Annotated in this window: 54 protein-coding genes (1 of these 54 cut by a window edge); 31 read left to right on the forward strand and 23 right to left on the reverse strand. The window is 72.8% G+C overall.

Annotation, left to right across the window (positions count from 1 at the left end):
- The coding region (locus DQ384_RS27220) for an S-adenosylmethionine synthetase N-terminal domain-containing protein (RefSeq protein WP_245966831.1) at positions 1-139 on the reverse strand (139 nt) is incomplete at its 3' end.
- 1102 nt (positions 140-1241) lie between these two features.
- Between DQ384_RS27220 and DQ384_RS27225 the strand changes: the two genes are divergently transcribed.
- The 5 genes from DQ384_RS27225 (at position 1242) to DQ384_RS27245 (ending at position 8671) form a co-directional block, all read left to right on the forward strand.
- Positions 1242-4301: an AfsR/SARP family transcriptional regulator gene (locus DQ384_RS27225; RefSeq protein ID WP_114031748.1), complete on the forward strand. Its 3060-nt coding sequence runs from the start codon at positions 1242-1244 to the stop codon at positions 4299-4301.
- Positions 4302-5017: 716 nt separating this feature from the next.
- Positions 5018-5761: a 4'-phosphopantetheinyl transferase family protein gene (locus DQ384_RS27230; RefSeq protein WP_114031749.1), complete on the forward strand. Its 744-nt coding sequence runs from the start codon at positions 5018-5020 to the stop codon at positions 5759-5761.
- Positions 5762-5852: 91 nt separating this feature from the next.
- Positions 5853-6482 carry an alpha-ketoglutarate-dependent dioxygenase AlkB gene (locus DQ384_RS27235; RefSeq protein WP_114031750.1) on the forward strand — a complete coding sequence of 210 codons (630 nt, stop codon included), beginning with the start codon at positions 5853-5855 and terminating at the stop codon, positions 6480-6482.
- Between the two features lie 178 nt (positions 6483-6660).
- Positions 6661-7794 (forward strand): glycerophosphodiester phosphodiesterase family protein, encoded by a 1134-nt coding sequence (locus DQ384_RS27240; protein ID WP_114031751.1) that lies wholly within the window; start codon positions 6661-6663, stop codon positions 7792-7794.
- A gap of 97 nt (positions 7795-7891) precedes the next feature.
- Positions 7892-8671 carry a maleylpyruvate isomerase family mycothiol-dependent enzyme gene (locus DQ384_RS27245; protein ID WP_114031752.1) on the forward strand — a complete coding sequence of 260 codons (780 nt, stop codon included), beginning with the start codon at positions 7892-7894 and terminating at the stop codon, positions 8669-8671.
- On the opposite strand, the gene DQ384_RS27250 is transcribed toward DQ384_RS27245, so the two are convergent.
- Positions 8571-9272: a hypothetical protein gene (locus DQ384_RS27250; RefSeq protein ID WP_114031753.1), complete on the reverse strand. Its 702-nt coding sequence runs from the start codon at positions 9270-9272 to the stop codon at positions 8571-8573. The genes DQ384_RS27245 and DQ384_RS27250 overlap by 101 nt on opposite strands.
- A 228-nt stretch (positions 9273-9500) precedes the next feature.
- Between DQ384_RS27250 and DQ384_RS27255 the strand changes: the two genes are divergently transcribed.
- Positions 9501-10487, forward strand: a complete 987-nt coding sequence (locus tag DQ384_RS27255; protein WP_114031863.1) for a PfkB family carbohydrate kinase — start codon at positions 9501-9503, stop codon at positions 10485-10487.
- Positions 10488-10587: 100 nt separating this feature from the next.
- On the opposite strand, the gene DQ384_RS27260 is transcribed toward DQ384_RS27255, so the two are convergent.
- Positions 10588-11115, reverse strand: coding sequence for a winged helix-turn-helix transcriptional regulator (locus DQ384_RS27260; protein ID WP_114031754.1), 528 nt, complete (start codon positions 11113-11115; stop codon positions 10588-10590).
- A 118-nt stretch (positions 11116-11233) separates the two neighbouring features.
- Between DQ384_RS27260 and DQ384_RS27265 the strand changes: the two genes are divergently transcribed.
- The gene (locus DQ384_RS27265) at positions 11234-12091 is read left to right on the forward strand and encodes an NmrA family NAD(P)-binding protein (RefSeq protein WP_114031755.1); all 858 of its coding nucleotides are present in this window, start codon (positions 11234-11236) and stop codon (positions 12089-12091) included.
- 75 nt (positions 12092-12166) lie between these two features.
- On the opposite strand, the gene DQ384_RS27270 is transcribed toward DQ384_RS27265, so the two are convergent.
- Genes DQ384_RS27270 through DQ384_RS27280 form a run of 3 tightly spaced genes read right to left on the reverse strand, consistent with a single transcriptional unit; the run spans position 12167 to position 15245 of the window.
- The gene (locus tag DQ384_RS27270) at positions 12167-12991 is read right to left on the reverse strand and encodes a carbohydrate ABC transporter permease (protein ID WP_114031756.1); all 825 of its coding nucleotides are present in this window, start codon (positions 12989-12991) and stop codon (positions 12167-12169) included.
- A complete protein-coding gene (locus DQ384_RS27275; protein ID WP_114031757.1) occupies positions 12981-13946 on the reverse strand; it encodes a carbohydrate ABC transporter permease in 966 nt (321 codons plus the stop codon). Before DQ384_RS27275 ends, DQ384_RS27270 begins: the two co-directional genes overlap by 11 nt.
- 3 nt (positions 13947-13949) lie before the next feature.
- A complete protein-coding gene (locus DQ384_RS27280; protein WP_114031758.1) occupies positions 13950-15245 on the reverse strand; it encodes an ABC transporter substrate-binding protein in 1296 nt (431 codons plus the stop codon).
- A gap of 192 nt (positions 15246-15437) precedes the next feature.
- Between DQ384_RS27280 and DQ384_RS27285 the strand changes: the two genes are divergently transcribed.
- Positions 15438-16376, forward strand: a complete 939-nt coding sequence (locus tag DQ384_RS27285) for a DUF72 domain-containing protein (protein ID WP_114031759.1) — start codon at positions 15438-15440, stop codon at positions 16374-16376.
- Here DQ384_RS27285 and DQ384_RS27290 read toward each other — a convergent pair.
- On the reverse strand, positions 16343-16861 hold the full coding sequence (locus DQ384_RS27290; protein WP_114031760.1) for a DUF2087 domain-containing protein: 519 nt from the start codon (positions 16859-16861) through the stop codon (positions 16343-16345). The two genes, DQ384_RS27285 and DQ384_RS27290, sit on opposite strands and share 34 nt — an antisense overlap.
- Positions 16862-17099: 238 nt before the next feature.
- Here DQ384_RS27290 and DQ384_RS27295 point away from each other — a divergent pair, with 238 nt between their 5' ends.
- From DQ384_RS27295 to DQ384_RS27310, 4 genes are all read left to right on the forward strand, one after another.
- A complete protein-coding gene (locus DQ384_RS27295; RefSeq protein ID WP_220183156.1) occupies positions 17100-17852 on the forward strand; it encodes a sugar isomerase domain-containing protein in 753 nt (250 codons plus the stop codon).
- Positions 17853-17977: 125 nt separating this feature from the next.
- Entirely contained in the window at positions 17978-19399 is a 1422-nt protein-coding gene (gene ngcE, locus DQ384_RS27300) for an N-acetylglucosamine/diacetylchitobiose ABC transporter substrate-binding protein (RefSeq protein WP_114031761.1), read from the forward strand.
- A gap of 104 nt (positions 19400-19503) precedes the next feature.
- Entirely contained in the window at positions 19504-20415 is a 912-nt protein-coding gene (locus tag DQ384_RS27305; RefSeq protein ID WP_114031762.1) for a carbohydrate ABC transporter permease, read from the forward strand.
- A gap of 11 nt (positions 20416-20426) precedes the next feature.
- Positions 20427-21359: a carbohydrate ABC transporter permease gene (locus DQ384_RS27310; RefSeq protein ID WP_114031763.1), complete on the forward strand. Its 933-nt coding sequence runs from the start codon at positions 20427-20429 to the stop codon at positions 21357-21359.
- 25 nt (positions 21360-21384) lie between these two features.
- On the opposite strand, the gene DQ384_RS27315 is transcribed toward DQ384_RS27310, so the two are convergent.
- From DQ384_RS27315 to DQ384_RS27330, 5 genes are all read right to left on the reverse strand, one after another.
- A complete protein-coding gene (locus tag DQ384_RS27315) occupies positions 21385-21786 on the reverse strand; it encodes a hypothetical protein (RefSeq protein ID WP_114031764.1) in 402 nt (133 codons plus the stop codon).
- 9 nt (positions 21787-21795) lie between these two features.
- Entirely contained in the window at positions 21796-22077 is a 282-nt protein-coding gene (locus DQ384_RS27320; protein ID WP_114031765.1) for a WhiB family transcriptional regulator, read from the reverse strand.
- Positions 22078-22305: 228 nt separating this feature from the next.
- Positions 22306-25176 (reverse strand): type 2 lanthipeptide synthetase LanM family protein, encoded by a 2871-nt coding sequence (locus tag DQ384_RS27325; protein WP_220183157.1) that lies wholly within the window; start codon positions 25174-25176, stop codon positions 22306-22308.
- A 19-nt stretch (positions 25177-25195) separates the two neighbouring features.
- Complete coding sequence (locus tag DQ384_RS40545; RefSeq protein WP_147268914.1) at positions 25196-25387, reverse strand: DUF6229 family protein; 192 nt, start codon at positions 25385-25387, stop codon at positions 25196-25198.
- A gap of 179 nt (positions 25388-25566) precedes the next feature.
- Positions 25567-26475 carry a hypothetical protein gene (locus tag DQ384_RS27330; RefSeq protein ID WP_114031766.1) on the reverse strand — a complete coding sequence of 303 codons (909 nt, stop codon included), beginning with the start codon at positions 26473-26475 and terminating at the stop codon, positions 25567-25569.
- 350 nt (positions 26476-26825) lie between these two features.
- On the opposite strand from DQ384_RS27330, the gene DQ384_RS27335 reads away from it, so the two are divergent.
- From DQ384_RS27335 to DQ384_RS27360, 6 genes are all read left to right on the forward strand, one after another.
- A complete protein-coding gene (locus tag DQ384_RS27335) occupies positions 26826-27398 on the forward strand; it encodes a sigma-70 family RNA polymerase sigma factor (protein WP_114031767.1) in 573 nt (190 codons plus the stop codon).
- A 468-nt stretch (positions 27399-27866) separates the two neighbouring features.
- Positions 27867-29009: a serine hydrolase domain-containing protein gene (locus DQ384_RS27340; RefSeq protein ID WP_114031768.1), complete on the forward strand. Its 1143-nt coding sequence runs from the start codon at positions 27867-27869 to the stop codon at positions 29007-29009.
- 196 nt (positions 29010-29205) lie between these two features.
- Positions 29206-29553, forward strand: a complete 348-nt coding sequence (locus DQ384_RS27345) for an SPW repeat protein (protein WP_114031769.1) — start codon at positions 29206-29208, stop codon at positions 29551-29553.
- Positions 29550-30155: a TetR/AcrR family transcriptional regulator gene (locus tag DQ384_RS27350; RefSeq protein WP_245966819.1), complete on the forward strand. Its 606-nt coding sequence runs from the start codon at positions 29550-29552 to the stop codon at positions 30153-30155. The genes DQ384_RS27345 and DQ384_RS27350 overlap by 4 nt, the downstream gene beginning before the upstream one ends.
- 239 nt (positions 30156-30394) lie before the next feature.
- A complete protein-coding gene (locus tag DQ384_RS27355) occupies positions 30395-30904 on the forward strand; it encodes a lytic polysaccharide monooxygenase auxiliary activity family 9 protein (protein WP_114031770.1) in 510 nt (169 codons plus the stop codon).
- A 160-nt stretch (positions 30905-31064) separates the two neighbouring features.
- Positions 31065-32186 carry a WD40/YVTN/BNR-like repeat-containing protein gene (locus tag DQ384_RS27360; RefSeq protein ID WP_114031771.1) on the forward strand — a complete coding sequence of 374 codons (1122 nt, stop codon included), beginning with the start codon at positions 31065-31067 and terminating at the stop codon, positions 32184-32186.
- 20 nt (positions 32187-32206) lie between these two features.
- Here the strand turns inward: DQ384_RS27360 and DQ384_RS27365 are convergent, their stop codons facing one another.
- A complete protein-coding gene (locus DQ384_RS27365; RefSeq protein ID WP_114031772.1) occupies positions 32207-33013 on the reverse strand; it encodes an SAM-dependent methyltransferase in 807 nt (268 codons plus the stop codon).
- A gap of 102 nt (positions 33014-33115) precedes the next feature.
- Between DQ384_RS27365 and DQ384_RS27370 the strand changes: the two genes are divergently transcribed.
- Positions 33116-34456: an MFS transporter gene (locus DQ384_RS27370; protein ID WP_114031773.1), complete on the forward strand. Its 1341-nt coding sequence runs from the start codon at positions 33116-33118 to the stop codon at positions 34454-34456.
- A gap of 241 nt (positions 34457-34697) precedes the next feature.
- Here the strand turns inward: DQ384_RS27370 and DQ384_RS27375 are convergent, their stop codons facing one another.
- The 3 genes from DQ384_RS27375 to DQ384_RS41565 are packed head-to-tail and all read right to left on the reverse strand — an operon-like array spanning position 34698 to position 35537.
- On the reverse strand, positions 34698-34958 hold the full coding sequence (locus DQ384_RS27375) for a hypothetical protein (protein ID WP_147268915.1): 261 nt from the start codon (positions 34956-34958) through the stop codon (positions 34698-34700).
- Positions 34948-35364: a hypothetical protein gene (locus DQ384_RS27380; protein WP_147268916.1), complete on the reverse strand. Its 417-nt coding sequence runs from the start codon at positions 35362-35364 to the stop codon at positions 34948-34950. Before DQ384_RS27380 ends, DQ384_RS27375 begins: the two co-directional genes overlap by 11 nt.
- Positions 35365-35369: 5 nt before the next feature.
- Positions 35370-35537, reverse strand: coding sequence for a hypothetical protein (locus DQ384_RS41565; protein WP_181871449.1), 168 nt, complete (start codon positions 35535-35537; stop codon positions 35370-35372).
- 555 nt (positions 35538-36092) lie between these two features.
- On the opposite strand from DQ384_RS41565, the gene DQ384_RS27385 reads away from it, so the two are divergent.
- The 4 genes from DQ384_RS27385 (at position 36093) to DQ384_RS27400 (ending at position 38882) form a co-directional block, all read left to right on the forward strand.
- Complete coding sequence (locus DQ384_RS27385; protein ID WP_220183158.1) at positions 36093-36554, forward strand: nucleoside deaminase; 462 nt, start codon at positions 36093-36095, stop codon at positions 36552-36554.
- A 103-nt stretch (positions 36555-36657) separates the two neighbouring features.
- Entirely contained in the window at positions 36658-37776 is a 1119-nt protein-coding gene (locus tag DQ384_RS27390; protein ID WP_114031868.1) for an LLM class flavin-dependent oxidoreductase, read from the forward strand.
- Between the two features lie 67 nt (positions 37777-37843).
- Positions 37844-38467: an FMN reductase gene (locus DQ384_RS27395; RefSeq protein WP_114031776.1), complete on the forward strand. Its 624-nt coding sequence runs from the start codon at positions 37844-37846 to the stop codon at positions 38465-38467.
- Between the two features lie 220 nt (positions 38468-38687).
- Positions 38688-38882 (forward strand): hypothetical protein, encoded by a 195-nt coding sequence (locus tag DQ384_RS27400; protein ID WP_114031777.1) that lies wholly within the window; start codon positions 38688-38690, stop codon positions 38880-38882.
- A 219-nt stretch (positions 38883-39101) separates the two neighbouring features.
- Here DQ384_RS27400 and DQ384_RS27405 read toward each other — a convergent pair whose 3' ends face one another.
- The 3 genes from DQ384_RS27405 to DQ384_RS27415 all read right to left on the reverse strand — a co-directional run bounded on the left by DQ384_RS27405 (position 39102) and on the right by DQ384_RS27415 (position 41438).
- Positions 39102-39917, reverse strand: coding sequence for an SAM-dependent methyltransferase (locus tag DQ384_RS27405; RefSeq protein ID WP_245966820.1), 816 nt, complete (start codon positions 39915-39917; stop codon positions 39102-39104).
- A 93-nt stretch (positions 39918-40010) separates the two neighbouring features.
- Entirely contained in the window at positions 40011-40805 is a 795-nt protein-coding gene (locus DQ384_RS27410; RefSeq protein WP_114031869.1) for an SAM-dependent methyltransferase, read from the reverse strand.
- Positions 40806-40952: 147 nt separating this feature from the next.
- Complete coding sequence (locus DQ384_RS27415; RefSeq protein ID WP_114031779.1) at positions 40953-41438, reverse strand: GNAT family N-acetyltransferase; 486 nt, start codon at positions 41436-41438, stop codon at positions 40953-40955.
- 523 nt (positions 41439-41961) lie between these two features.
- On the opposite strand from DQ384_RS27415, the gene DQ384_RS27420 reads away from it, so the two are divergent.
- The 3 genes from DQ384_RS27420 to DQ384_RS27430 all read left to right on the forward strand — a co-directional run bounded on the left by DQ384_RS27420 (position 41962) and on the right by DQ384_RS27430 (position 45495).
- On the forward strand, positions 41962-42852 hold the full coding sequence (locus DQ384_RS27420) for an SCO3242 family prenyltransferase (RefSeq protein ID WP_245966821.1): 891 nt from the start codon (positions 41962-41964) through the stop codon (positions 42850-42852).
- A 94-nt stretch (positions 42853-42946) separates the two neighbouring features.
- Positions 42947-44116: a metabolite traffic protein EboE gene (eboE, locus tag DQ384_RS27425; RefSeq protein ID WP_114031780.1), complete on the forward strand. Its 1170-nt coding sequence runs from the start codon at positions 42947-42949 to the stop codon at positions 44114-44116.
- The gene (locus DQ384_RS27430) at positions 44113-45495 is read left to right on the forward strand and encodes an alkaline phosphatase family protein (RefSeq protein WP_114031781.1); all 1383 of its coding nucleotides are present in this window, start codon (positions 44113-44115) and stop codon (positions 45493-45495) included. Before eboE ends, DQ384_RS27430 begins: the two co-directional genes overlap by 4 nt.
- A 190-nt stretch (positions 45496-45685) precedes the next feature.
- On the opposite strand, the gene DQ384_RS27435 is transcribed toward DQ384_RS27430, so the two are convergent.
- Complete coding sequence (locus DQ384_RS27435) at positions 45686-46852, reverse strand: Gfo/Idh/MocA family protein (protein ID WP_245966822.1); 1167 nt, start codon at positions 46850-46852, stop codon at positions 45686-45688.
- 166 nt (positions 46853-47018) lie between these two features.
- On the opposite strand from DQ384_RS27435, the gene DQ384_RS27440 reads away from it, so the two are divergent.
- Complete coding sequence (locus DQ384_RS27440) at positions 47019-48200, forward strand: ROK family protein (protein ID WP_114031872.1); 1182 nt, start codon at positions 47019-47021, stop codon at positions 48198-48200.
- Positions 48201-48227: 27 nt separating this feature from the next.
- On the opposite strand, the gene DQ384_RS27445 is transcribed toward DQ384_RS27440, so the two are convergent.
- Positions 48228-48410: a hypothetical protein gene (locus tag DQ384_RS27445; protein ID WP_114031782.1), complete on the reverse strand. Its 183-nt coding sequence runs from the start codon at positions 48408-48410 to the stop codon at positions 48228-48230.
- Positions 48411-48615: 205 nt separating this feature from the next.
- Here DQ384_RS27445 and DQ384_RS27450 point away from each other — a divergent pair, with 205 nt between their 5' ends.
- The 3 genes from DQ384_RS27450 to DQ384_RS27460 all read left to right on the forward strand — a co-directional run bounded on the left by DQ384_RS27450 (position 48616) and on the right by DQ384_RS27460 (position 53680).
- Positions 48616-50343 (forward strand): ABC transporter ATP-binding protein, encoded by a 1728-nt coding sequence (locus DQ384_RS27450; protein ID WP_425451521.1) that lies wholly within the window; start codon positions 48616-48618, stop codon positions 50341-50343.
- Positions 50340-52532, forward strand: coding sequence for an ABC transporter ATP-binding protein (locus DQ384_RS27455; protein WP_425451519.1), 2193 nt, complete (start codon positions 50340-50342; stop codon positions 52530-52532). The genes DQ384_RS27450 and DQ384_RS27455 overlap by 4 nt, the downstream gene beginning before the upstream one ends.
- Positions 52533-52765: 233 nt before the next feature.
- Positions 52766-53680, forward strand: coding sequence for an iron-siderophore ABC transporter substrate-binding protein (locus DQ384_RS27460; protein WP_245966823.1), 915 nt, complete (start codon positions 52766-52768; stop codon positions 53678-53680).
- A gap of 203 nt (positions 53681-53883) precedes the next feature.
- Here the strand turns inward: DQ384_RS27460 and DQ384_RS27465 are convergent, their stop codons facing one another.
- Entirely contained in the window at positions 53884-54093 is a 210-nt protein-coding gene (locus tag DQ384_RS27465) for an MbtH family protein (RefSeq protein ID WP_114031785.1), read from the reverse strand.
- Between DQ384_RS27465 and DQ384_RS27470 the strand changes: the two genes are divergently transcribed.
- On the forward strand, positions 54086-54343 hold the full coding sequence (locus tag DQ384_RS27470) for a hypothetical protein (RefSeq protein WP_114031786.1): 258 nt from the start codon (positions 54086-54088) through the stop codon (positions 54341-54343). The genes DQ384_RS27465 and DQ384_RS27470 overlap by 8 nt on opposite strands.
- Positions 54344-54435: 92 nt before the next feature.
- Here the strand turns inward: DQ384_RS27470 and DQ384_RS27475 are convergent, their stop codons facing one another.
- Positions 54436-55345: the 3' portion of an amino acid adenylation domain-containing protein gene (locus DQ384_RS27475; protein WP_425451520.1), read on the reverse strand. Its footprint extends 7244 nt past the window's final position; only the last 910 of its 8154 coding nucleotides appear in the window; its start codon lies off the right edge, out of view; the stop codon is at positions 54436-54438.

Below are 55345 nucleotides of genomic sequence, written 5' to 3' on the forward strand. Positions count from 1 at the left end.
TGATCAGGGTCTCGACCGCGACGCGGCTCTTCGGGTCGCCCTTGAGCATGGCGTCGAGAACGGCGTCGCTGATCTGGTCGGCGATCTTGTCCGGGTGGCCTTCCGTGACCGACTCGGAGGTGAACAGACGGCGGGGCATCTTCACTCCTCGGGTTTGACGGGTGCGAGCTGTGGTCCTCGCACCGGGAGAGGTGCTGCGGGCGAGGCGGTGTTCCCGGAGTCTCGCGCTCCGGGGCCTCGCTCGGGAACGGATCGTCACCGCCACGAGCCGCGCGCGGTGAAATGGTGCTCGGGGACCGGGGGCGTCCGGCCACATCTATTTCACGATGTCCATTGCCAGCGATATTCACCGCGCGGGGCCGCCGATCGGCGTAACGGATTTCCGGCCGGTCGGCCGGCCATTGTGTCTCCGTTTCCGCATTCCGGCGGCCTCACCTTTGGTGACGGTGTTCACACGGTCAGGGTTCGCACGTGAAAAGCAAGGCCACCGCGCGAGTGGCGTTCGCACGATGGCCCTTGCCCGCGTGGGGACCTGCCTCGAAGGAAACCGCCCAGAGACACCACCTCATCGCCCGGATAAAATCCATGCAAGCTCGATCGATTCGATGCTAAGCCGGTGCGGAAGCGCGCTGAAACCCCAGCGGAACCCCTACCGTTTCCATCGGTCGAATCGGCGGTCAGGGCGTGGGACGGGAGGGCGGGCGACGTTTCCCGCCAGCGCAAAGGCTACAACGGACGACCGCCCCGCGGGCGGCTTCCCGCGTGCCCGCGGCGCCGTCCGCCCCCGATTTCCGCGCCGCACTTGACAGATGACCCGCCATCGTCTCGGCCCCGGAAGGGCGGGCGGCGCCGGAACACGGAGCGTTTCCGGGCCGACGCGAAACGCGACAGCGCGACCGTCCGCGGCTCACCACCTGCGGACCTGACGCTTCGCACCCGCGTTCCCTCACAACGCTACGGGAAACAGCGTTTTCCCCGGTTTAACAGACCTTCTCAGATGGGATATCTGGTGCGTAAATACCTGTCCGGTTGCCGTAACGACAAACTTGTAGTATACGGGATTAAGCGGTAGTGGCTGGAAGGAGAGGGACAGGGCTTGATCCCGCGCGCCTCACCAGGCGGTCCTCTCCTTGGTCCGTCCCGGCCCTGCCTGAGGCGGCGTACCTGATACTTGCCCCAGTAGGCCTGAGAGCGTGAAGACTTCGGGTGGGTCCGTAGGTTTTCTGGCAAGGAGTAAGCAGGTGGAGTTCCGCATTCTGGGACCACTTGAGGTGTTCGCGGCCACGGAACGGCTCGATATCGGAGGGACGCGGCAGAGGATCACCCTCGCCAACCTCCTGCTGGACGCCAACCGGGTGGTCACCGTCGACCGCATCGCTGAGGCGATCTACGGTGACGACCTGCCGCCGACCTCACGGGCCCAGGTCCAGATCTGCATCTCGTCCCTGAGGCGGCTGTTCGCGGCCCACGGGGATCCCGACATCATCTCGACCCAGTCGCGCGGCTACATCATCCGCGTGGAAGACGGCCGCCTGGACACCCAGCGGTTCGAGGACCTGACCTCCCGCGCCCGCCGCGCCCGGGAGGCCGGCGCACCGGACCAGGCCGTCAGCCACTACCGCGAGGCCCTGGCGCTGTGGCGCGGGGAGGCGCTGGAGGGCATCGACAGCAGGCCGGTGCAGGCGGCGGCGAGCAGGCTGAACGAGGAGCGCATCCTCACCAACGAGGACTGCGTCCAGCTGGAGCTCGACCTCGGCCGTCACCAGCAGGTCGTGGGCGAGCTCGGCCGGCTCGTGGAGGAGTATCCGCTGCGCGAGCGCCTGCGCGGCCAGCTCATGCTGGCCCTCTATCGCTCGGGCCGCAGGGCCGAGGCGCTCCAGGTGTACCGGCTGGCCCGCGAGACGATGATCGAGGAACTCGGCATCGAGCCGAACGAGCAGCTCCAGCGCCTGGAACAGGCGATCCTCACCGCCGACGACAGCCTGGACGCGCCCGCCGAGGTCACGACGATCCGGGCCGAACCCCCGGCCGCCCCCTCCTTCCCGGTGCCCGGCCTGCTGCCGAACGCCATCGCCGACTTCACCGGCCGCGCCAAGCAGGTCGACTCCATCCAGCGCGAGCTGACCCTCGCCCTCGAGGACCCCTCCCGGTTCGCGGTCCCGATCATCGTCATCGCCGGCAAGGCCGGGGTCGGCAAGACCACCGTCGCCGTGCACGCCGCGCACGCCCTCGCCGAGCGCTTCCCGTGCGGCCAGCTCTTCGCCGACCTGCACGGAGGCGCCTCGCGGCAGGTCAGCCCGATGCACGTGCTCGAGCGGTTCCTGCGCGCGCTCGGCGTCCCGGGCAACTCCATACCGGACGGGCTGGAGGAGCGCGCCGAGATGTACCGCGCGCTGCTCGCCGACCGAAGGACCCTGATCGTCCTGGACGACGCCGCCGGCGAGAGCCACGTCCTGCCGCTGCTCCCGGGCACCCGCAGTTCCGCCGTCCTCATCACCAGCCGCAGCCGCCTGGCCGGGCTGGCGGGCGCCATCCACATCGACATGGACATCTTCGACACCGACCAGTCGATCGAGCTGCTCGGGCGCATCGCCGGCACCACGCGGGTGCGGTCGGAGCCCGAGGCCGCCCGGGCGCTGGCCGAGCTGTGCGGGCACCTGCCGCTGGCGCTGCGCATCGCCGGGGCCCGGCTGTCCGCCCGCCCGCACTGGCGCGTCGAGCAGCTGGTGAGCCGCCTGGAGGACGAGACCCGCCGGCTGGACGAGCTCAACCATGGCGAGATGGGCATCCGGGCGAGCATCTCGGTGACCTACGAGAGCGTCGGCGAGGAGGCCAGGCGCCTGTTCCGGCGGCTGGCGATCCTCGACACCGGCATGTTCTCGGTGTGGATCGGCGCCGCCCTGCTGGACCGGACGTTCGACCAGGCGGCGGACCTGTTCGACGAGCTGGCCGACGCGCAGCTCATCGAGGCGGCGGGCGGCAACGGCGTGCACAGCCTGTACCGCTTCCACGACCTGATCCGGGTGTTCGCCCGTGAGCGCCTGGCGGCCGAGGAGACGCCCGCCGAGCGCAAGGCGGCCCTGGAGCGTGTGCTGCGGGCACTGCTGTTCCTCGCGGAGGCCGCCCACCGCCGCGAGTACGGTGGCGACTACGTGCAGATCCACAGCGACGCCCCGCGCTGGCCGCTGCCCCCGCGCCTGGTCGCCGCACTCGTCGCCGAGCCGCTCCCCTGGTACGAGCGGGAGCGCCCGCTGCTGGTGTCCGGCATCCGGCAGGCCGCGCAGGCGGGGTTCGCCGACCTGTGCTGGGACCTCGCGATCAGCGCCGTCACGCTGTTCGAGTCGCGCGTCTACCTGGACGACTGGCGCGAGACCCACGAGACCGCGCTCGCCGCCGCCCGCCACGCGGGCTGCGTCCGGGGGCAGGCCGCGATGCTGTACTCGCGGGGGTCGCTGCACATCACCGAGAAGCGGTTCCCCGAGGCGCGTCGCGACTTCGAGGAGGCGATCAGGCTCTTCACCGACAACGGCGACGACCAGGGCACCGCGCTGGTGCTGCGCAACATCGCCTTCCTGGAGAGGATGAGCGGCCGCTTCGACGAGGCGGCGGCCCACTACGAACGCGCGCTCGCCATGTTCGCCGGCACGGGCGACCAGGTCGCCTCGGCGTACGTGCTGCACAACCTGGCGCAGCTCCGCCTGGAGACCGGCGACCCGGAGGGGGCGAGCACCCTGCTGTCCGAGGCGCTGGCGCTCAGCCGCGAGGGCGGCAGCAGGCGGGTGGAGGCCCAGGTGCTGCACCGGATGGGCGACACCTACCTCGCCTGGGAGGAGCCGGCCCTGGCCGCCGAGATCTTCGAGACGGCCCTGGCGATGGTGCGGACGATCGGCGACCCCGTCGGCGAGGCGTACAGCCTGAACGGGCTCGGCCTCGCACGGCTGCGGCGGGGTGAGACGGCGCGCGCGGAAGAGGCGCTGCGCCAGGCGGTGCGGCTGGCCCGCTCGACCGGCGACCGGCTCGCCGAGGCGCGTTCCCTGCTGGGGCTGGGCGAGCTCGCCGTGGCCTGCGACGACGCAGAGCACGCCATCGTCCACTTCGAGCAGGCGCTGGCCCTGTTCCAGTCGATGCGCACGCCGGCGTGGGAGGCCCGCGCGCTGACCATGCTGGACGGGGCCAAAGCCGCGCGGCGCGGAGGCGCCCCCGGGGCCGGGGACGCGCCGGCGCGCGAGGGACGGGCCGCCGGACCCGCCGTGCTGGGCCGCGGGGAGCGCATGGGCGAGTCCGGGGAACTCGTCGGCTGAAGGGCGCGGCCGCGCGGGCGGGGGGTGGCCCCGGCGTCCGCGCGTGCCGACACGCCGAGTGTCGCTTTTCCGGACATTGCGGACGAGTAGCAGGGCCGCGCGGTAGGATGCGGGCACGCCGCGGCGAACGTCCGGGGGACGCCCGCCGTGATTTCCCGCGTCACCCGCCTTTATCGCACGGGCGGCGCGGTTCCCGGGCCGGCCGGTTCGCCCGGCGGCCATTCGGTCTCGATTTCCCTGCGGGCCTTATCTCTCACGAATACCTGATATACGATGCGCACGCATCTCGCAGGGAGCCCTTTCCACGGGGAGCCGAATGCCGGACGGCGCGCAAAGGCCCGCCCTCTGGACGAAGACGCAGGTCACCGCCTCGCTACAGGGGAAACCGAAACGCCAGCGCCCCGCGCGGGAGCCGCGGAATTCCCGCCGCCGATCCCCTGTGAGAACCCTTACCGTCCGCCCGCGCCGCCCTAGCACGACGTGATCTCGTACCCCAAGGAACACGGGTATTGATTTCCAATGGAAGTTCCGCGTCGATACGCTGGGAACGTGACCGCTACCCACGTGAGCATTCAAAGGCCCCCGGGGGCCGCCATTCTCCCTTTACGCGTTTCCCGCGGCCGGGAGACCGCTGAGAGGCCGTCGCTCCGGCCGGGGTTCGGCGGCGCGCGCGCGGGCGACTCGCTCGGGCGGTTCCTCACGGGGTGCGAGATACCATGATCAAGTCGATTCTGCCGGACAGCGTCGTCGCCGTCGACGTGTTCACCGACCCGCCCGATCCGATGCTCTTCCCCGAGGAGGAGATGTCGATCGCCCACGCGGACGAGGTGCGGCGCAAGGAGTTCACGACCGTGCGGGTGTGCGCGCACGAGGCGCTGCGCAAGCTCGGCATGCGGCCGAGCCCGGTGCTGCCCGGCCTGCGGGGCGAGCCCCAGTGGCCGCCGGGCGTCGTGGGCAGCATGACGCACTGCACCGGCTACCGGGCCGCCGTGGTCGGCGTCTTGGCGAAGGTGACCACCATCGGCATCGACGCCGAGCCCAACGAGCCCCTCGTCGGCGGCGTCCTCTCGGCCATCTCGCTGCCCGAAGAGCGCGAAAGCCTCGCCAAGCTCGCCGCCCGCCATCCCCGCACCCACTGGGACCGGCTGCTGTTCTGCGCCAAGGAGGCCGTGTACAAGGCCTGGTTCCCGCTGACGAAGCGGTGGCTGGACTTCGAGGACATCATGATCAACATCGACCCGCTGCACGGCAACTTCTCGGCGTGGCTGCGCGTGCCCGGTCCCCGGGTGCGCGGCCAGCGGCTGACGGCCTTCTCGGGGCGCTGGTCGGCCGAGGGCGGCCTGATCATGACGGCCATCGTGGTGCCCAGCCCGGGACGGAGCGGACCGGCGCGGCACGTCGCCGAGCGGCCCGCGGCCCACGCGCGCCGTCCGCAGGCGACGGGCGTGGGCGGGCGCTGAGACCGGCCCGGCAGATCGTCGCCCGGCCGCCCGCCACGCGGCCGGGACGATGATCGAATGTGTGTTTGAATACATGCCCTATGCTGGGCCTATGACCGCACCATTCCAGGGCTCGCTGCTGGACATGTGCGAGGAGCCCGGCCCCGGCCCGCTCGGGGCGACGGTGAGGCGCACCCTTCTCGACCACGGCGCGTGGGTCGACGTCCGCCCGGGCTGGATCGCCGGCGCCGACGCGCTGTTCGACCGGCTGGAGCGGGTCGTGCCGTGGCACGCCGAGCGGCGCCACATGTACGACCGCGTGGTCGACGTCCCGCGCCTGCTGAAGTTCTACGACGAGGGCGAGCCCCTGCCCGACCCCGTGCTCGACCAGGCCCGCGACGCGCTCAACGCGCACTACGCGCGGGAGCTCGGCGAGCCGTTCCGCACCGCCGGGCTGTGCCTGTACCGCGACGGGCGCGACAGCGTCGCCTGGCACGGCGACCGCATCGGGCGGGGAAGCGACGAGGACACGATGGTGGCGATCGTCTCGGTCGGCGCGCCGCGCGCCCTGCTGCTGCGCCCGAACGGCGGCGGGCGGGCCCTGCGTCACGAGCTCGGCCACGGCGACCTGATCGTCATGGGCGGCAGCTGCCAGCGCACCTGGGAGCACGCCGTGCCCAAGACCGCCCGTGCCATCGGCCCCCGCATCAGCGTCCAGTTCCGCCCACGCGGCGTCCGCTGAGGGCCGGCCGCCGAGGGCGGCTGACATGTCCGGTCGTGGCGGGCCGGGCGAGGCGTCCGGCTCACCGAACGGACACGCGACCGGACGGGCGTCTTCGTCGGACGTTTCCCCGAGGGTCATCCTTGATCGGCAGGTTGGCGGGTGCATCGAGCTCCCGATCAGAACGGACGCCCTCACGATGATCAGATCCCGCGCCCTGTCCACCGCCGCGGTCCTGGCCGGCCTCCTCGTCGCCGCCGCCCAGGCGCCGGCGCTGGCCGACCCCGCGACGCCCCCCACCGGCGTCCCGCAGGACGCCGCACCCCTCGCCGGCGACCAGGGCGACGTCGGCCGCCACGGCGGGCACAGGCGGTTCGACCTCCAGGCGCACCGCGGCGGGCTCGGGCTGGTGGTGGAGAGCACGCTGGACTCCTTCGCCAACGGGCTGCGCGTCGGCGTCAGCACCCTGGAACTGGACATCCAGATCACCGAGGACGGCCGGGCCGTCGTCACCCACGACCGCAGGGTGGACGGCCGCAAGTGCCAGGACACCGGCCCCGCCTCCCCCGGCGACCCGGAGTACCCCTATGTCGGCAAGTACGTCAACACGCTCACGCTCGCGCAGGTCAGGACCCTGGACTGCGGGTCCAGGACGCTGCCGGACTTCCCCGGGCAGAGGTCCGCGCCCGGCGCGCGGATGCCGCTGCTGAGCGAGGTGTTCGACCTGGTCAAGAGGTTCCACGCGCATGACGTGAAGCTCAACGTCGAGACCAAGGTGGAGGCCGGGGCGCCCGCCGAGACCGCGCTGCGCGAGCAGTTCGTCCAGGTGGCCGTCAAGGAGATCCGGCGGGCCCACATCGAGCGTCAGGTCACCATCCAGAGCTTCGACTGGGGCGCGCTCATGCGGATGCGCCAGGTCGAGCCGCGCCTGCCGCTCGTCGCGCTGACCAACTACGACTTCCTGCAGACGGGCAAGCCGGGCGCCTCGCCGTGGCTCGGCGGCATCGACATCGACGACTTCGGCGGAGACCCCCTGAAGGCGATCAAGTCCTTCGGCGCCGCCGCGTTCTCGCCGGTGCACGGCTTCCCGCAGAACGGCAAGGTCACCGACCCCTCCTACGTCCCCTACGTCACCAAGGCCATGGTCGACCAGGCCCACGGGATGGGCATCAAGGTCATCCCCTGGACGATCGACGACGAGCCGACGATGAACAAGCTCATCGACGACGGCGTGGACGGCATCATCACCGACTACCCCGACCGGCTGCGCGCGGTGCTCGCCGCCCGCGGTTTCGACCTGCCCCGGCCGTACCCTGGCCCGCGCCACGGGTGACCCCGGAACGGCCGCGCGGCCCTGTCCCGCCGCCGCTGCCGGAAATACCCTCGAACCGACGCGCCCAGGGCGGGCGCGGCGAACGAGGAGCACGGACATGGCACCCCTGGGGCACGATCGTTACTGTGACGAGATCATCAACCAGAGCGGCATGCTCCGGGAGCTGGTGAAGGGCTTCGAGCCGTCCGTCCCGGTGCCGACGTGCCCTGGCTGGACGCTCGCCGCGCTCGTCCGGCACATCGGGGGCAACCTGCGCACGGTCGGGACGGCCGTGCGCACCGGCACGCCGGTCAGCGACCCGGCCGCGCAGGTGGACGGGCTCGCGGGGCCCGGGACCGACGACTGGGCCGAGCTGGACCCCTGGTTCTCCGAGGGCGCCGAGACCTACACCGCCGCCCTGCGCGCGGCGGGCCCGGACGCCGAGGCGACCGTGTGGGGGTTCCAGGGGAACACGACCTTCTGGGTCCGCCGTGCCGTCCACGACATCGTCGTCCACCGCGCCGACGTCGCGCTCGCGGTGGGCGGCGACTACGCCGTGGCGCCGGAGCTGGCCGCCGACGCGATCGACGAGCTGCTGGAGCTGTTCAAGGGGCAGCAGGCGGGCGGGATGCCCCCGCTGGCCGAGCTGCGCGGCACCGGGGAGACCATCGGGCTCCAGGCCACGGACGCCGACGCGGCCTGGCTCATCACGCTGGGCGCGGACGGCTTCACCTCCGGCCGCGCGGGCGGCGAGGCGGCCACCGTCACCGTGCGCGGCCCGCTCATCGACGTCCTGCTCACCCTCTACCGCCGCCTCCCCGCCGACGGCGGCCGGGTGAAGGTCCTCGGCGACTCCGCGCTCCTGGACTTCTGGCTCGCCCGCGCCTCCCTGAGCTGACGCCCGGACCACCCAGGCCCCCCGTACCGCTCGCACCGCCCATGCCGCTGGTGCCGGCCGCGCCTCCGGGAGCGCCTGGGTGTGCCGGGCCGATGCGGCGGATCTCGGTCATGGCCTCGGCCAGGGCGGCGCGGTCCACGTCCGCGACGCGCCCGCTGAGGCGGACGACGTGGCCCTCGCCCGCGACGGCGTACTCGTGGCGGTCGCCGCTGACGCGGTACCAGCCGGCCTCGTCGGCGTCGCACCCGACGGGCGTGCCGATCCACTCGGCGTCGTGGACGGGACGCTCCGGGCACAGGGCGTCGCTGAAGTCGCCGCGCTCGACACCGAACCACACCTGCCGGCCGGGCGCGGCGTAGTACGCCTGGAGGCCCTCTTCGCCGTACACGCTCATCGTCCGCTCGACGAGCCGGTACCCGGGCAGGTCCACGACGAAGAGCAGGTCGGGCGCGACCCCCTGTGCCCGCAGGTCGGCGATCCGTTCCGGGCCGACGACCTCCCCGCCGCCGCACCCCGGCAGCACGAGCAGGCCGAGCGAACCGAGCAGCACGACCAGCACGACCGAAACCCCGCGTCGGATCACGGCGAGAATGTCCCGCACGCCGCGTCCCCGCCAAACCTCCCCCACGACCGGTCACTCCAGCCTTCTCGTGGTCCGGGTCGAGGCTGGAATGCCCACGCGTGTCTCGCAAGCCGCCCGTCCGACCTTTCGCGGCGGCGGGCACGCGGCGGGCGGGGCGTGCAGGACCGCGTGCTCGGATTCGAGATCGGCCGCGGCGGCGGGCACGCGGCGGGCCGGGTCACGGGGCCGGTGTGGTTACGGTTGAGCATGACGTGTCGGGGGCTGTTCGCGGGGTTGTGCACGCTCGACCTGGTCCAGTCGGTGGAGCGGATGCCGGGGGCGAACGAGAAGGTCACGGCGCTCGGGCAGACGGTCGCCGCGGGCGGGCCCGCGGCCAACGCGGCGGTCGCGTTCGCGCACCTGGGCGGGATCGCGACGCTGGTCAGCGCCGTGGGCGCACACCCGCTGGCGCAGGGCGTTCTGGCCGACCTGGCGCAGCACGGCGTACGCCTCGCCGACCTCACGCCGGACGCCGCCGGACCTCCCGCCATCTCGACGATCATGGTGACGCGCGGCACCGGCGACCGGGCGGTGGTGTCGGTCAACGGCTCGGGCGTGCGCGTCCAGCCGCCGCCCGGGCTGGCGGACCTGGTGGCGGCGAACCACGTGGTGCACCTGGACGGCCACCACCCCGACCTCGCCCTCGCGGCGGCGCGGCTGGCCCGCGAGCGGGGGCGGCTCACGGTCCTGGACGGCGGCAGCTGGAAGCCCGGTACGGCCGAGTTGCTGCCTTACGTCGACGTCGCGGTGGTCTCGGGCGACTTCCACCCGCCGGGCGCCCGCACGCCGCAAGACGTCCTCGCGTATCTCGCCGGCGCGGGCGTGCGCTGGACGGCCGTCACGAGCGGTGGCGGCGCGGTCCTGTGGCGGGGCGGGGGCGAGGCGCCGGGCGAGGTGCGGTCCCATCCCGTTCCCCGCGTGGACGTCGTGGACACCCTGGGCGCGGGGGACGTCCTGCACGGCGCGCTGACCTTCGCCCTGTGCCGCGCCCTGACGCAAGCCCTCGGCCCCGTCACTGGTTCCGTCCCTGGTTCCGGCGACCCCGGCTCCGTCACCGAGGCCGTCATCGAGGACACCTTCGCGGCGGCCCTGAGCTACGCGATCCCCATCGCCTCCGCGGCCTGCGCGTCCTTCGGCACCCGCGCCTGGATCGGGTCCGGGGGCGACGGCAGCCCACCCAGAACCCACCGCTAACTCAACGGGTGAACTTCCGGCGCGGGCCACCAGGCGTTGAGCCGCCGCTCGTCCGGGGAGGAGGATCGGGTGGGTCCGGTCCGGGTGGCGCGGCGGCGGATCAGCGTGTCGAAGGTCCGGCCGACGGCGCCGGGGACTTCCTGGCGTCGTCGTGGGCGGTGCGGGCCTTCAGGACCTCGGGCATCTCGCCCTCCAGCCAGTCGATGAGGTCGAGCAGGCGACCGGCCGCCTCGCGGCCGAGCGGGGTCAGGCTGTACTCCACCTTGGGCGGGATCGTCGGCTGGGCGGCGCGGTGCACCATGCCGTCGCGCTCCAGGGCCTGGAGGGTCTGCGCGAGCATCTTCTCGCTGACGCCGTCCACCCGGCGGCGCAGCGCGTTGAAGCGATAGGTGCCGTCGGCGAGCGCGGCCAAGGCGAGGATGCCCCAGCGGCCGGTGATGTGCTCCATCGTCTCGCGGGAGGGACATCCTCGGGCGAACACGTCGAAGATGATTTCTCCGTGCTCGTCCCGGACGCACGCGCCGTCCGGCCCGTCCCCGGCGATCGCGTCCGGCTCGCCCTCCGTGACCGGCTCGCCCTCCGTGACCGGCTCGCGGACGTCCGAAGCCACCGTGCCCTGCTCGCTCATACGCCAAGCGTACGGTCTCACCGCACTCTCCCGAGGAATGTACCGGTCTTCTGGGTAGCACTTTCTAAAAGTTAGTACTAACCTACCAGCGAACCCCGATCCGAAGGAGAGCCGAAGCATGATCGTCGTCACCGCCGCCACCGGACACCTGGGCCGCCTGGTCGTCGAAGGGCTGCTGGCCGCCGTACCCGCCGACCAGGTCGCGATCGTCGTGCGCGACCCGGGCAAGGCCGCCGATCTGGCCGAACGCGGCGTCCACGTCCGGGAGGCCGACTTCGACCGGCCCGCCATGCTGGAGGGCGCCTTCGCCGCGGGTGACCGCGTGCTGCTGATCTCCGGCCCCGACGTGGGCGCGCGGCTGAACCAGCACAAGGCGGTCGTGGACGCCGCCGCGGCGGCCGGCGTCGCGCTGCTCGCTTACACCAGCGTGCTGCACGCCGACACCACCCCGCTCGCGGTGGCCCCCGACCACCTGGCGACCGAGGGGTACATCCGCGCCTCGGGCGTCCCGTTCAGCTTCCTGCGCAACGGCTGGTACACCGAGAACTACGCGCCCGCGGCGCTGAACGGCGCCGAGCACGGCACGATCGCGGGCAGCGCGGGCGAGGGCCGCGTCGCCAGTGCCACCCGCGCCGACTACGCCGCCGCCGCGGTGGCCGTGCTGACCGGCGAGGGCCACGAGAACACGGTGTACGAGCTGTCCGGCGACACCGCGTGGAGCATGCCCGAGCTGGCCGCCGAGGTCGCCGCCCTGGCCGGTCGCCCGGTGACGTACCAGGACCTGCCGCGCGACGAGTACGCCCGCGTGCTGGCCGCCGCCGGGCTCCCCGAGCCCGTGGCCGCGATGTTCGCCGCGATGGACGCCGACGTCTCCCAGGGCGTCCTCGCCGCCACCCCGGGCATCCTGTCCAAGCTCATCGGCCGCCCGACGACCCCGCTGCGCGAGGCCCTCGCCCCTCTGTTCCCCGCCGCCTGACCGCCCCGGCGCCCCGGTGTGAGGCCGGCCCCTGGGCGGCGCACCACGCCGCCCAGGCCGACGGCCGCTGTTGTGTCAGTCGAGCGCGCCCAGGGTGATGCCTTCGATGATGTGGCGCTGGGCGGCCACGGCGACCAGCAAGACCGGGACGATGGTGATGAGGGACGCCGCCATGATCAGGTTGTACTGGGTGGCGAACTGGCTGTGGAAGACCGACAGGCCCTGGGACAGGACGGACATGTCCGTCGTGTTCACCACGATCAGGGGGAAGAGGAAGTTGTTCCAGTTCTGGAGGAACAGGATGATGGCCAGGGCGGCGATCATCGGACGGGCCAGCGGGGCGTAGACGCTCAGGAACACCCGGAGCTCCGAGGCCCCGTCGAGGCGCGCGGCCTCGCCCAGCTCGCGCGGGGTGCCGAGGAAGAACTGCCGGAACAGGAACGCCCCGAGCCCGGAGGCGATGTTCGGGACGATCAGCCCCTGGTAGGTGTTCAGCCAGCCGAGGTCGCCGAGGAGCTGCGACATCGGGACGATGATCGCGCTGAACGGCACCATCAGCCCGCTCAGCGCGACGACGAACAGCAGGCGCCTGCCCGGGAAGTCGAGCAGGGCGAAGGCGTACCCGGCGAGCAGGCCGCTGGTGAGCTGCCCGGCGGTGGCGGCGACACCGAAGATCGCGGTGTTGAGGTACCAGCGGCCGAACGGCGCCTGGGACAGCGCCCGCCCGATGTTGGACCACTGGAGCTCGGCGGGCCACAGCGGCGCGGCCGGGTTGACGATCTCGGCGTCGGTCTTGAGCGCGCTCACGGCCATCCAGAACAGCGGGAACGCCACGACCAGGACGGCGAGGCCGAGGAGCAGGTACACGAGCGCGCGGCGGGCGGCGAGGCTAGCGGGCACGATCGGCCCGCCCCACCAGCCAGAGCTGCGCGATCGTGATGAGCAGGGAGAGCAGGAACAGAGCGACCCCCATGGCGTTGGCCCGGCCGGTGTCGAACTGGACGAATCCCTCGTTGTACACGTAGTAGAGGGCGGTGGAGGTCGCGCCGTCCGGGCCGCCCTGGGTGAGGACGTAGATCTGGGTGAAGGTCTGCAGGCCGGTGAGGGTGGTCACCACCCAGATCAGCAGGGTGTGGCGGCGCATCATGGGCCACTGGACGTGCCGGAACCGCCGCCAGGGCCCGGCGCCGTCCACGCCGGCCGCGTCGAGCACGTCCCGGGGCACGGACTTCAGCGCGGCGACGTACAGGATGACGTTCTGCCCGAAGAACTGCCAGGCGCCGAAGGTGAGGACGGCGAGCAGCGCGAGGCCCGGCGAGGACAGGAAGTCGGCCTGCGGCAGACGCAGGGCGCCCAGCAGCCTGTTGACGAGCCCGAACTGCGGCGCGAACATGTTCGCCCAGATCAGCGCGGTGGCGACCACCGGCACGACCAGGGGGATGATGAACGGGGCCCGTACCCGGGCCACCCCGGGGGCCCCCGAGTTGAGCAGCAGGCCGAGGCCGAGGCCCGCGCCCATCGTCAGCAGGACGAACCCGGCCGTGTAGACGCCGGTGACGCCGAGGGCCTGGCCGCCGCCCTCGGCCAGCATCCCCGTGTAGTTCTCCAGGCCGACGAAGCGCGGAGCGAAGTCGAACACCCCGCCGCTGTAGAGGCTGCGCCACAGCAGCATCGCGAGCGGGACCAGCGAGAACAGCACGGTGAGGACCACGGTCGGCGCCACGAACGCGTAGGCCAGCGCCCAGGTGCCGCGCCGCCCGCGCCGCCTGGCGGGCCTCGTCCCCTCGGCACGAGGCGCCGCGCCGGTCCGCCCGGCGACCTGCCTCCCCACGGCGCCGCCTCCGGTGCGCGTCATGGGTCAGCCGAGCTTCTTCAGGGCCGCGTCGCCTTCCTTCGCGGCCTGCGCCAGAGCCTCCGCCGGGGTCTTCCGCCCCTGGAGGGCCGCGTTGATCTGAGTCCACAGGCTCTGGGAGATCGCGGTGTACGCGGGCGTGATCGGACGCACCTTGCCGGTCTTCTCGGCCTCGGCGAACACGCGGTAGGTCGGGTTCTTGGCGATGTGCTCCTTGAGCAGGCTCTGCTCGAGTTGCGCCGGGTCGGAGGGCAGGCCGCCGCTCTTGACGGCGAGGTACGCCCCCTGGGCGGGCGTGGCGAGGAACCTGAGGAACGCGAGGCCCGCCTTCTCGGCGGCGGGGTCGGTCTTCAGCAGGGCGGCCACGCCGATGCCCATGCTCGTCGAGGTGCCGGCCGCCCCCGCCGGCATGGGCGCCACGCCGAAGTCGACGCCGGCCTTCTCGAAGGTGGTGATGGCCCACTGCCCGTTGACGATCATCGCGACCGTCCCGCCGGCGAAGGCCGGGGCGCCGTCGAAGCTGCCCGCCTGGGCGTAGGCGGTGCTGGGCGCCGACCTGGACCTGAGCAGGTCGACCCAGGTGGTGAGCGCCTTGACGCCCTGCGGGCTGTTGAAGGCGGTGGCGGTGCCGGCGGGGTTGAGGAAGGACCCGCCCTCGGCGTACAGCATCGGAGCCCACGCGAAGGAGATCCACTCGGCCTCGCCGAGCGGCACGTAGAAGCCGTACTTGTTCTTGGCCGGGTCCGACAGCTTCTTGGCGTCGGAGGCGAGCTCGGTCCAGGTCTTGGGCGGGCCGTCGATGCCGGCGTCGGCGAAGGCCTTCTTGTTGTAGAAGAGCACGATGTCGCCCACGCCGCCGAGCGCGATGCCGAGCTGGTGCCCCTTGTAGAACAGGGACTCCCTGATGCCGGGGTAGAGCGCGCCGGTCTCGGCGGTCAGCTTGCCGTCGAGCGGGATGAGCTTGCCGCTCTGCTGGACGACCGGCAGGTCGGAGGGGTTCTGGGTGAGCAGCACCGTGGGCTGGGTGCCGTTCTTCAGGGCCGCGATGACCTTGGGCAGGTACTGGTCGGAGCTGGCGATGTACTCCCCCTTGGAGCGCATGCCGGGGTTGGCCTTCGCGAACGCCGCGTCGACCTCGGCGATCTGGTCCGGCGGCCACCCGCTCGTCCAGTACGTGAACGTGCCCCCGGCCGCGCCGGACCCGCCCGCAGCCCCGGAGGAGCCGCTCGGCCCGCCGCACGCGGCGACGGCGAGCACGAGCCCGAACGCGACGGCGCCTGCCTTCTTCCTGATCATCAGCATCCCCGTTCCGCCGCCCCTGACGGCGCGGCGTGCTCGTCGCGGCGGCGGCCGGAGAGAGACCCCGGCCCCCGCCTCCGCTCTCGATCTTGGTGTCATGATAACCAAGCGCCGCGGTAGGTAAATGGTGTCCCAACGCCTGACACGCCCCGCCGCCCCGGGGTTTGCCGCCGCCAGGGGTGGTAGAGGACGGGGATGCCAGACGTCGATCATCGGAAGGGCGTTCTGGTGGGGACCGCGTCGTGGACCGACAGGAGTCTGCTCGCCTCGGGCTGGTACCCCCCGGACGCCGTCACCCCCGCCGCCCGGCTCGCCCACTACGCCTCGCGGTTCCCGCTGGTGGAGGTGGACGCGACCTACTACTCCCCGCCGTCCGCGCGTACCGTCCAGGCGTGGGCCGAGCGGACCCCGCCGGGGTTCACGTTCAACATCAAGGCGTTCTCGCTGCTCACCGGGCATCCGACTCCCGTGCGGTCGCTCTACAAGGACCTGCGGGAAAGGCTCGGCACGCCGAAGGCGAGCGTCTACCCCAAGGACGTGCCCCCGCAGGTCGTGGAGGAGGTGTGGGACCGGTTCCTCGGCACGATCCGTCCCCTGGAGGAGGCGGGCAGGCTCGGGGCGGTGCTGTTCCAGTTCCCGCCATGGTTCGCGCCGGGCGAGCGGAACAGGCGGTACGTCGTGGAGTGCGCGCGGCGCACCGCCCCGATGCGCGCCTGCGTGGAGTTCCGCAACGCGGCCTGGATGACGGCGGGCGCCCGGGACGCCACGCTCGGGTGGCTCAGCGAGCACGGCATTCCGTACGTGAGCGTCGACATGCCCCAGGGGCACGCGTCGTCGATCCCGCCGGTGCTGGCCGCGACCGCCGACCTCGCGGTCGTCCGCTTCCACGGGCACTCGCAGAAGTGGGCCAGCAAGGTGATCGAGGAGCGGTTCGGCTACCTGTACTCGGAGGAGGAGCTGGAAAGGTGGGCGGGCGAGATCGGGGAGCTGGCCGCGCGCACGCCGTCCGTCCACGTGCTGATGAACAACTGCTGCGCCGACAACGCCCAGCGCAACGCGGCCCGGCTCGCCGAGCTGCTCGGGGCGGCGCCGGCGGCGGCTCAGACGCCGACCGCGCCGCCGCTGCGCCAGTAGACGCTGTTCTCCCTGCTCAGCAGGCCCTCCTCGACGAGGTAGCGGCGCAGGGCGGCGTGGTCGTCGTGGAAGGCGCGCAGGGCGACGTTGACGTCCTTCTCGGGGTAGCGCACGCCGGGTTCGAAGACCTGGGCGATGTACCGGAGCACCGCCAGCCGCTTCTCGCGCCGTGTGGGGATCGCCCGCAGGCGGCCCTCGACGAGGAAGGTCTGGACGACGCGGGCGTCGGCGTCCTCGGGCGCAGGCTCCGGGGGCGGCGCGGTGGCGTGCAGCAGCTCGCGGAAGCGCTCGGGCCTCGGACGCGGGCCTTCCTCGTCGCGGACGATCAGGCCGCCGCGTTCCAGCCGCTCCAGCGCGCGGCGCAGCGCGTCCGGGCCGAGCCCGGCCTCCTCGGGCTTGCCGCTCAGGACCAGGGCGGAGAAGACCCGCAGCGTGTCGTCCTGGTAGAGCAGGCCGAGCACGCGCCTGATCTGTTCCTCGCTCATGTTCCTCAAAGCCCTCGCCGGTGTCCTCGGTGACCGCCCGGGCGGACGGCACCGATCATTCTGGCCCATGCGCCCGGATCGGGCGCGACCCGTTTTCCGGAGGCGGCGGCGTGGGGAGGTGTCCTCTGGCCGGCGTCCCGGCACACGGATGTCCGTGTTGTCAGGGACTTCCTCTTGCTAAGCGGCCGGGTGTGGGCAATTATTTTCACCTGATCACCCAATGATGAAGGGAATAATTTTGGACATCAGCGCCGCCGCCTATGCCCAGGAGGCCGAGAGGCTGGTGCACGAGGTCGCCGCGAGCCAGGCGGGGGCCGTACGGGAGGCCGCCGCCCTGCTCGGCGCCTGCCTGCGCGGCGGCGGGGTGATCCACGCGTTCGGCTCCGGGCACTCGGAGGCCATCGCGATGGAGATCGCGGGCCGCGCGGGCGGCCTCGTCCCCACCAACCGGCTCGCCCTGCGCGACCTCGTGCTGTACGGCGGGGAGCCGGCGAGCGTGCTCGGCTCGGCCGAGCTGGAGCGCGACCCGTCCGTCGCCCGCCGCGTCTACGACCTCGCCCCCGTCCGGCCGGAGGACGCCTTCGTCCTCATCTCCAGCTCGGGGGTCAACGGCTCGGTGGTGGAGCTGGCGTCCATCGTCAAGGAGCGCGGCCACGGCCTGGTGGCGCTGACCTCGGTGCGGCACAGCGGCGAGATGAAGTCGCGGCACCCCTCGGGCCTCAAGCTCATGGACCTCGCCGACGTCGTGCTCGACAACGGCGCCCCGTACGGCGACGCGGTGGTCCCGATCCCCGGGGGCGGCACGTTCGGCGCGGTCTCCACGATCACCTCGGCCCTGCTCGCGCAGATGGTCGTCGCCGAGATCGTCCGGGGGCTGCTGGAGGCCGGCGAGACGCCGCCGATCTACCGGTCCGCCAACGTCGTCGGCGGCGACGAGCACAACCGCGCCCTGGAAAGCCGGTACGCGGGCCGCATCCGGCGCGGAGGCTGACCGCCCCGCCGCCCGGCCGAAACGCACTGCCACGCGTCACCGACCAGGTTCGACCAGAGACCTCCGCGCCCGGGCGGGCCCTCTCGCCGGAGGCGCGGCGACGCTCCAGCCCCCCAGGAGGACCAATGGCGGACAAATCCATATCCCGGCGCGAGCTGCTGCGAAGCGCCGCCGTCACGGGACTGCTGCTCCCCGGCGCGCTGGCGGCGTGCGCGTCCCCGGGCGGCGGCGGGTCCAGAACGCCTGCCGCCGCGGCCACCGGCGCCACGTCGGCGGCCAACCCGCTCGGCATCGCCGAGACGTCCCCGTTCGAGGTGGTGATCTTCGACGGCGGGTTCGGCGACGCCTACGCCAGGAACATCCACCAGCCCCTGTTCGCGGCCAGGCACCCGAGCGCGCAGATCAAGCACTCGGCCACCAAGGAGATCGCCAAGACGCTCCAGCCGCGGTTCGCCGGCGGGAACCCTCCCGAGTTCGTCAACAACAGCGGCGACAACGCGATGGACTTCGGCGCGCTGGCGCAGGACGGCCAGCTGCAGGACCTCGGCGCGTTGCTGGACGCTCCGAGCTGGGACGACCCCGCCATGAAGGTGCGCGACACGATCCTGCCCTCGGCGGTCGAGCTCGGCACCTACGACGGCACGTACTGCGTGCTCAACTACGCCAACACGGTGTGGGGCATCTGGTACTCCACCAAGCTGTTCGGCGACAACGGCTGGCAGGTGCCGAAGACCTGGGACGAGTTCACGGCCCTGTGCGAGACGATCCAGAAGTCGGGCACGTGCGCGCCGTTCACCTACGCGGGCAAGCACCCGTTCTACATCTACGAGACGATCCTCACCCTGGCCGCCAAGATCGGGGGCGTCGAGGTGCTGAAGAACATCGACAACCTGGCGCCGGACGCCTGGAAGGCCGAGCCGGTCGCCAAGGCGGCGGAGGCGTTCGCCGAGCTCGGCGCGAAGTACCTGCTGCGCGGCACCGAGGGGCTGGACCACATCCAGACCCAGACCGCCCACAACAAGTACCAGGTCGCCATGCTGCCGTGCGGGTCGTGGCTGGAGAACGAGCAGAAGGACACCACCCCGGCGGACTTCGGGTACGCCATGTTCCCGCTGCCGTCGTTCTCGGAGTCCGACGCGCTGCCGTACGGCACGCTGCACTCCCGGCCGGGCGAGGAGTTCTTCGTAGCGGCCAGGTCGGCCAATCCGCGGGCCGGCATGGAGTACATGCGGGCGATGCTGTCCAAGGAGGGGGCCGGGAAGTTCAGCGAGCTGGTCAGCACGCTCACCATCGTCAAGGGGGCGGCGGACGGCCGCACGCTGAAGCCGGGGCTGCGGAGCGCGGCGGGACGGCTGAAGGAGGCCGGCGAGAACGTGACCTACTTCCGGTTCCGACAGTGGTACAAGGAATTGCACGACGAGGTGGCCGCGGCCACCGGCCAGCTGATGGCGGGACGCCTCAAGGTCGCGCAGTGGGCCGAGCGGGTCCAGCGGAAGTCGGACGAGATCAAGAACGACACCTCGGTGAAGAAGTTCACCCGCGCCTGACTCCCGCCGTGAAGCCGGGGCACGTGGGCCGACATATCAGCTAAGGATGGAACGACCGGAAAGCGGGGAATAGGGTGTCGAATGGCACAAAACCGCCCTTCTTCATGAACCGCACCGCCTTCACCCGGGCGCGGTTCATCATCGGATTCCTCGCGGTCCCGGTGCTGCTCTACCTCGTCTACGTGATCTCGCCCTACGCCCAGGCGTTCTCCATCGCCATGACCGACTGGCGCGGCGTGAACGCCGAGCCCGGCTTCGTCGGGGCGGCGAACTTCCGGCGGCTCCTGGACGACAACGTGTTCTGGACCGCGGTGCGCCACAACGGCCTGCTGCTCGTCCTCATGCCGCTGGGCACGCTCGTGATCGCCCTGTTCTTCGCGTTCCTGCTGAACGCGGGTGGTCCTCGCGGCGTGTCCGGCGTGCGGGGGGCGCGGTTCTACCGCGTGGTGTTCTTCTTCCCCCAGGTGCTCGCCGTCGCGATCGTCGCCGTCCTGTTCCAGCAGGTCTTCCGGCCGGACGAGAGCGGCATGCTGAACGCGCCGCTCATGGCGCTCGGACTGGAGCCGGTCGGGTTCCTGTCCGACCCGGGCGTCGCGTTCTGGTCGATCCTCGGCGTGCTCATCTGGCAGGCGGTCGGCTTCTACGTCGTGCTGTTCTCGGCGGGCATGGCGTCCATCCCGCGCGACCTGTACGAGGCGGCGCAGATCGACGGCGCGACGCGCGGGCGGCTGTTCTTCCGCGTCACGCTGCCCCTGCTGTGGGACACGGTGCAGGTCGGGTGGATCTACCTCGGCATCGCGGCCCTGGACGTCTTCGCGATCGTGTGGGTGATGACCGCCGAGCACGGCGGCCCCGACCACTCGACGACGGTCATGGCCGCCGAGATCTACCGCAACGCCTTCCAGTACTTCAAGTTCGGCTACGCCTCGGCCATGGGCGTGGTGCTGTTCTTCTTCACGGTCGCCTTCGCGGTGGTGGCGCTTCGCCTGTCCCGCCGCGAGCGGGTCGAGTTCTGAGGGGGCCGGCGATGGTCTCACGCACGAGCGCAAGGACGGCCGAGGTCGGGCTCACCCGCGGCCAGGTCCGCGAACGGCGGCGGCTCCGGCTCGGTCCGCTCTCGGGGCTGTCCCACGTGGCGCTGGTGGTGTGGACGGTCCTGGTCGTGGTGCCGATCGTATGGACGTTCCTGGCGTCGGTGAAGAGCGAGGACGAGATCTTCGGCAGTGCCTGGTCGCTGCCGGCCACCCCGCGCTGGGACAACTGGGCCCGCGCCTGGGACCAGGCGCACGTCGGCCGGTACATGCTGAACAGTGTCGTGGTGGTGTCCCTGGGCACGGCCGGCACCATGCTGTTCGGCGCGATGGCGGCGTACGTGCTGGCGCGCTACCGGTTCCGGGGCAACCGGGCGGTCTACCTGCTGTTCGTCTCCGGGCTGGCCTTCCCGGTCTACCTGGCGCTCACGCCGCTGTTCTTCGTGGTGCGCAACATGGGGAACCTGCCGCTGATCGGCCCCCTCATCGGCCTGGACTCCTACGGCGGGCTCGTCCTCGTCTACATCGCCTACTCGCTGCCGTTCACGGTGTTCTTCCTGTCGGCCTTCTTCCGCACGCTCCCGCAGGCGGTGGCCGAGGCGGCGTTCGTGGACGGCGCCTCGCACAGCAGGGTGTTCTTCCAGATCATGCTGCCGCTGGCCCGGCCGGGCATCGTGAGCATCACGATCTTCAACGTCCTCGGCCAGTGGAACCAGTACCAGATCCCGCTGGTCCTGCTCAGCGGGCAGGCGAAGGACAAGTGGGTGCTCACCCAGGGCATCGCGGACATCTCCACGGCCGCGGGCTACGACGCGGACTGGGCGGCGTTGTTCGCGGCGCTGAGCATGGCGATCCTGCCCATGCTGATCGTCTACACGATCTTCCAGCGGCAGATCCAGGCCGGGCTGACCGCGGGCGCGCTGAAGTAGCCGCGCGGCGGAGGGGGCGCCGCGCTCAGCCGTGCAGGCGCCGCTTCATCTCGGCCTCGTAGATGTGGCGCCTGCCCTGGGCCAGGTCGTTCCTCACGCGCGTCTCGATACCGGTGAAGCAGCGGTAGTAGCCGTCGTCGTACTCCTCCACCACCTGGAACGTCCACCGGCCCTCCAGCACGTCGCGGCCGAGCAGCTCGGCGGCGACCGCGTCCGCGTGGGCGGTGTGGCCGGCCTCGCGCAGCAGGTCCACGGCGTCCTGGAGTTGCAGGTGGGCGTGCCCGGTGAGCTGGTGGAAGCTGTATAGGTGGCCGCGGGCGCGCTCCACCGTCTCCCGGGCCTCCGACAGCTTGCCCAGCGCCTCGACGGTGGTGTCGTCCATGCCCTCGGGCCGCCGGTGGCCTGGATCGTCAAGGTCCTCGCTCATGCCCGCTTCCTACCCCGCGCTCACGCGGCGGTCCTGCTCACGCCGGGCGCTCGCCCTGCGCTCGTCCGGGTCGGTGCCACCCCAGATCCCGTGCTCCTGGCCGGTGCTCAGCGCGTAGTCGAGGCACGGCCTGCGGACCGGGCAGCGCCGGCACACCGCCTTGGCCCGCTCGTGCTGCAGGTGGCCCGGGCCCTTCGCCGATATCGGGAAGAACAGCTCCGGGTCCTCGCCACGGCAGGCGGCGCGGCGCAGCCAGGAGACGGCGGGCAGGATCGCGTTCTGGGTGATCATAACAATCCAATGAGAGAGACCGATGTCCAATGGCTGCCGGGTCAGCCGTGGAGTCGCGTGCCCGCTGGCGATGCCTTGACACCTGTTTGCGGATAAATCAGCCGTCCGATGTCGATATCGGGTACCACCCATTACTTCCCTTTTGAACCGAACAGCGGTGCGCTTCCCGCGGCCTTCCCGGGGAATCGCCCACCGACCTCCCGCTCCCCGCCGGCCGTTTCTCCGGGATCAACGCGGATCGGGCAGCAGGACGGAAGGAAGCGTGCTGTCCGGGTGCATCCGGAGCAACTGGTAGATCATGCCGCCCACGCCCGGGAGCAGGCCGGGCGTGAAGGCGTCGCGGGCCAGGCCGCTGACCGGCCCGTGCTCCTCCAAGCCGCCGATCACGTGCGCCGAGACCGACTCCCGGGTCAGCCCCTCCGGTCCGAGGCCTGCGGCGATCGCCCGGTCCAGGGTCTCCCAGATGCCGAGGTCTCCGTGGCAGAGGGTGTGGTTCCAGCCGAGGCTCCCGGGCCAGCTGGACGCCGCGGCGCGGCGGAGCACGTCCTCCCAGTGCCGGCCGCCCTGGCGGGCCAGCAGGTCGGCCGCGATGATGCCGATGCCGGCCCCGCCGTGGCACCACGCGCTGGAGGTCACGCGAGGCTCGGCTTCGCGCAGGTCGCGCCATCCGCCCCCGGCCGGGTCGTACAGCGACTCCTCGAACAGGAATGCCTTCTCGGCGAGGACGCCGAGCCCGGCGGTGTCGCGCGTCGCGGCGGCGGAGAGCCGGGCCAGCGCCCAGCCGATCCCGGTCGCGCCGTGCGAGACCCCGCCCATTCCCCGCGGGTACAGGTCGCCGGGCCAGCACGCTCCCCGCTCCTCGTCCCGGGCGAGCGAGACCAGCCGCTCCCCGATCAGGTAGGCGTCCTTGGACCACCGCTCGTCGCCGGTGCGTTCCGCCAGGCGCAGCAGCGGCACCACGCCGCCGGCCATTCCGGTGAGCAGGTCGTAGGTCTCGTCGGCCGCGACCGCCTCGGGCATGGCCTCGGCCGACGCGCGCGCCCGGGCGAGCGCCTCCCCGGAGGGGACGGCCCCGAGCCCGCTCAGCAGCAGCCAGGCCCAGATCCGCGAGCCGAGGCCGACGTAGCCGCCGGGAGGCTGGGGGCGGCGCCGCGTCCCGGCACGCCGGAGGTCGGCCTCCCGCTCCTCGGCCGTCCTGATCGAGCGGAGCAGATCCGCCAGCAGCGGCTCCAGTCCCGGCACCGCCTCGGCCCTGCCCCGTCCCGCCTCGCTCTGGTAGGCGGCCAGCACGATCGCGACCCCGTACGACCCGCCGTACAGGTCCAGGGACAGCGGCTGCACCGACCAGCCGGTGGCGTTGAGCACCGGCGCGATCCAGGTGACCGTGCCGTCGTCCCCGCGCACCGCCGCGTCCAGCAGGTCACGGGCGATGGCGGCCGCCACCCGGCGCCGGCGCGCGTCGAGGTCGTGGTACCGCAGAAGCGACGGTGCCGCCGATTTGGCCTGCGGCGTCCACCCCTCGTTGAGGTAGGCGCTGATCAGCGCGGCGCGGATCACGTCCCGGTCCAGGGCCGGCTCACGGTCGCGCCAGCGCCGCAACGCGTCCTCGATGAGATCCTTCTCCTCTCCCCACGTGGTGCCGCGGGGGCCGTCCATACGGCCATGGCGAGGGGTTGTGCTGAAGAAGGGGATGTCGCCGTCCAGCAGCTCGGCGACCTCGGCGCCGATCACATCCGGGTCCGACGGCGCTCCGGGGAGGTTCCCGGCCTGCTCGGCCAGCAGGTGTGCCGCCTTGCGGATGGCGGGCGCCTCGTCGTGGAGCGAGGCGGGGTGCCACAGCATCCGGCTGAGCTCGGCGTACGCCTCGGTGGCGCGCAGCACGACCCGGATCGGGTGATCGGCGAAGTCCGCGAGCAGCCCGGCCAGCTCGCCGCGCCGGTCCAGCGCGTCGAGATGCCCGGCGAGGTCGGTGAATCCCGCCAGCACCAGGTCCCAGTAGCGGGCCAGGACCGGATCGGGGCTCGGGTGGTTGGCCGCGGTCCCCATCTCGACCCGTTCCATGCCCAGCCGCGCCTCGTCCGTGCCGGCCCCGACGACGACGGGCACCCTGATGTACGGCTGCTGGCCGGGCAGGCCGCCGAGGGCGGACATGTCGACGCCCCGCCAGCCGAGTGCGACGCCCCGGCCGGGCAGGAGGCCGGTGCGCAGCACCGATCCCTCGAGCAGGTCGATCGCCCGGTCGAAGGCGGCGCCGTAGCCGGAGGGTTCGGCGGTGGCGTGCGGGGTGAACAGGGTCTCGCAGTCGACGACGACGGGAACGGGCCCGGCGGCGATGAGGTTCTCCGCGTGCAGGTCGCTGCCGCCGATCAGGCGCATCAGCGCCAGCCAGTGCCCGACGCCCCGGTAGAAGGACCGCAGCTCCGCGTCACCGGCGCAGTGGCGGTGCCCGATGTGCTCCGCCCACCCGTACTCCCCGCGCACCAGCACGCCGGGCACGCGGATACCGAGCCCACCGGGCACGCCCGGCGACAAGCGGGCGATCAACCCCGCCAGCTCCCGGTCCACGGCCAGCGAACGCGGCTTGTAGACCGCAGCGCCCTCCGCGCCGCGCACCAGGGCGACGGCGCGTCCGCCGCGATGGCTGTCACCCGCCCCGAACTCCACCCCGGCCAGATCGCCCCGCACACCACCCGGCAGCGCCGCCAGCTCCGCCCGGTCGGCCGCGAACCGGCGCGCCAGCTCCACGGCCGCCGCACACCTGCCGGCGATGATCGTGCCGAGCCGCGACAACATCGTGGGATAGTGCGCGGTCAGTGAACTCCAGAACTCCGGCGTCTCGGCGGATGCCTTCCATTCCCTCCAGCGAAGCTGCGGCGTCTCCTCGGTCAGCCGCCCGCTGATGCGGGCCGCGTTGAGCTCCAGCAGCAGAACCCGGGTGACCTTGCGGCGGACGGTCTCCTCCAGCGCCTCGGCGGCTCCTTTTCGGATGACTCCCGCCTCCGCCTCCGCGAGGCCGGGGACCGAGGCCAGTGCGGCCGACAGCGCGTCCAGCGACGGTGCGGTCAGGACGTCCAGCGACGGGTCGAAGTCCCCGGCCACGCGTCTCGGCCTTTCCCGGTCAGCAGCAGAAGCCGCCGCCCGCGGTGCACGAGCTCGGCCTCTTCGTCTCGATGAGGCTCATCGTGATCTCCTCCTCGGTGTACTCGCCGATGAGCGGCGGGCCGGCCGGGTTCTCCCAGCCTTCGGCGGAGGCCACTCCCCTACGCCACGCAGCGATGATCTCTTCGGCGTGCTCCACTACAACCGGCATTGTTACTCCTATTAGGGATTGGATGGCATATCCCACGCTAACTACATGATTTTCAAAATCAATAGACATCACGCACGATGGCCGATCACGTGGATTAATGGCGGCGCCGAAACGCCACCGACCGGCGGACGACCCGCCGGGTGCCGCGCGTGACAGCCCGACACGTGCCGCCCGGCCCGTCAGGTCGCGGACGCGTCCCAGTCCCAGGTGATGCCGAGCACGCCCGCGGCGACGTCCGAGGCGACCAGGTGGACGGCGTGGTGGGGGTTCATGGTGAGCACGCCCGTGCGGTGCGGGGGGCCGACCAGCCCGCGGCGGGCGTAGGAGTAGCACGCGGCGGGCAGGCGCTCGGCGTGGAAGCGCACCTCCAGGACGTACTGCGACACCATGTACCGGAAGCCGTGCCCGTACTCGGTGTCCGGCTCCTCGGCGTGGTCCTCGTACTGGTGCTCGAAGACCCACGTCTCCCCCGCCCGCAGCTCGGCGCCGAACAGGTACTCGGCGACCAGCACCGGCTGGGTGGGATGGCGCTCGACCCGGCCGAGGCGGCAGTTGTCCATCGGGGTCAGCACGACGTCCTCGATCGAGGTGCCCGGGCCGCCGAAGAAGCGCAGGAAGTAGCGGTCGACGCCGTCGCGACGGGCCCGGATGAGCGTGCGGTTCCACACCCGGCAGGCCGCCCCGAACCGGTTGACGGTCACCTTCTGCTGCTGGTTGAGGATCGTCGCCTCGCGGTCGCGCGAGCCGGGGAGCAGGTCGAGCAGCTCGCCGATCGCGCCGCCGCGCTCGTCGTGGGTGACCGACTCGTGGTCCAGCAGGTCGGTCAGCGACGAGGGCGGCAGGCCCAGTATCTGCTCCAGCGCCGTGACGACGCGCATGGAGCGTTCGGTGCCCGGGCGGCGGTTGCCCTGCTGCCAGTCGCTCAGCGTCGACAGCGCGACGGGCACGCCGGCCTGGACGATCCTGCGGCGCAGCCGTTCCAGCGTCAGCGAGCGCTCCTGGATCGCGACGCGCAGCGCCTGGTGGAACGGGCCTACGAGCAGCAGGTCGGCGAGCTCGCCGCGCTCTTCTCGTGACTCCCGGCTCATGGCGGTACTCCTGGATCGCCGAATTCCTGTACCACTCGTGCCCGCCGGAGGGCGTCCCGCGTCCCCGGCGGGTTCCTCACGGCTCGCGCCTCCCTGCCAGGGCCGTCGTCCGCCGTCCGCGTGCCACGGCGGACGGATGCGCCGCGTCCGCCGCCACGCGGACGCGCGGGCTTTCCCTCGGAGCCCGGCCCTGGGCTCCCAACCGTAGCGAAACGGGGGCCTGTAGCGCGAAATTTCACCACTTGCGGCTACTGGAACCGGGAATTTCGCCCTCGCGCGGCCGCACGGCGCGGGGAGATGATGCGGGAAGGCACCCGTCCTCGCCGACGGCCGACCCCGGGAGCACATCCATGGTGGACGTCTTCCACAGCCCGCGCGGGCGGCGGGGCCTGTTCCGCCGCGCACGTCCACGGAAGCCGGAGGACGAGGCGATCGTCTCCGAGCTGTACCGCACCTACCACCGGCCGCTGCTCGCGTTCGCGGCGCGGCTGACCGGAGGGGACCTCCAGTGGGCCGAGGACGTCGTCCAGGAGACCATGATCAGGGCCTGGCGCAGCGCGGCCGAGCTGGAGCCCGGGGCGTCGTCACTGATGCCGTGGCTGGCCACCGTCGCCAGGCGCATCGTGATCGACGAGACGCGCCGCAGGGACGCGCGGCCGCGTGAGGCGGGCGCCCTGCCGCTGGACCACACCCCGGAGCCCGACCGCACCGACGACCTGCTGCGGCAGGTGGTCGTCTCGGAGGCGCTGAAGTCCCTGTCGCGCGCCCACCGGGAGATCCTCGACGAGACGATCCTGCGGGACCGGTCGGCGAACGAGGCCGCCGCGGTGCTCGGCATTCCGCTCGGCACGGTGAAGTCGCGGGTGTACTACGCCCTTCGCGCGCTGCGCGCCGCGCTGGAGGAAAGAGGCGTGACCACCTGACGCGGCGGCCGGTCCTGCCGTGCCGCCGGCCATGCGCCGGGACCGCCACGGACGGGACGGCATCGCTCACGCTCGGGATGTGACCTGGCATTTTAACGGCCGGCCCCGGCGAGGGCCACATTTCCATCTGTGTACTTTTACCGGTTCACGGATTGAACCTTTCTCCCCCCGCGCTCCGTACTAAGGCCGGAAAGCACGAACGGGCGCCCCGGCGCCCGGGAGTGCCGCCCCCGCCCGCCCGACGCGGCCGGCCCGCCCTACGGCCGCCCGGCGCGAGGCCCGCTGACGGCGCCCGCCGCACCGGCCGTGACCCGGTGCGGCGGGCGCCTTGCCGTCCAGGACGATCGCGCCCGCGCCGCATATTCGCTGGAGACGGCCGGCGAGGGACATATACCGTGTCCCGGTCGACGACCGCCGAGCGTCCCGCGCGCCCGCGCGAACGACGCGTGATGAGAAGGAAGACGGGCGATGGAACACAGCGGATGGGCCGACGAACGGTTCGGAGCGGTCGCGGACGCCTTCGCGCGGAACTTCGCCGACTTCGGCGAGCTGGGCGCGGCCGTCACCGTGTTCGCCGGGGGACGCGAGGTCGCGAACCTGTGGGGCGGGGTCGCGGACGGGCGGACCGGCCGGCCGTGGGACCGGGACACGATCGTGCCCGTGTTCTCCTGCGCCAAGGCCGTCGTCGGCGTTTGCGCGCACCTCCTCGCCGAGCGGGGAGCGCTCGATCTCGACGCTCCGGTGGCCCGGTACTGGCCGGAGTTCGCGCGGGCGGGCAAGGAGGCGATCACGACCCGCATGGTGCTCGGCAACCGCGCTGGGCTGCCCGTCCTGGACCGCGTGCTGAGCTTCGAGGAGATCGCCGCGTGGACGCCGGTGGTCCACGCGATCGAGGAGCAGAAGCCGCTATGGGAGCCGGGCGCCGCCTACGAGTACCACGCGCACGTCTTCGGCTTCCTGGTCGGCGAGGTGATCCGGCGGGTCACCGGGCTCACCCCGGGCGCGTACTTCCGCCAGGCCGTCGCCAGCGAGCTGGGCTTGCGGACCTGGATCGGCCTGCCTCCGGAGGAGGTCCCGAATCTGGCACGGCTCGCCGAAGCAGAGGGCCGGCCCCCGATGCCCGGCCCCGAGACGCTGATCATGCGCATGGTGACGATGAACGGCGCGTTCGCCTTCCCCGGCCTGGAGGAGCCGCACGGCTGGAACGACCCCGCGCTGCTCGGCGCCGAGATCCCCGGCGCGGGCGCGGTCTCGTCGGCGCATGGCCTGGCCGCGTTGTACGCCGCCGCCGTGACCGGGGTGGACGGCTCGCCGCGGCTGCTCTCGCCGGACACCGTCACGAGCGCGGTGCGGGAGCTGTCGTCCGGCGTGACGTGGTCGGGCATGGACGCGGGCCAGCGCTGGGGATCGGGGTTCCTGCTCGACTCGTCCTTCCGTCCCATGCTGGGCCCGCGCAGCTTCGGCAACGACGGCGCGGGCGGGCAGTTCACCTTCGGGGACGACGAGTACGGGGTGGGCTTCGCCTACGTCTCCAACCGGATGGTCGGCTACGGCGACGCGCGGGCCAACCGGCTCGTCTCGGCGGTCCGGGAGTGCCTGGCCGCCGCGTGAGCCGCGCGCGATCGGCGGGCTGATTCCCCGAGAAGCGGCCCAGCCCGCCGGCCGCGTCGGCGGCGCGACGGAAAGCGGGACAGCGCCTCACGAATGCGCAAGGTGAGTGGTTAGTAGCGTTCCGGAGTGTTGACCGGTCGGTCAATCAGCGCGACGGTCGAGGGACCACGACACCTCTCTCATCCCGGAGGCAAGGATGGACCTCTCCAAATCGTGGGCCGACGTCGTCGCGTTCCTCGCGGGCGTGGTGGCGGTACTCGCACCGTTCTTCTGGGCGGACGGCTCCCGGGCCGCCGGTCAGCCGCTGCTGCTGCTCGGCGGCCTCCTGCTCGTCTCCGCGCTCTGGACGCTCCTCGGGGCGGGCGGCGCGAGCTCCTGGGTGACGGCGGCCTTCGGGGCGCTGCTCGTCCTCTCTCCGTGGGCCTTCGGCTTCGACGGCGACGGCTCCGCCGCATGGACGGCGTGGATCGCCGGCGGCGCGACGGTTATCGTCGGGCTGTGGACGGCCCTTCAGACGCGCGGCCGCGTTCTGACGAACGCGTGATCAACCCGGCCATGTGGTCCCGGGCCGCCCCGCGGCGGTCCGGGGTCGGCGAGGCATGGCCGGACGCCCGCACCCGCATCCTGGACGCCGCCGAGGAGCTGTTCGCCGGCGGGGGTTACGACGCCACCGCGACGGCGGAGATCGCCAAACGCGCCGACGTGCCCAAGGGGCTCGTCTTCCACTATTTCCCCCGCAAGATCGACGTGCTGGTCACGCTCGTCGGGGAGCGCACGGGCATCGACGACATGGGCGACGAGCCCGTCGAGGAGGTCCCGGCCGACCCGGCGGGCGCGCTGGCCAGGCTCGCGAGGCGCGTGCCCCTGCGCGCCTCGCCGGCCATGCGGCGCATCCTGTTCCGTGAGGCCGACACCCACGGCTCGGTGCGCGAGCGGCTGCGCCACCTCAACGCCGAGATAATCCGCCGCGCCAGCTTCGTCCTGGAGCTCACGCTTCCCGGCGGCCGGGGCGACGCCGCCCGCCTGGAGGCCGCGGCCGCCACCTTCGCCGCCGTCCTGCTCTACCAGGAAAGCCTGTGCCTGCTGACCGGGCACCACATCGATCCCGAGATGGTGGCCGACCTCATCGTCAGGGCCCTGACCTGAGGCTCGGTCGTCCTGGCGCGCGGGCGCGGCGACACCTCCGTTGAGCGGACTTTCCGGGCGGCGCCGCGGGCGCGCGGTGCCGGGGCGACACGCCCGGGGACGGGATCGTTCCAAACCTCCTTGCGGATCAAGTCGGCCCTGAATGACCTGACAGGAGGGTAAATATCTTGTCATCGATGCATTTACCCTTAGGAAAGTTTCCTACAGAATTGGAGGCACCCCCCAGCAAAGGAGCAGACATGCGAAGAGCGATGACCCTCCTCTCCGCCCTGGTGATGGCCATCGGCGCCACGGTGTTCGTCACCAGTCCCGCCTACGCGCACGGCTACATCTCCTCACCGCCGAGCCGGCAGGCCAACTGCGCCCAGGGCAAGGTGCCCAACTGCGGCGACATCATCTGGGAGCCGCAGAGCGTCGAGGGCCCGAAGGGCCTGCGCAACTGCCACGGCAACGTCGCGCGGTTCGCGCAGCTCAGCGACGAGAGCAAGCCGTGGCCCGTCGCCCGCGTGGGTAAGACGGTCACGTTCAACTGGGTGCTCACCGCCCGCCACGCCACCAGCACGTGGGAGTACTACATCGGCGGCACCCGCGTCGCGCTGTTCAACGACGGCGGCCGCCAGCCCGGCGCGACCGTGTCCCACACCGTGAACCTCGGCAGCGCGACCGGCAGGCAGAAGCTCCTGGCGATCTGGAACATCGCCGACACCGCGAACGCCTTCTACTCCTGCGTCGACCTGCAGATCAGCTAGTCAATCGCCGTCGCGCGGCCCTGCCCGCGCCGGCGGCCCGAGAAGTTCGGTCCCGCCCCCGCCACGGCGGGACCGGACGGCCGGGCCCATGGAGGACCGGGACGACCGGGACCGCGGGATGGCATGGACGGAAATGATCCAGTTCGCTACGTTGCCACCCATGATGCTGCGAACCGCACTCGGCGTCGCGTCGGCCATCGGCGTCCTGCTCGCGACGATGCCGGCCCTGTCAACGGCCCCCGCGCTCGCCGGGACGGAACCCTCCGCCCCTCCTGCCGCGGAACGGACACCGCCTGCCCCCCGCCTCACGTGGGAACTCGCCCCGACGGGCAGCACCGCGCGCCTGCGCGGGCTGTCCCCCGTGAGCGGCCGGGTCGCGTGGGCGTCCGGCTCCCTCGGCACCGTGCTGCGCACCGAGGACGGCGGGCGGCACTGGACGGCCGCCGGCCCGCCCGGCACCTCCGCGCTGGAGTTCCGGGACGTCGAGGCGTTCGACTCCCGCACCGCCGTGGTCCTTTCCATCGGCGAGGGCGCCGACTCCCGGGTGTACCGCACCGAGGACGGCGGGCGCACCTGGGCGGAAACGTTCCGCAACGACGAGCCGCGCGCCTTCTACGACTGCATGGCCTTCTTCGACCGCAGGCACGGCCTGGCGATGAGCGACCCGGTCGACGGGCGGTTCCGCGTCCTGTCCACCGACGACGGCGGGCGGAGCTGGCGCGTGCTGCCCTCCTCCGGCATGCCGGAGGCCCTTCCCGGCGAGGCGGGCTTCGCCGCGAGCGGCCAGTGCCTGGTCACGGCGGGCGGACGGGACGTGTGGCTGGCCTCCGGCGGAGGCGCGCGCTCGCGGGTCTTCCACTCGCGTGACCGGGGCCTGACCTGGCAGGTGTCCGACACGCCCGTCCCCGCGGGTGACCCCGCGCGCGGCGTCTTCGCGCTGGCGTTCCGCGACCCCTGGCACGGCGTGGCCGTCGGCGGCGACTACCGTACCGGCCAGGCCTCGCCGGACGCCGCCGCGCTGACCGGGAACGGCGGCGCCACCTGGACGCGCGCCGCCGCGCCGCCCCCCGCCTACCGCTCGGGCGTCACCTGGCTGCCCCTGCTGCCGTTCGCCGCGATCGCGGTCGGCCCCACCGGCAGCGACCTCACGGTGGACGCCGGCAAGGCGTGGCGGACGTTCGACACCGGCTCGTTCGACACCGTGGCCTGCGCCCCCGACCTGAGCTGCTGGGCGGCCGGCGAGAAGGGCCGCGTCGCCAGGCTGTCCCTCCGCCCGTCCTGAGCGCGCCCGGTCGGGCGGGCCTAAAGGACCCGCCCGACCCCGCACAGAAAGTAGGCGGAGACCTTCTCCAGGGCGGGCGTGGTCACCGGGTCGTCCGAGCGCCACTGGTGCAGGTTCACCAGGCCCGGCTCGACCAGGTCGAGCCCTTCGAAGAACGGCCGGATCTCGCGGGACATCCGCGCGACGAACTGCGCGGAGGCGCTGTTGTAGACGCGCTCCACGCCGGGGGCCGACTGCGGGCGCTCGTCGATGGCGACGTGGGAGATGGCCATGTAGCTGCCGGGGGGCAGCTCGCCGCGGATCTTCGCGATGATGCCGGCCGGGTCGTCGGAGTCCTCGATGAAGTGGACGATGGCCAGCAGGAGCACGGCGATGGGCTGGTCGAAGTCGAGGTGCTCGCGCAGCTGGTGGTTGCCCATGATCTCCGCCGGGCGCCGCAGGTCGCCCTCGACCACCAGCACCTGGGGGCTGTCCTGCAGCAGGGCGCGCGCGTGGACGAGCACCTGCGGGTCGTTGTCGACGTAGACCGTGCGGGCGCCGGGGGCGTACTCGGCGGCCACCTGGTGCACGTTGCGCTGCGTCGGCAGCCCGGCGCCGATGTCGAGGAACTGGCGGATGCCCTGCTCGGCCAGGAAACGCACGGCCCGGAGGAGAAACGCCCGATTCTCGCGGATGCCAATGGGAATTTCCGGGACGAACCTCAGCACCTTCTCGGCGGCTTCCCGGTCGGCGGGCAAATTGTCCTTGCCGCCCAGCCAGTAGTCGTACATGCGCGCCGCGTTCGGGACATTCGGGTCGAAACCTCTACCGAACTGCGCCGGGTTCATCACTGGCCTCCACAGGTCCGCTTCACACGGGGGATCTTAACAAGTCACCGTGAATATCCGTGTATGTAGAAAAGAGCTACGACACGGTGTCATGATCTTCCCATGGCCGCACCCCCCACGCGCCGTGTGCTGGGCGCGCAGCTCGCCGACGGCATCACCAAGGGCAACATGTGGGCGCTGCTGTCCATGGCCACGGTGAGCACCGCGGTGATCTCGTTCCTCCCCTCGGCCCAGCCGCACATCCTCACCACGATCCTCGGCGTGCCCGAGTCCTCCCAGGGCACCACCGTGGGCGTGCTCGGCTTCGCCGCCGAGCTCGCGATGATCCTCAGCCTGGCCTGGTACGGCGCGCTCGCCGACCGCTTCGGGCGGCGGCTCATCGTGACCGCCGGCATGCTGCTGTGCGCCGCGGGCACGGCCCTGTTCCCCTTCGCGGGGAACACCGCCGTGCTGGTCGCGCTGCGCGTGGTGTTCGGCCTCGGCGTGGCGGCGCTCAACGCCATGCTCTCGACCATCGCGATCGACTACGTGCGCACCCGCTCGCGCGGCAAGTCCTACGGGCTCACCGGCGTCTTCGGCGGGATCGGCGCCGTCGTCGCCGTGCTGGTGCTCGTCAAGCTGCCGGTGACGCTGGAGGGGGGCGGCATGTCCCCGGTGGCGGCGACCCGGCTGGCGTTCCTGCTCATCGCCGCCGGCATCCTCGTGGCCGCCTGGCTGCTCTGGCTCACGCTCTCCCGCGCACAGGTGAGCGAGACGGCCGTGCGCGTCCCGCTCCCCCGCCTCGTACGCGAGGGCGTCGCGCTCGTGCGCGACCCCGGCGTCGCGCTGTCGTACGCGGCCTCGTTCGTCGCGCGCGCGGACCTCGCCATCGTGGTCAGCTTCATGACGCTGTGGATCTCCGACTACGCGACCTCCGAGCGCGGGATGTCCAGCGCGGAGGCGCTGGCCAGGGCGGGGGCCGTCGTCGGCGTGTCCCAGACCGTCGCGCTGCTCTGCGCCCCGGTGTTCGGCTGGCTGGGCGACCGGATGCCCCGCCACAACCTCGTCATCCTCGCCCAGGCCCTGGCCGCCGTGGCCTACCTGTCGACGCTGCTCGTCGAGGACCCGCTCGGCGGCGGCATGATGCTGGTGGCGGTGCTCATCGGCGTCGGCGAGATCGCGGGCATCACCACCGCGGGGCCGCTGCTGGCCCAGCAGGTGCCGGCGGAGGTGCGCGGGTCGGCGTTCGGCGTGCACACGCTGTGCGGTGCCGCGGGCATCATGGTCATCTCGGCGCTCGGGGGCGTGCTGTACGACACCTGGCGGCCGGCCGGGCCGTTCGTCGTCGCCGGCGTCGCCGGGCTGCTGGTCGTGACGCTCGGGCTGGTGGTACGGCGGCGGGTCGCGCCCCGCGCGGAGGCGGACCTGGCGCGCGAGGCCGTGCCGGCGGGCCCGACCGGCTGAACCGCTCCCCCGCGGACGGTGAACCCGGGGGACGGAGTGCCCGCCCGTCGCGCGGCCGGCCTTGGACGGCGCCCTGGCCGGCGTGCCGACACCCGCCGCACCAACGGGCACCGGCACGCCGGGGTCACCCGGCGCCCGCACGCGGGCGCCGAGTCTTGAGCGCGGCCGATGCTCAGGCCGTCGCGTTCACGTCACGACCCCATGGCCGCCACCAACGCCACGGCGGCCCGGGACCGCGGCATCATGGCCACCAGGCGAGACCCAGAAGGAACGACCGGCCCGACTCCTGACGGTCCGGCCCGGCGTCCTGCGTCCCGGCGTCGCCGGTGGTGTGCCCGGTGTGCTCCGAGTCGGCCGCGGCGGGCGCGGCTCCCCCGGCGGACGTCCCCATATCGATCACGTCGTCCATCCCGTCCTCGGTCGCGCCGTCCCCGTGGACCGGGCCGCCCTCGCGGGCGGCCGTGTCCTTGGGTTCGGCACTCGTATCGGCGTCAGCGCTCATCATGTGGATCCCCGTGGCCGAACACGCCGGCGAGCCAGTCCAGCCAGGCCCGCTCGTTGTCCGCGGGGTCGATGTCGTCGGAGAAGATGTGGTGGCCGATCACGATCGTCGCCTTCGAGCCCTCGATGAACCGGTAGAGCCCGTCACCGGCGCGAACGCCCAGGAATTTCGGCGCCACGTAGTCGGCGACCCCCTCGATCGGGGCGAACCCCTCGGGGGTGAGCCGCAGCCTGTCCCCCCGGACCACCGGGCCGTTCAGCCCGAGACCGCGCTCCAGCGCCGCCCACAGGGGTTCCTCCGCGGGGGAACGCGGAGGCGGGGTGTAGACCACGAGCGCGAACCGCCCGGGGAACCGCGTGAGGTACTGGTCTAGGGTGTGCAGGTACATGTCCCAGCCTCTGCTCAACGCCGCTACTCCGCCCGCTCGACACCGTGGGTGTCGCGCGGGGGCCGTGGCCCTGGCTGAGTCCGGTTGTGTCCGATGAACCACGAATCGACGGCGGTTGTGGTGGCGATCCCCGCCCGCACCGGAGCGGCCCGCAGCTCGATCTCCTCGCGTGACGCGAATGGGTCGGTCACATCGCACCTCCTTGATCGCGATCCCGGATGTCGCGGTACTCATGCGACGACCGGAGAGCCGAGATCCGCCGAGGTCTGGCGCCGCGGGCGAGCGCGGCCCGACCGGCGGTGTCACCAGCGGCGCCGGGCCGATCTCGTCATGTGCTCGTCCCCCAGACGCCGGGGCGATTGATACTCCTACGAACAACTGTGCGGGAACCCCCGTCAAGGGGCAATGCGCACCGATGGCAGCATGTTGCAGTAACCCGTCCACTTCCTGCCGACCAGGACGCCCGCGCTTCATCGCCGGCCGTGGAGTCGAGACACGTCGCGCCCTCCGGATCCGCTCCGAGATACGCCTTACCCTTCCCTCGGTTACCTCCCGTTCCTCCCGTCCGACCGGCCGATCAGAGGCGCCCATGCGGCTCGCTTCCGCCACCATCGCGCACGGCGATATCGAGGCTCAAGGCCGGGCGGCGCGACGCCCCATTTAACGTAAAGTCGGCGCGCGTCCGCCCGGGACACACCTGGCGGGGGTCCTGTGCCCGATGCGGCGGACGGGGAATAGTGGAGCGCATGACCACCGGGACCGGCGGGCCGGACGCCATGCTGCGCGTGGCGCTGGAAGAGGCCAGGAAGGGGTACGCCGAGGGCGGCGTCCCGATCGGCGCCGCGCTGTTCGCCGCCGACGGCCGTCTGCTCGGCCGGGGGCGCAACCGCCGCGTGCAGGACGGCGACCCGTCCGTCCACGGCGAGACCGCCGCCTTCCGCGACGCGGGACGCCAGCGCACCTACCGGGGCACCACCATGGTGACCACCCTGTCGCCGTGCTGGTACTGCGGCGGGCTGATCCGCCAGTTCGGCATCACCGGGCTGATCGTCGGCGAGAGCCGCACGTTCACCGGGCAGCACGAGTGGCTCGCCGCCCACGGCGTGGAGGTGCGGGTCCTGGACTCCGAGGAGTGCGTCGCGCTGATGACCGCCTTCATCGCCGCCAACCCGGCCCTGTGGAACGAGGACATCGGCGAGGAGGCCTGAATCCCGCCCTCCGCCCCCCGGACCACGGTCCGGAACGGAATATCTACGGGCGCGCCGCGTTTAGATGCTTGAAACTTCAATGAAGTGGAGAGCGATGAGCACGATGCAGTTCGGCGTCTTCACCGTGGGCGACGTCACCACCGACCCCACGACGGGGACGACGCCCACCGAGCACGAGCGGATCAAGGCGATGGTCGCCATCGCCCGCAAGGCCGAGGAGGTCGGCCTCGACGTCTTCGCCACCGGCGAGCACCACAACCCGCCCTTCGTGCCGTCCTCGCCGACCACCCTGCTCGGCCACATCGCCGCCAGGACCGAGCGGATCATCCTCTCCACCGCGACCACCCTGATCACCACGAACGACCCGGTGAAGATCGCCGAGGACTTCGCGATGCTCCAGCACCTGGCCGACGGCCGCGTCGACCTGATGCTCGGCCGGGGCAACACCGGCCCGGTGTACCCGTGGTTCGGGCAGGACATCCGCCAGGGCCTCCCGCTCGCGATCGAGAACTACGCGCTGCTGCACCGGCTGTGGCGCGAGGACGTCGTGGACTGGCAGGGCCGGTTCCGCACTCCGCTTCAGGGCTTCACCTCGACGCCCCGCCCGCTCGACGGCGTCCCGCCGTTCGTCTGGCACGGGTCGATCCGCAGCCCGGAGATCGCCGAGCAGGCCGCCTACTACGGCGACGGGTTCTTCGCCAACAACATCTTCTGGCCGAAGGAGCACTTCATGCGGCTCATCGGCCTGTACCGCGAGCGCTACGCGCACTACGGCCACGGCACGCCCGAGCAGGCGATCGTCGGGCTCGGCGGCCAGGTGTTCATGCGCAGGAACTCCCAGGACGCCGTCCGCGAGTTCCGCCCCTACTTCGACAACGCGCCGGTCTACGGGCACGGCCCGTCCCTGGAGGAGTTCACCGCGGAGACGCCCCTCACCGTGGGCAGCCCGCAGGAGGTCATCGACAAGACCCTGACCTTCCGGGAGTCCTTCGGCGACTACCAGCGCCAGCTGTTCCTGATGGACCACGCCGGGCTGCCGCTGAAGACCGTGCTGGAGCAGCTCGACATCCTCGGCGAGGAGGTCGTGCCCGTCCTGCGCCGGGAGTTCGCCTCCGGCCGTCCCGCCGAGGTGCCGGCCGCGCCCACGCACGCGTCCCTGCTCGCCCGCCGGGACGCCGAGGCCGGGGACCCGGCGTCCGTCCCCGCGACCGCCCTGACCTGACCCCGCCCCGCCCTCACCGACCCGCCACCCCTGTCCCCCGCCGCCCCGGATCCTGGAGAGAGAAGAGATGAACCCGCTGAAGCTCGTGGCCGTGTCGGCCGGCCTGGGCCTGCCCTCGTCGACGCGCCTGCTCGCCGACCGGCTCGCCGAGGCGGCCCGGTCCCACCTGGCCGGAGACCACGAGGTCGAGGTCGCCGTCGTGGACCTGCGCGACCTCGCCACGGACATCGCGAACGCCATGGTGGCCGGGTTCCCCGGCGCCCGGCTGCGCGAGGCGATCCAGGTGGTGACGGACGCGGACGGCCTGATCGCCGTGACGCCCATCTTCAACGCGTCCTACAGCGGGCTGTTCAAGTCGTTCTTCGACGTGATCGACAACACCGCGCTCGCCGGCAAGCCCGTGCTGATCGCCGCGACCGGCGGCTCCGCGCGCCACTCGCTGGCGCTGGAGCACGCGATGCGCCCGTTGTTCGCCTATCTGCGGGCGATCGTGGTGCCCACGGCGGTGTACGCGGCGTCGGAGGACTGGGGCACGGGCGGGGACGCGTCCACCGACGCGCTGGCCGGCCGCGTGGACCGCGCCGCCCGGGAGCTGGCCGGGCTGGTCGCCGGCCGCCCGGCCTCGGCGGCCCTGGCCGTCGAGGAGGTCCTCGTCCCGTTCGAGCAGCAGCTGGCGGCCCTGCGTCCGTGACGGCCCCGCGCGGCCACGGCCCGTGGACGGCGGTGACTGGCGATGCCAATGTGAAGGAAATGATTTCGGGGTAAATAAGGTCCTCAGGAGGAAGGACGGCCATAGAACGCGAGAAGCGCGCGGATAGGGACTGGATAGCGACCGCGAATACCTTGGCGATGCGAGCAGGGAAACAGCACCGGACGCGAAGCCGCCCGCCGCAGACAAGGGGACCGCAGTCATGAAGCCCTACCTCTCGAAGTTCGCCGCCCGCCTCCTCCTCGTCACCGTCGTGACCGCCGGAGGCGTGGTGGCGACCGGCACCATGGCATCGGCCCACACCACGTCGAAGCACGCGGTACGCGTCTCGACGACGATCCACACCCACCACAGCACGACGCACACGGTGTGGCGCGGCAACACGCCCTGGGGGTGATCCCCGGCGGACAAGGCGGCGCGGACACGAACGCGGCGGGAGTCAGCGGACTCCCGCCGCGTTCGCCGTTCAACGGGAATTGCTTTTCGGTGCGTTTTCACGGCCGTCGCGACATAGCCCCGAAATAAGCCGGGCACCTGCGCGTCCGGCTCGCGTCATTTTCCGGGATAATCATCCGCCGTTGAATATCGGCGGACGCCGGGCCGTCCGCGCGGCCGGTCAGCGCAGGACGCCGACGGCTCCGACGATGCCGATGCCGCCCCTGCGCGGCAGGACCACGGCCTCGGGTTCCGGGCGCCAGTCCTCGACGGGGACCACGCCGGGCGGGAGCAGGTCGAACCCCTCGAAGTTCGAGCGGACCTGGGCGTGGGTGCGCGGGACGATGCCGCCCGCCGGGGTGGCCGTGTAGACGTCGCGGCCCTGCCGGACCTCCTCCTCGGTCAGGTCGCCCGAGGTGACGTGCGAGATCGCCAGGGTGCTCCCGGGAGCCACGGCCCGGCGCAGGGTGGCGACGATCCGGGCGCACTCGGCGTCGTCGACCACGAAGTGGAGGATGGCCAGCAGCAGCACCCCCACCGGCCGGTCGAAGTCGAGGTGGGCGCGCACCGCCTCGTGGCGGAGGATGCCCTCCGGGTCGCGCATGTCGGCGGAGATGACCACGGTGCGGCGGTTGTCGGCGAGCAGGGCGCGCGCGTGGGCGAGCACGATCGGGTCGTTGTCGACGTACACGACCCGGGCGTCCGGGTTGACGCGCTGCGCGACCTGGTGCACGTTCTCCTGCGTGGGCAGGCCGGTGCCGATGTCGAGGAACTGGTCGATGCCCGACTCGACCATGGCGCGCACCGCGCGGCGCAGGAAGGCGCGGTTGGCCAGGGCGATCTCCCGGGCGTTCGGCACCAGCTTCATGATCTTCTCGGCCGCCTCGCGGTCGGCCGCGAAGTTGTCCTTGCCGCCCAGGTAGTAGTCGTACATGCGGGCGACGCTCGGAGTAGTGGGGTCGATGACCCACGGTCGAGCCCGCTCCCGATCCGTCACGTCGCAGTCCCCCAAGTCACGCGATCTCCGGCTATGACCCAATCTATCGATCATCTGTCCCGGATTTGCGGATTCCTGGGGGCGCGCCGCAAATCAGGGCTTTCGGCCGACACCACCCCATGCGTCCACGTCGACCAGCGCGACGGCGGAATCGATCTCAGGCCGCCACCGGGCGATCGGCACCACGCCGGGCTCCAGCAGCTCCAGCCCGTCGAAGAAGCCGGTGAGCTCGGCCGGGGTCCGCAGGTGGTAGGGCTCGGCGCCCGTGTCGTTGTACTGCTGGGTCGCCTCCAGGTTCGCCGCGCTGGTGTCGGAGCTGTCGTTGAAGGCCAGGTGGCTGCCGGGCGGCAGCCCGTCCATCAGCCGCCGCACCAGGGCGTGCGCCTCGGCGGTGTCGGCGATGTGCCCGGTGATCTGCATCAGGATGAGGGCGACCGGCCGGGTGAGGTCCAGGGTGCGCGAGGCGGCCTTCAGGATCGCCTCCGGGTCGTGCATGTCGGCGTCGATGAAGCTGGTGACGCCCTGCGGGGCGCTGGCGAGCAGGGCGTTGGCGTGCACCAGCACCAGCGGGTCGTTGTCGACGTACACGACCCGGGCGTCCGGGGCCACCCGCTGGGCGACCTCGTGCGTGTTGTCCACGGTGGGCAGGCCCGTCCCGACGTCCAGGAACTGGCGGATCCCGGCCTCGCCGGCCAGATACCGCACAGTCCGGCTGAGGAAGTGCCGGGAGGCCTTGGCCAGCTCGGCGATGCCGGGGAAGACCTGCGCGAACTGGTCGCCCGCCTCGCGGTCGACCGGGTAGTTGTCCCGGCCGCCCAGCCAGTAGTTCCAGATGCGGGCGGAGTGCGGCACCGAGGTGTCGATCTTCGGATGCTCCTGGGCGGGCATCGCGGCGTCGTCCGGCACGGATGATCACTCCTGATCGGCCTATTCTGGTTTACAGTGCACCAACGTAGATCATGAAGGGCCGCCTGGCGAGCGCCGATGCGCAGGCGGGGATTTACGGACGCCTGTCCGGCGTTCCGGCCCGCCCTCTCACGCCGTCAGGTCGCGCCCGTATGCCAGCAATGTCAATCCGGGCACCGGTTCCCAGTCCAGATCGGGCCTGCGCGCGAACCCCTCGGCGGCGTAGACCCGCCGGGCCGAGGCCATCGCGGGCTGGGTGGACAGCAACAGCGAACGGACGCCCCGGCGCGCGGCGCGGTCGACGACGGCGCGGATCAACGCGGTGGCGACGCCGCGCCCGCGCGCCTCGGGAGCCACGGCCAGACCCCTGATCTCGGCCTCCTCGCGGCCCCGCGCGACCTCGCTGCCGGCGTGCCAGGAGTCCAGCATGATCGTTCCCATCAGCTTGTCCCCGTCGACGGCGACCAGCACCTCGCCGCGGCCGCCGGTCCCGAGGGCGCGCAGCGTGGTGGCGTAGGCCGGGTTGGCGTCCAGGAGCCCGTCGGCGAGGAACGCCGTGACGCGCAGATCGCCGGCCGCCTCCAGCTCGCCGGGCAGAGCGTCTCGCACAATCATGGCGGCATTCAACCAGCCCCCGTCCCGGGCACCGGCCGCAGGGTCCCGCGTCCCTCCCCCGTCGAGGAGGCGGCCCTGGGGCGCTGGGCGCGGCGCGACCTCATCAAGCGGTGACCGGGTGGCCGCCGAGCTCGCGGGACGTTTCCTACCAGGAAGGACGGAGACGGTCAGGGGGTGCGAGGCGGGACACAGGCATTGACCATGGAGCAATACCGTCGTAACAATATGGACGTCTCGCGCTCAGCGGTGGTGGCACGTCGATGAGCCGAAGGTTCCGCCCTGACGCGTTCGGCGCGCGCGTCCCCACGAAGGGACCATCTGTGCCCGTCGCAGCGACCATGCCTTTATCCCGCCTTCGCGGGTTCCGCACGTCCCGCTGAACGACGCCGGGCGGGCGGCCGTCCCCGCGCTTCCCGCCGCACCGCTCCCCCGCCGGCGGCGGGGCCGTCCGGCACGTCCCGGAACGGTCCTCGGCGGCCGCACCCGCGAGGCGCGCGGCGCTTTCCACGTAGAAGGAGTGACAGTGACCGACCGTGAACCCCGGGGCGCGTTGCCCGACGCGCGGACCCTGGCCGAGCTGGTGCGCGCCCCGGCCGCGCTGACCGTCCCCGGCGACGTGCTGGCGGGCGCGGCGGCGTCCGGCTGGCCGTTCGGCGGCCGGTCGGCCGCGCTCGTGGGGAGCTCCGTCTGCCTGTACTGGGCGGGGATGGCCCTCAACGACTACGCCGACCGCGAGATCGACAAGGAGGAGCGGCCGGGCCGGCCGATCCCCTCCGGGCGGGTGACCCCCGGGTTCGCGCTGGGCGCGGCGGCGGGGCTGACCGCCGCGGGCGTCGCCGTCGCGGGCCTGGCGGGCGGCCGCTCCGCGCTGAAGGTCGCGGTCCCGCTGGCCGGCGCCGTCTGGGCGTACGACATGCTGCTGAAGAACACGCCCGCGGGGCCGGTGGCCATGGCCGCCGCCCGCACGCTGAACGTCCTGCTCGGCGCGGGAGGCAGACGGGCCGCGCTGCCACAGGCGCTCACCGTCGGCGCGCACACCCTGAGCGTGACCGTGCTGTCGCGCGGCGAGGTGCACGGGACCCGCAAGGAGGTGCCGCTGGCCGGGCTCGCCGGCACAGCCGCGATCGCCGGGGTCGCCGCGCTCGCCGGCCGCCGGGGCGTCCCGGCGCCCGCGCGGGCCGCCGCCGCCGCGCTCGCCGCCGTCTACGGCGCGACGGTCGGCGGGGCGCAGTCGTCCGCCGTGCAGCAGCCGACGCCCGGACGGGTGCGGAAGGCGGTCGGCGCGGGGATCCTCGGCCTGATGCCCCTGCAGGCGGCGCTCGTGGCCCGCAACGGCTCGGTGGCCGCCGCCGCCGGCGTGCTCGCGGCGTTCCCGCTGGCCCGCCGGTTGTCCAGGAAGGTGTCACCGACGTGAGCCGCGCCGGCCGCGGCTCCTCGCGGCCGGCGCGCGCCCGGGCAGGCAAGTGAGTCCTCGCGGACGGCCCCGGCCCCCGCGGGAAAGGTGATAGATGCGGTTCCTGCACCGCGACGGCACGGTCGTGCACGTCGCCTACTGCACCAACGTCCATCCCGCCGAGGACTTGGACGGGGTGCTCGCCCAGCTCGCCCGCTTCGGCGAGCCCGTACGGGATCGGCTCGGCGCCGACCGCCTCGGGCTGGGGTTATGGCTGGCCCGCGACGTCGCCTCCGCGCTCGCCTCCGATCCCGCCGCGGTGGAGCGGCTGCGCGCCGAGCTGGACGCGCGCGGGCTGGAGGTGGTCACGCTCAACGCGTTCCCGTACAAGGGGTTCCACGACCCCGTGGTGAAACGCGCGGTCTACTCCCCCGACTGGAGCGAGCGGTCCCGCCTGCGCTACACGCTCGACGTGGCCGCCGTGCTGGCCCGGCTGATGCCCGGCGACGCCCGGCGCGGCAGCGTCTCCACCCTGCCGCTGGCCTGGCGCACCCCCTGGGACCACGACCGGACGGAGGCCGCCCGCCGTCACCTCGCCGAGCTGGCCGACGGGCTGGCGAAGCTGTCCGCCGAGACCGGACGCGTCGTGCGGGTCGCGATGGAACCCGAGCCCGGCTGCGTCGTCGAGACCACCGGCCAGGCCGCCGAGCGGCTCGCCGCCGTCGACACCGAGTGGATCGGCGTCTGCCTGGACGTGTGCCACCTCGCGGTGGCGTTCGAGGACCCGCGCGAGGCCCTGGCCCGGCTCGGCGCGGCGGGGCTGCCGGTGGTGAAGACGCAGGCGTCGTGCGCGCTGCACGTCGACGACCCGGCGGACCCGGCGACCCGCGCGGAGCTGGCCCGCTTCGACGAGCGGCGCTTCCTGCACCAGACCCGCGAGGACGGGCCGGACGGGGTGCTGGCCGCCGACGACCTGGACGAGGCGCTGGCGGGCGGCCTGCCGGATCGGGGCCCGTGGCGGGTGCACTTCCACCTGCCGCTGCACGCCGCGCCGCAGCCCCCACTGGCGAGCACGTCCGCCGTCCTGTCGGACACGCTGGACGCGCTGCTGGGCGGGCCTGCCGCGCTCACCGACCATGTCGAGGTCGAGACCTACACCTGGCAGGTACTGCCGGAGGGCAGCCGCCCCTCGGGCGACGACGGCCTCGTCCAGGGCCTCGCCGCGGAACTGGACTGGACACGGGCACGCCTGCTGGCGCTCGGACTGGAGGAGATCACCTCATGACCAGGCAACTCGTCGTCCTCGACGTCGTCGGCGTGACGCCGCGGCTGCTGGCGGACATGCCGAACCTGCGGCGGCTGGCCGCCGAGGGGTTCCAGGCGAACCTGCGGACGATCCTGCCCGCGGTCACCTGCTCGGTGCAGTCGACGCTGCTGACCGGCCTGATGCCGCGCGACCACGGCGTGGTCGGCAATGGCTGGTACTTCCGCGACCTCGGCGAGGTGTTCCTGTGGCGCCAGCACAACGCGCTGGTCCAGGGCGACAAGCTGTGGGACGCCGCCCGGGCCGCCGCCCCCGGCTGGAACGTCGCCAATGTGTGCTGGTGGTACGCGATGGGCGCGGCGACCGACGTGGTCGTCACGCCCCGGCCGGTGTACCACGCCGACGGCCGCAAGTCCCCCGACTGCTACACCCGTCCTCCCAAACTGCACGACGAGCTCACCCGCGAGCTCGGGCCGTTCCCGCTGTTCACCTACTGGGGCCCGACGGCCGACATCACCTCCTCGCGGTGGATCGTCAAGGCCGCGCGGCGCATCCTCGACCGCGAGAACCCCGACTGCCTGCTGGTCTACGTCCCGCACCTCGACTACGACCTCCAGCGGTTCGGGCCCGACTCCCCGCAGGCGGTCCAGGCGGCGCGGGACGTCGACGCCGAGCTCGGGCCGCTGCTGGAGGACGCCCGTGCGCGGGGCGCGGCGGTCGTGGCCCTGTCGGAGTACGGCATCACGACGGCGCGCAGGCCCGTCGACGTCAACCGGGCCCTGCGCCGGGCCGGTCTGCTGGAGGTCTACGTCCAGGACGGCGGCGAGCTGCTGGACCCGTGGACCTCGCGCGCGTTCGCGGTGGCCGACCACCAGATCGCGCACGTCTACGTGCGCGACCCGGCCGACCTGAAGCGCGTCCGCGACATCTGCGCCGAGCTGCCCGGCGTGGACCAGGTGCTCGCGATGGACGGCAAGATCCAGCACGGCCTGGACCACGAGCGGTCGGGGGAACTGGTGCTGGTCGCCGAGCCGGACGCCTGGTTCACCTACTACTACTGGCTGGACGACGACCACGCGCCGGACTTCGCCCGCAACGTCGAGATCCACCGCAAGCCCGGCTACGACCCGGCCGAGCTCTTCATGGATCCGCAGGACCCGCTGGTCAAGGCGAGGGCCGCCACGGCGCTCGTCCGCAAGAAGCTCGGCATGCGCTACTCGATGCAGGTCGTCCCGCTGGACCCGACCTGTGTGGGCGGCTCGCACGGGCGGCTGCCGGACGACCCGGCGGACGGGCCGGTGCTGCTGTGCTCGGACCCCTCGCTCGGGCGCGACGAGATCGCGGCGACGGAGGTGAAGGACCTGCTGCTGCGCCTGGCCGGGCTTCCCGGAGCCCCCTGAGGCCGGGCGTGAGACGGCACGGGCGGCGCGCGGAAATACGCCGCCGCCCGTAAGGCCCGGCTCGGGTGGCACTCACCGGCTCTCCGTCTCGGCGCGACGGCGGGCCGGCGACCAGGCCGGGACACTTGCGGGCGGCGGGCTCTCGGCCCCCCTGGGCGCGTCCTGGGATCAGCGGGTGATCACAGGACGGTCATACGGTGGTCCAGCGGCTGTCCTCGGCGGCGCTGCGCTCGACTGCGGCCAGCACGCGCTGCACGTGCAGGCCGTCCTCGAAGGACGGCGTGGGGTCGGTGCCCTCGCCGATCGCCTCCAGGAAGTCGCGCACCTCGTGGACGAAGGTGTGCTCGTAGCCGAGGCCGTGCCCCGGCGGCCACCACGCCCCGGCGTAGGGGTGGCCGGCCTCGGTGACGAGGATGCGGCGGAAGCCGGAGTCCTCGGCCGGGAGCGTGTGGTCGTGGTACCACAGCTCGTTCAGCGACTCGAAGTCGAAGGTGAGGCTGCCGAGCGAGCCGCTGACCTCGATGCGCAGCGCGTTCTTGCGGCCGGCGGCGAAGCGGGTGGCCTCGAAGGACGCGATGGCGCCGCCGGAGAACCGTCCGAGGAACAGGGCGGCGTCGTCGACCGTGACCGGGCCCTTGCCGTCCGAACGGCCCTGGCCGGTGAGGCCGGCGGAGTCGCCGGCGTACGGGCGTTCCTTGACGAAGGTCTCGGTCAGGCCGGACACGCCGGTGAGCCTGTCGCCGAGGATGAACTCGGCGGTGTCGATGACGTGCGCGCCGATGTCGCCGAGCGCGCCGGACCCGGCCTTGTCCTTCTGCAGGCGCCACACCAGCGGGAACTCGGGGTCGACGATCCAGTCCTGGAGGTAGACGCCGCGCACGTGCCGGATCTCGCCGAGCCTGCCCTCGGCGACGTACCGGCGGGCCAGGGCGACGGCGGGCACGCGGCGGTAGTTGAACGCCACCATGCTGCGCACGCCCCTGGCCGCCGCCGCGCGGGCCGCCTCGGCCATCGCCTCGGCCTCGGCGACGGAGTTGGCCAGCGGCTTCTCGCACAGGACGTGCTTGCCCGCCTCCAGGGCGGCGAGGGCGATCTCGGCGTGGGAGTCGCCCGGGGTGCAGATGTCGACCAGGTGGACGTCCTCGCGGGTGAGGAGGTTCTTCCAGTCCGTCTCGACGGAGGCCCATCCCAGGGTCCGCGCGGCCTCGGCCGTGCGCTCGGGGGAACGTCCGGCGAGGGCCGTCATCGCGGGCGACACGGGCAGGTCGAAGAACGCGCCGACGCTGCGCCACGCCTGGGAGTGCACGCGTCCCATGAACGCGTACCCGACCATGCCGACACCGATCCGCCGCTTCACGATCGATCCGATCGGGCTCGGCTCATGTTCTTCATAATCCGGGATGCTAAGGACGACTTATGCCGAGCGTCAAGCAAAACTCCGGGGCTATCTAGCATAATGACTGTCGAAAACATCAGAAGTGAGCGCTTCAGTAGTCAGCAAAGGAGCCGCCGTGGCCCGCGGCATGCCGACCGAACCGGACGGAACGATGACGGGCACGGGAGCCGGCGCCCTGCTCTCAATCCTGCGCGACGGGCGGGCGCGCACCCGGGCCGAGCTCACGCAGGTCACGGGGCTGGCCCGGTCCACGGTGTCCCAGCGGCTGGACGCGCTGCTCGCCCAGCGGTGGATCGTGCCCGCGGACGACGCCGTGTCCTCCGGCGGGCGCCCGGCCGTCGCGTTCGCGTTCAACCACGGCGGGCGCGTGGTGGCCTCTGCCGACCTCGGCGTCACGCACGCGCGGGTCGCCCTCACCGACCTGGCCGGAACCCTGCTGGCCGAGCGCACCGCCGACCTGTCCATCGCCCGCGGCCCCGTGGCGACGCTGGGGTGGGTCGTCGACACCGTGGGAGCGCTTCTGGCCGAGATCGGGACGGAGCGGTCGCGGTTGTGCGGCGTGGGGGTCGGCCTGCCCGGCCCCGTCGAGCACGCGACGGGGCGTCCGGTGAACCCGCCCATCATGCCCGGATGGCACGACTTCCCGGTGCCCGAGTGGCTGGAGGCACGGCTCGGCACGCCCGTCCTGGTGGACAACGACGTGAACATCATGGCGCTCGGCGAGCACCGGGCGGCGCGGCCCGAGGCCGAGCACCTCATCTTCGTGAAGATCGGCACCGGCATCGGCTGCGGCATCATCTCCGAGCGCCGCCTGCACCGCGGGGCCCAGGGCGCGGCGGGCGACATCGGCCACATCCGCGTCACCTCGGCGGGCGACGTCATCTGCCGGTGCGGCAACAACGGCTGCCTGGAGGCGGGCGCGGGCGGCGGCACGCTCGCGGCGCGGCTGCGCGCGGCGGGGCTGGAGGCGGCCGGCAGCAGGGACGTCGTGCGGCTGGTCCGGGGCGGCAACCTGCTGGCCCTGCAGCTCATCCGGCAGGCGGGGCGGGACGTCGGCGACGTGCTGGCCGCGCTGGTGAACTTCTTCAACCCGGCGGCGATCGTCCTCGGGGGCGACCTGGCCGAGGCGGGCGAGCACGTGCTGGCCGGGGTCCGCGAGGTGGTCTACAGCCGGTCGCTGCCGCTGGCGACCCAGCACCTGACGATCAGCACCAGCGACCTCGGCGACCGCGCGGGCGTGCTCGGCGGGGCCCTCATGGTCATCGACCACGTCCTGGCCCCGGCCGCCGTCGACCGCACGGTCACCTGACCCGCCCCGCGCGACCTCGTCCCCCCGTCACCAGGCGAAGTGGGCCGGGTCGAGGTCCACCCGGCCGCGCAGCCCGCCCACCGCGTCCAGCGGGATGAGCGTGCCGTCCCCGCGCCGGGCACCGCACGATCGCGGCGACTCGAAGGACGGCCGGCGCGTGTCCGTCCTCGACCTGACGTCCAGCGTGAGGCCGCTCCCGGCCCGGCGCACCCTCGTCCGCGGTCGTCGGGCGAGTTCCCCCTCGATCGGTGCCCCATCGGGTCTCGTTCGGCAACGTCAACTTAGTGTAGCCTAACCTAAGTTTTGGCCGGGCGGTGAACCGAAGGGGAGACGTGTGGGCAGGTCAGGGCGGGCGGTTCTCGGCCGCGCGGTCAAGGGACAGTGGCGGGGCGTCGCCTTCGGCTCGGCGCTCGGCATGGCCCACCAGGCAGGCGAGGCGCTGGTCCCGGTCCTGATCGGCGTCGTGGTCGACCAGGCCATCGCCCGCGGCGACCTCGGCGCGCTGCTGCGCTGGCTCGCCGCCCTCGCCGTCGTCTACCTCGCCCTGTCGTTCGGCTTCCGCTTCGGCGCCCGCGCCGGGGAACGCGCCGCCGAGCAGGCCGCCCACGCGCTGCGCGTCGCCCTCGTCCGGCGCGTGCTCGACCCCGGCGGCGGCGCCGGGAACGGCCGCCCGCCCGGTGCGCTGACCTCCATCGCGACCGAGGACGCCCGCCGCGCCGGCGCGGTCAACATGGCGCTGATGTCCGCCGTCTCGGCCCTCGCCGGACTGCTGGTGGGTGCGGTGGCCCTGCTGCGCGTCTCGGTGCCGCTCGGGCTGACCGTGCTGGCGGGCACGCCGGTGCTGCTCTGGCTCGGGCACCTGCTGAGCAAGCCGCTGGAACACCGCAGCGAGGCCGAGCAGGAGCGCGCCGCGCACGCCTCCGGCGTCGCCGCCGACCTGGTGGCCGGGCTGCGGGTGCTCAAGGGCATCGGCGCCGAGGCGGCGGCGGTCGCCCGCTACCGGCGCACAAGCCGTGACTCGCTGGCGGCGACCCTGCGGGCGACGCGCGCCGAGGCGCTCCAGAACGGCGTGGTGCTCGCCCTCACCGGGGGCTTCATCGCCGTCGTCGCACTGGTCGGAGGACGGCTCGCCGCGCAGGGTGACATCAGCCTGGGCCAGCTGGTCTCGGCGGTCGGGCTCGCGCTGTTCCTGCTCGGGCCGCTGGAGACGTTCTCCTGGGTGAACGCGGAGTTCGCGCAGGGACGCGCGTCGGCGGCGCGCATCGCCGAGGTCCTCGCCGCTCCGCCGGCTGTCGTCCCCGGCGGCCGTCCGCTGCCCGTCCCGGTACGCGGCGCGGTGCGGCTGCGCGGCGTCACCTACGGCGGGCTGCGCGACCTCGACCTCGACGTCGCGGCCGGTGACACGCTCGGCGTCGCCGCCACCGACCCGGCGGACGCGGCGGCCCTGCTGCGCTGCCTCGGGCGACGGTCCGACCCCGACAGCGGAACGGTGGAGCTGGACGGCGTCCCCCTGCGCGACCTCTCCCCCGCCGACCTGCGCACGGCGATCCTGGTCGCCGCGCATGACGCGGACCTGTTCGCCGGCACCCTGCGGGCCAACGTCACGGCCGGACTCCGCGACGACGCCGGGACACCACACGGCGGTGACGTCACCGTGGTGGAGGGAGCCGCCGGCGTACCGATCCCGGACGCTCCCCGGCCGGCGGCGGAGGCGGCGGCCGATCCGGGCCGGGCGATGGAGGCTGCGGCCGATCTCGGGCGGGCGATGGAGGCGGCCGCGGCCGACGAGGTCGCCCGTGCGCTGCCGGACGGCCTGGACTCACTGGTCGGCGAGCACGGGCGGTCCCTGTCGGGCGGGCAGCGCCAGCGGGTCGCCCTGGCCCGCGCCCTGGCCGCCGACCGGCCCGTGCTGGTCCTCCACGACCCGACCACGGCCGTCGACGCCGTCACCGAGGCACGGATCGCGGCCGGAATCCGCGACCTGCGCCGGGGCCGCACGACGATCCTGGTGACCACCAGCCCCGCGCTCCTCGCCATCGCCGACCACGTCGTCCTCCTCGACCGCGGGCGGATCACCGGCTCGGCCCCGCACGCCGACCTGCTCCGGGACGACATCACCTACCGGACGGCGGTCCTGGCATGAACGACCGCACCCTCGGCACACCGAAGACCACCGCCGCCCCGGAAGAGACCACCACACCCGAGACGACCACCGCGCCTGAGACGAGCGCCGTACCGGAGGGGGCCACCGCGCCCGAGACAGCCGCACCCGAGAAAACCGCCACACCCGAGGGGGCCACCGCGCCCGGAATGGCCGCGAGGGCCGGATCCCGGCCCGGTGGAGGAAGTGCCGGCCGTGAGCTGCTGCCCACCGCCACACCCCGGCGGACCTGGGCCGCCGTACGAGAGTCGCTGCGTCCTCACCGCGGGGCGGCGGCCGGCGGGTTCGCCGTCATGGTCGCGGCGACCGCGATCGGCCTGCTGACGCAGCCGCTGCTCGGGCGGGTCGTGGACCTGGTGGCCGAGCGGCGCCCGCCCGGCGCGCTGACCGAGCCCGTGGTGCTGCTGGTGGTGGTCGCGGTCACGCAGGGGCTCGCCACGGCGCTCGGTCTCTCACTGGTGTCCCGGCTCGGGGAGACCATGCTGGCCCGGCTGCGTGAGCGGTTCGTCGACCGGGCGCTGCGGCTTCCCCTGGAGCAGTTGGAACGGGCGGGCTCGGGCGACCTGACCGCCCGCGTCACCGCCGACGTCTCCCGGGTGGCCGAGGCGGTGCGCACCGCTCTGCCCGAACTGGCCCGCTCGCTGCTGACCATCGTGCTGACCCTCGCCGCGCTGGCCGTGCTCGACTGGCGCTTCCTGGCCGCCGCGCTGGTGGCCGTCCCCGTCCAGCTCCACACCGCGCGCTGGTACGTCCGCCGCGCCGTCCCGCTGTACGCCGGGCAGCGCGTCGCCGCCGGGGAGATGCAGCAGCAACTGCTCGACACCATCGGCGGCGCCGCCACCGTGCGGGCGTTCCGCCTGGAGCGCGAGCACGCGGGGAAGGCCGCCGGGCGGTCGCGGGCCGCGCTCGATCTCACCATGCGCGGCGTCGGGCTGGTGCTGCGCTTCTACAGCCGCCTGCACATCGCCGAGTACGCGGGCCTGGCGGCGGTGCTGCTGGCCGGGCTCCTGCTCGTGCGCGGCGGGTCGGCCAGCCTCGGCACGGCGACCGCCGCCGCCCTCTACTTCCACAGCCTGTTCGGCCCGGTCAACTCGGCCCTGGTCCTGATGGACGACGCCCAGGTCGCCGCCGCCGGCCTCGCCCGCCTCGTCGGCGTCACCGACCTGCCCGTTCCTGAACCGCCCCCGACCCCGCCCACCTCCGAGACGCGGGCGGCCTCCGAGGGAGCGACCTCCCAGGTGGGGACGGCCCCCGAGGAGCGCGCGGCGTCCCGGGGAGCCATGTCCGAGGCGCCGGCGGCCTCACGGGCGGTCACCTCACAGCCGCCGGCCGCCGAGGGCGTGGTGGCGGCCGAGGCGGACGTCGCCGTGGAGATCGTCGGCCTCGGTCACGCGTACGAGCCGGGCAGGCCCGTACTTCGCGACGTGGACCTGCGCCTCGCGCGCGGCGAGCGCGTGGCCCTGATCGGCGCCAGCGGCGCGGGCAAGACGACCCTCGCCAAGCTCGTCGCGGGCGTCCACACCCCGGCCACCGGATCGGTGCGGCTGCCCGTACCCGAAAGGGACGCCCTGGTTCCCGGACCGGGCACGACCCGACCCGTCGTCGCCCTGGTCACCCAGGAGACGCACGTCTTCGCCGGGCCGCTGGCCGAGGACCTGCGACTGGCCGGGCCGGACGCCACCGACGAGGAACTGCGCGCGGCGCTCGCCCGGGTCGGCGCGCTCGGCTGGGCCGAGGCGCTGCCCGAGGGCCTGCTCACGGTCGTCGGCGAGGGCGGCCACCGTCTCACCGCCGCGCAGGTGCAGCAGCTCGCCCTGGCCCGGCTGGTGCTGGCCGACCCTCCGATCGCGGTGCTCGACGAGGCGACGGCCGAGGCCGGCAGTGCCGGCGCCCGCGTGCTTGAGCGGTCCGCCGAGCGGGCGATCGAGGGCCGAACCGCCCTGATCGTCGCCCATCGACTCACCCAGGCCGCCACGGCGGACCGCGTCGTCGTCATGGACGGCGGCCGGATCGTCGAGAGCGGCCACCACGACGAGCTGCGCGCGGCCGGCGGACCCTACGCGGCGCTGTGGAAGGCCTGGTCACAGGCCCGCTCCGAGCTTCCCCCGGCCCCGGCCCACGACTCGGAGGCCCTGTCCGGCCCGGCGTCCGGCCCTCTCCTCACCCCATGATCCCGCACCACCTGTCCGACACGAAGGAACAACCGATGCTCCGCACTCTGAGAGGCGTCCGCACGGCCGCGGCTCTCGCGTCCGTCCTGCTCTTCGGCACCGTCGCCGCCTGCGGCTCAGGCTCTGGCTCTGGCTCTGGCTCTGGCTCTGGCTCTGGCTCTGGCTCTGGCGACTCCACCGGTTCGGCCGCTCCCGCCGCCAGCGGCTCCACGCCGGCGTCCACCGCCTTTCCTGTGACCATCACGCACAAGTTCGGCAGCACGACCATCTCCGCCGCACCCGAACGGGTCGTCACGGTGGGTCTGACCGACCAGGACGCCGCGGTGGCGCTCGGCTCGGTCCCTGTCGGCACCACCGAGTGGCTCGGCGGCTATCCGGGCGCGATCGGCCCGTGGGCGAGCGCGAAGCTGAACGGCGCGACCGCCCCGACCGTGCTCAAGGACACCGGCACCGGCCCGCAGGCCGAGAAGATCGCCGCCCTGGCCCCCGACCTGATCCTCGCGGTGTACTCGGGGGTGACGAAGGAGCAGTACGAGACGCTGTCGAAGATCGCCCCTGTGGTTGCCCAGCCCGGGGAGTACGCCGACTACGGGGTTCCGTGGCAGCGGCAGACCGAGATCATCGGCAGGGCTCTCGGCAAGGAGGCCGAGGCCAGGACGCTGGTCAAGGGCGTCGAGGACCGCTTCGCCGCGGCGAAGGCCGAGCACCCGCAGTTCGCGGGCGCGACCGGCGTCATCGCCACCCCCTACGAGGGCGTCTTCGTGTACGGCTCGCAGGACGGCCGCGCGCGCATCCTCACCTCGCTCGGCTTCGCGATTCCGGAGGGCCTGGACAAGGCGGTCGGGGACGCGTTCGGCGCGAACATCAGCAAGGAGCGGACCGACCTGCTCGACGCCAAGGCCATCGTGTGGATCGTCGGCGACCCCGCCACGGACCCGGCCAAGCTACACCAGGACAAGCTGTACGCCGACCTGGACGTGGTCAGGCAGGCCCGCGAGGTGTTCGTCAAGGAGAGCGGCGACTACGGCAACGCGCTGTCGTTCGTCTCGGTGCTGAGCCTGCCGTACACCCTGGACCGCCTCGTCCCCCAACTCGCCGCCGCCGTGGACGGCGACCCGGCCACCGAGGTCCCCGACCCGCGGTCCTGACCGGGGCCCGCACCCGACGCCGCCACCACGGCGCCCGACCTCCCCAGTGATGCCCCCGATCCGGGCTCACGGCTCGACGGCGACGGCGGGCTTCCCAGGCGGAAGGGCGGATACGAAAGGCGTGGCCGCCGGACCTGTCCTGGTCCGGCGGCCACGCCTCTGTCGTGTGCCCGTCGTGGGTCGGTGATGAGCGGTTCCGCCGGTCATCCGCCCTGGCGGTCGATGAGGCTCTTGGGGCGCATGTCGGTCCAGTTGCTCTCGATGTAGTCCAGGCACTCCTGGCGGGGGCCGGGGCCGTGGACGAGCGTCCAGCCCGCCGGGATCTCCGCGAACTCCGGCCAGAGGCTGTGCTGGTTCTCACCGTTGACGAGCACCGAGTAGACGCCGTCGGGGTTCTCGAAGGGGTTGGTCACTTTCTTCTCCTCTTGTCGGGATCGGCCGGGCTCATGGCCGCGTGTTCCAAAGGCGTTCTTCGCGGTCACGCTGTTCGCGGTTCGGTCGTTGGCGGTTCGGTCGTTCGCGGTTCGGTCGTTGGCGGTTCGGTCGTTCGCGGTTCGGTCGTTGGCGGTTCGGTCGTTCGTGGTTCGGTCGTTCGTGGTTCGGTCGTTCGTGGTTCGGTCGTTCGTGGTCAGGGCGTTCGTGGTCAGGGCGTTCGCGGCCTGATCCTTCGTGCCGCGGTTGTTCTCGGGCGGCGGGCCCGATGTCGGTGGTGCGGTGATGCCGGCGAGATGGATCTCATTGTCGTGTGCGCCGGGTCAGCGCCGGGTGTCGATCGTCTCGGCGCGGCCGACCACCGCGCGTAGCACCTGGAACCAGGTACCGGCGAGGTCCGCGACCGCCTCCTCGGTCAGCAGTTCGGCGGCGAAGGACCACTGGGCGGTGAGCACCGGGCCGCCGGAGCGATCTTCGGTCAGGGCGTTGACCGTCAGGGGATGGGACAGCGGCATGCCCGGGTCGGCGTCGAGGTCGCCGGGCTCCTCCTCGGGCGCGTACGACCAGTCGGCTGCCTCGAAGCCACCGAAGCGTCCGAGGTAGTTGAACTCGATCTGCGCCTCACCGAGGCGGGCGAGCTCGGGCCCGGTCACAGGGTTGAGGTGCCGGAGCAGGCCGTGCCCGAGGCCCGCCATCGGCAGGGACGCGAGCCGCGCCTTGATCCGCTCCACGGCCTCGTCGAGGGCCGGTCCGCCCGCGAGCGCGTCGTCCAGGTCGACGGCGCCCGGGTCCAGCAGCACCGGGACGACGCTGGTGAACCAGCCGACCGTACGCGACAGGTCCGCCTCCCCCACCAGCCCTTCCTCACGACCGTGCCCCTCCAGGTCGACCAGCACGGCGTACCCGCTCCCGCCGCCGCCCTGCTCCCCCCTGCCCGCGCCGGGACCCCTGTGGCGGGTCTCCTCGGCGCCCAGGCCGGGAACGTCATCTCCGGCCTTCCCGGTGCACGGGTCCGAATCGTCCTTTTCATCCCAGGGCCTCGCGAGGCCGCCGGGCGTGCGGCGGCGCCAGTCGGCGACGGCCAGGGCGAGCGCGGTGAGGAGTACGTCGTTGACCGTCGCGCCGAAGGCGGCGGGGACGCGACCGAGCAGGCGCTCGGTGACGTCCTCCGGCAACGCGCGTGACAGGTACTTCGCGGTGGCCACGAGGTCGCGCCGCGGGTCCAAGGGACGG

The organism is Sphaerisporangium album (assembly GCF_003323745.1).
In the GTDB taxonomy this organism is placed as follows: Bacteria; Actinomycetota; Actinomycetes; order Streptosporangiales; family Streptosporangiaceae; genus Sphaerisporangium; species Sphaerisporangium album.

What these genes read in the sequence shown, in the direction of transcription:
- DQ384_RS27375 (WP_147268915.1), bottom strand. Translation starts at nt 34,958, where the DNA reads ATGAGCGCTGACGCCGATACGAGTGCCGAACCCAAGGACACGGCCGCC.
- DQ384_RS27390 (WP_114031868.1), top strand. Translation starts at nt 36,658, where the DNA reads ATGCAGTTCGGCGTCTTCACCGTGGGCGACGTCACCACCGACCCCACG.
- DQ384_RS27385 (WP_220183158.1), top strand. Translation starts at nt 36,093, where the DNA reads ATGACCACCGGGACCGGCGGGCCGGACGCCATGCTGCGCGTGGCGCTG.
- eboE (WP_114031780.1), top strand. Translation starts at nt 42,947, where the DNA reads ATGCGGTTCCTGCACCGCGACGGCACGGTCGTGCACGTCGCCTACTGC.
- DQ384_RS27285 (WP_114031759.1), top strand. Translation starts at nt 15,438, where the DNA reads ATGCCAGACGTCGATCATCGGAAGGGCGTTCTGGTGGGGACCGCGTCG.
- DQ384_RS27440 (WP_114031872.1), top strand. Translation starts at nt 47,019, where the DNA reads ATGCCGACCGAACCGGACGGAACGATGACGGGCACGGGAGCCGGCGCC.
- DQ384_RS27240 (WP_114031751.1), top strand. Translation starts at nt 6,661, where the DNA reads ATGATCAGATCCCGCGCCCTGTCCACCGCCGCGGTCCTGGCCGGCCTC.
- DQ384_RS27410 (WP_114031869.1), bottom strand. Translation starts at nt 40,805, where the DNA reads ATGCCCGCCCAGGAGCATCCGAAGATCGACACCTCGGTGCCGCACTCC.
- ngcE (WP_114031761.1), top strand. Translation starts at nt 17,978, where the DNA reads ATGGCGGACAAATCCATATCCCGGCGCGAGCTGCTGCGAAGCGCCGCC.
- DQ384_RS27265 (WP_114031755.1), top strand. Translation starts at nt 11,234, where the DNA reads ATGATCGTCGTCACCGCCGCCACCGGACACCTGGGCCGCCTGGTCGTC.
- DQ384_RS27340 (WP_114031768.1), top strand. Translation starts at nt 27,867, where the DNA reads ATGGAACACAGCGGATGGGCCGACGAACGGTTCGGAGCGGTCGCGGAC.
- DQ384_RS27235 (WP_114031750.1), top strand. Translation starts at nt 5,853, where the DNA reads ATGACCGCACCATTCCAGGGCTCGCTGCTGGACATGTGCGAGGAGCCC.
- DQ384_RS27305 (WP_114031762.1), top strand. Translation starts at nt 19,504, where the DNA reads ATGAACCGCACCGCCTTCACCCGGGCGCGGTTCATCATCGGATTCCTC.
- DQ384_RS40545 (WP_147268914.1), bottom strand. Translation starts at nt 25,387, where the DNA reads ATGCCGGTTGTAGTGGAGCACGCCGAAGAGATCATCGCTGCGTGGCGT.
- DQ384_RS27255 (WP_114031863.1), top strand. Translation starts at nt 9,501, where the DNA reads ATGACGTGTCGGGGGCTGTTCGCGGGGTTGTGCACGCTCGACCTGGTC.
- DQ384_RS27455 (WP_425451519.1), top strand. Translation starts at nt 50,340, where the DNA reads ATGAACGACCGCACCCTCGGCACACCGAAGACCACCGCCGCCCCGGAA.
- DQ384_RS27360 (WP_114031771.1), top strand. Translation starts at nt 31,065, where the DNA reads ATGATGCTGCGAACCGCACTCGGCGTCGCGTCGGCCATCGGCGTCCTG.
- DQ384_RS27450 (WP_425451521.1), top strand. Translation starts at nt 48,616, where the DNA reads ATGGCCCACCAGGCAGGCGAGGCGCTGGTCCCGGTCCTGATCGGCGTC.
- DQ384_RS27245 (WP_114031752.1), top strand. Translation starts at nt 7,892, where the DNA reads ATGGCACCCCTGGGGCACGATCGTTACTGTGACGAGATCATCAACCAG.
- DQ384_RS27260 (WP_114031754.1), bottom strand. Translation starts at nt 11,115, where the DNA reads ATGAGCGAGCAGGGCACGGTGGCTTCGGACGTCCGCGAGCCGGTCACG.
- DQ384_RS27280 (WP_114031758.1), bottom strand. Translation starts at nt 15,245, where the DNA reads ATGCTGATGATCAGGAAGAAGGCAGGCGCCGTCGCGTTCGGGCTCGTG.
- DQ384_RS27365 (WP_114031772.1), bottom strand. Translation starts at nt 33,013, where the DNA reads ATGAACCCGGCGCAGTTCGGTAGAGGTTTCGACCCGAATGTCCCGAAC.
- DQ384_RS27345 (WP_114031769.1), top strand. Translation starts at nt 29,206, where the DNA reads ATGGACCTCTCCAAATCGTGGGCCGACGTCGTCGCGTTCCTCGCGGGC.
- DQ384_RS27320 (WP_114031765.1), bottom strand. Translation starts at nt 22,077, where the DNA reads ATGATCACCCAGAACGCGATCCTGCCCGCCGTCTCCTGGCTGCGCCGC.
- DQ384_RS27370 (WP_114031773.1), top strand. Translation starts at nt 33,116, where the DNA reads ATGGCCGCACCCCCCACGCGCCGTGTGCTGGGCGCGCAGCTCGCCGAC.
- DQ384_RS27395 (WP_114031776.1), top strand. Translation starts at nt 37,844, where the DNA reads ATGAACCCGCTGAAGCTCGTGGCCGTGTCGGCCGGCCTGGGCCTGCCC.
- DQ384_RS27400 (WP_114031777.1), top strand. Translation starts at nt 38,688, where the DNA reads ATGAAGCCCTACCTCTCGAAGTTCGCCGCCCGCCTCCTCCTCGTCACC.
- DQ384_RS27415 (WP_114031779.1), bottom strand. Translation starts at nt 41,438, where the DNA reads ATGATTGTGCGAGACGCTCTGCCCGGCGAGCTGGAGGCGGCCGGCGAT.
- DQ384_RS27290 (WP_114031760.1), bottom strand. Translation starts at nt 16,861, where the DNA reads ATGAGCGAGGAACAGATCAGGCGCGTGCTCGGCCTGCTCTACCAGGAC.
- DQ384_RS27335 (WP_114031767.1), top strand. Translation starts at nt 26,826, where the DNA reads ATGGTGGACGTCTTCCACAGCCCGCGCGGGCGGCGGGGCCTGTTCCGC.
- DQ384_RS27355 (WP_114031770.1), top strand. Translation starts at nt 30,395, where the DNA reads ATGCGAAGAGCGATGACCCTCCTCTCCGCCCTGGTGATGGCCATCGGC.
- DQ384_RS27310 (WP_114031763.1), top strand. Translation starts at nt 20,427, where the DNA reads ATGGTCTCACGCACGAGCGCAAGGACGGCCGAGGTCGGGCTCACCCGC.
- DQ384_RS27330 (WP_114031766.1), bottom strand. Translation starts at nt 26,475, where the DNA reads ATGAGCCGGGAGTCACGAGAAGAGCGCGGCGAGCTCGCCGACCTGCTG.
- DQ384_RS27230 (WP_114031749.1), top strand. Translation starts at nt 5,018, where the DNA reads ATGATCAAGTCGATTCTGCCGGACAGCGTCGTCGCCGTCGACGTGTTC.
- DQ384_RS27430 (WP_114031781.1), top strand. Translation starts at nt 44,113, where the DNA reads ATGACCAGGCAACTCGTCGTCCTCGACGTCGTCGGCGTGACGCCGCGG.
- DQ384_RS27315 (WP_114031764.1), bottom strand. Translation starts at nt 21,786, where the DNA reads ATGAGCGAGGACCTTGACGATCCAGGCCACCGGCGGCCCGAGGGCATG.
- DQ384_RS27275 (WP_114031757.1), bottom strand. Translation starts at nt 13,946, where the DNA reads ATGACGCGCACCGGAGGCGGCGCCGTGGGGAGGCAGGTCGCCGGGCGG.